General features: G+C 71.0%; 47 protein-coding genes and 1 pseudogene. 21 read left to right on the top strand and 27 right to left on the bottom strand.

Annotated elements, in window-relative coordinates:
- Positions 1 to 143: 143 nt before the first annotated feature.
- Positions 144 to 344 carry a DUF3046 domain-containing protein gene (locus GEV10_14985; protein MQA79761.1) on the bottom strand — a complete coding sequence of 67 codons (201 nt, stop codon included), beginning with the start codon at positions 342 to 344 and terminating at the stop codon, positions 144 to 146.
- 143 nt (positions 345 to 487) lie between these two features.
- Here GEV10_14985 and GEV10_14990 point away from each other — a divergent pair, with 143 nt between their 5' ends.
- Genes GEV10_14990 through GEV10_15000 form a run of 3 tightly spaced genes read left to right on the top strand, consistent with a single transcriptional unit; the run spans position 488 to position 3224 of the window.
- On the top strand, positions 488 to 1807 hold the full coding sequence (locus tag GEV10_14990) for an MFS transporter (GenBank protein ID MQA79762.1): 1320 nt from the start codon (positions 488 to 490) through the stop codon (positions 1805 to 1807).
- Entirely contained in the window at positions 1807 to 2943 is a 1137-nt protein-coding gene (gene solA, locus GEV10_14995; GenBank protein MQA79763.1) for an N-methyl-L-tryptophan oxidase, read from the top strand. The genes GEV10_14990 and solA overlap by 1 nt, the downstream gene beginning before the upstream one ends.
- A 26-nt stretch (positions 2944 to 2969) precedes the next feature.
- The gene (locus tag GEV10_15000) at positions 2970 to 3224 is read left to right on the top strand and encodes a molybdopterin-guanine dinucleotide biosynthesis protein (protein MQA79764.1); all 255 of its coding nucleotides are present in this window, start codon (positions 2970 to 2972) and stop codon (positions 3222 to 3224) included.
- Here GEV10_15000 and GEV10_15005 read toward each other — a convergent pair.
- Positions 3203 to 5227: an amylo-alpha-1,6-glucosidase gene (locus GEV10_15005; GenBank protein MQA79765.1), complete on the bottom strand. Its 2025-nt coding sequence runs from the start codon at positions 5225 to 5227 to the stop codon at positions 3203 to 3205. The genes GEV10_15000 and GEV10_15005 overlap by 22 nt on opposite strands.
- Before the next feature lie 73 nt (positions 5228 to 5300).
- Positions 5301 to 6754: pseudogene (locus GEV10_15010) on the bottom strand (DHA2 family efflux MFS transporter permease subunit).
- 167 nt (positions 6755 to 6921) lie between these two features.
- Between GEV10_15010 and GEV10_15015 the strand changes: the two are divergent.
- Entirely contained in the window at positions 6922 to 7509 is a 588-nt protein-coding gene (locus tag GEV10_15015; protein ID MQA79766.1) for a TetR family transcriptional regulator, read from the top strand.
- Between the two features lie 108 nt (positions 7510 to 7617).
- On the opposite strand, the gene GEV10_15020 is transcribed toward GEV10_15015, so the two are convergent.
- From GEV10_15020 to GEV10_15040, 5 genes are all read right to left on the bottom strand, one after another.
- Positions 7618 to 8214, bottom strand: coding sequence for a methyltransferase domain-containing protein (locus tag GEV10_15020; protein MQA79767.1), 597 nt, complete (start codon positions 8212 to 8214; stop codon positions 7618 to 7620).
- The gene (gene panB / locus GEV10_15025) at positions 8198 to 9094 is read right to left on the bottom strand and encodes a 3-methyl-2-oxobutanoate hydroxymethyltransferase (GenBank protein ID MQA79768.1); all 897 of its coding nucleotides are present in this window, start codon (positions 9092 to 9094) and stop codon (positions 8198 to 8200) included. Before panB ends, GEV10_15020 begins: the two co-directional genes overlap by 17 nt.
- Positions 9091 to 9954 (bottom strand): pantoate--beta-alanine ligase, encoded by an 864-nt coding sequence (locus tag GEV10_15030; GenBank protein ID MQA79769.1) that lies wholly within the window; start codon positions 9952 to 9954, stop codon positions 9091 to 9093. The genes panB and GEV10_15030 overlap by 4 nt, the downstream gene beginning before the upstream one ends.
- Positions 9951 to 10685, bottom strand: a complete 735-nt coding sequence (locus GEV10_15035; protein ID MQA79770.1) for a DUF2520 domain-containing protein — start codon at positions 10683 to 10685, stop codon at positions 9951 to 9953. Before GEV10_15035 ends, GEV10_15030 begins: the two co-directional genes overlap by 4 nt.
- A 127-nt stretch (positions 10686 to 10812) precedes the next feature.
- Entirely contained in the window at positions 10813 to 11127 is a 315-nt protein-coding gene (locus GEV10_15040) for a PadR family transcriptional regulator (protein ID MQA79771.1), read from the bottom strand.
- A 337-nt stretch (positions 11128 to 11464) separates the two neighbouring features.
- Between GEV10_15040 and GEV10_15045 the strand changes: the two genes are divergently transcribed.
- Positions 11465 to 13183 (top strand): multicopper oxidase domain-containing protein, encoded by a 1719-nt coding sequence (locus GEV10_15045; protein ID MQA79772.1) that lies wholly within the window; start codon positions 11465 to 11467, stop codon positions 13181 to 13183.
- 1 nt (position 13184) lies between these two features.
- Here GEV10_15045 and GEV10_15050 read toward each other — a convergent pair whose 3' ends face one another.
- From GEV10_15050 to GEV10_15080, 7 genes are all read right to left on the bottom strand, one after another.
- Positions 13185 to 14813: an OmpA family protein gene (locus tag GEV10_15050; GenBank protein MQA79773.1), complete on the bottom strand. Its 1629-nt coding sequence runs from the start codon at positions 14811 to 14813 to the stop codon at positions 13185 to 13187.
- 65 nt (positions 14814 to 14878) lie between these two features.
- Positions 14879 to 16036, bottom strand: coding sequence for a hypothetical protein (locus tag GEV10_15055; GenBank protein MQA79774.1), 1158 nt, complete (start codon positions 16034 to 16036; stop codon positions 14879 to 14881).
- Positions 16037 to 16076: 40 nt separating this feature from the next.
- Positions 16077 to 16724 (bottom strand): hypothetical protein, encoded by a 648-nt coding sequence (locus tag GEV10_15060; GenBank protein MQA79775.1) that lies wholly within the window; start codon positions 16722 to 16724, stop codon positions 16077 to 16079.
- Between the two features lie 46 nt (positions 16725 to 16770).
- Positions 16771 to 16989, bottom strand: coding sequence for a BldC family transcriptional regulator (locus GEV10_15065; GenBank protein ID MQA79776.1), 219 nt, complete (start codon positions 16987 to 16989; stop codon positions 16771 to 16773).
- 186 nt (positions 16990 to 17175) lie between these two features.
- The gene (locus GEV10_15070; protein MQA79777.1) at positions 17176 to 18072 is read right to left on the bottom strand and encodes a hypothetical protein; all 897 of its coding nucleotides are present in this window, start codon (positions 18070 to 18072) and stop codon (positions 17176 to 17178) included.
- A gap of 47 nt (positions 18073 to 18119) precedes the next feature.
- Positions 18120 to 19229: a hypothetical protein gene (locus GEV10_15075; GenBank protein ID MQA79778.1), complete on the bottom strand. Its 1110-nt coding sequence runs from the start codon at positions 19227 to 19229 to the stop codon at positions 18120 to 18122.
- A 69-nt stretch (positions 19230 to 19298) separates the two neighbouring features.
- Complete coding sequence (locus GEV10_15080) at positions 19299 to 19898, bottom strand: hypothetical protein (GenBank protein ID MQA79779.1); 600 nt, start codon at positions 19896 to 19898, stop codon at positions 19299 to 19301.
- A gap of 347 nt (positions 19899 to 20245) precedes the next feature.
- On the opposite strand from GEV10_15080, the gene GEV10_15085 reads away from it, so the two are divergent.
- From GEV10_15085 to GEV10_15130, 10 genes are read left to right on the top strand one after another with little or no spacing between them, the layout of a single operon-like run.
- Complete coding sequence (locus GEV10_15085) at positions 20246 to 21178, top strand: hypothetical protein (GenBank protein ID MQA79780.1); 933 nt, start codon at positions 20246 to 20248, stop codon at positions 21176 to 21178.
- Between the two features lie 10 nt (positions 21179 to 21188).
- A complete protein-coding gene (gene cpaB / locus GEV10_15090) occupies positions 21189 to 21917 on the top strand; it encodes a Flp pilus assembly protein CpaB (protein ID MQA79781.1) in 729 nt (242 codons plus the stop codon).
- A gap of 60 nt (positions 21918 to 21977) precedes the next feature.
- On the top strand, positions 21978 to 23558 hold the full coding sequence (locus tag GEV10_15095; GenBank protein ID MQA79782.1) for an AAA family ATPase: 1581 nt from the start codon (positions 21978 to 21980) through the stop codon (positions 23556 to 23558).
- On the top strand, positions 23555 to 23917 hold the full coding sequence (locus GEV10_15100; GenBank protein ID MQA79783.1) for a pilus assembly protein: 363 nt from the start codon (positions 23555 to 23557) through the stop codon (positions 23915 to 23917). The genes GEV10_15095 and GEV10_15100 overlap by 4 nt, the downstream gene beginning before the upstream one ends.
- 2 nt (positions 23918 to 23919) lie before the next feature.
- Complete coding sequence (locus GEV10_15105; GenBank protein ID MQA79784.1) at positions 23920 to 25251, top strand: CpaF family protein; 1332 nt, start codon at positions 23920 to 23922, stop codon at positions 25249 to 25251.
- Between the two features lie 29 nt (positions 25252 to 25280).
- Positions 25281 to 26180 carry a hypothetical protein gene (locus tag GEV10_15110; protein ID MQA79785.1) on the top strand — a complete coding sequence of 300 codons (900 nt, stop codon included), beginning with the start codon at positions 25281 to 25283 and terminating at the stop codon, positions 26178 to 26180.
- Positions 26180 to 27097, top strand: coding sequence for a type II secretion system (T2SS), F family protein (locus tag GEV10_15115; protein ID MQA79786.1), 918 nt, complete (start codon positions 26180 to 26182; stop codon positions 27095 to 27097). The genes GEV10_15110 and GEV10_15115 overlap by 1 nt, the downstream gene beginning before the upstream one ends.
- Positions 27084 to 28346, top strand: coding sequence for a hypothetical protein (locus GEV10_15120; protein MQA79787.1), 1263 nt, complete (start codon positions 27084 to 27086; stop codon positions 28344 to 28346). The genes GEV10_15115 and GEV10_15120 overlap by 14 nt, the downstream gene beginning before the upstream one ends.
- A gap of 8 nt (positions 28347 to 28354) precedes the next feature.
- Positions 28355 to 29068, top strand: a complete 714-nt coding sequence (locus tag GEV10_15125; protein ID MQA79788.1) for a response regulator — start codon at positions 28355 to 28357, stop codon at positions 29066 to 29068.
- Positions 28932 to 30488, top strand: coding sequence for a hypothetical protein (locus GEV10_15130; GenBank protein ID MQA79789.1), 1557 nt, complete (start codon positions 28932 to 28934; stop codon positions 30486 to 30488). Before GEV10_15125 ends, GEV10_15130 begins: the two co-directional genes overlap by 137 nt.
- A gap of 61 nt (positions 30489 to 30549) precedes the next feature.
- Here GEV10_15130 and GEV10_15135 read toward each other — a convergent pair whose 3' ends face one another.
- From GEV10_15135 to GEV10_15145, 3 genes are all read right to left on the bottom strand, one after another.
- Positions 30550 to 30786, bottom strand: a complete 237-nt coding sequence (locus GEV10_15135) for a hypothetical protein (protein MQA79790.1) — start codon at positions 30784 to 30786, stop codon at positions 30550 to 30552.
- Complete coding sequence (locus GEV10_15140) at positions 30783 to 31067, bottom strand: hypothetical protein (GenBank protein ID MQA79791.1); 285 nt, start codon at positions 31065 to 31067, stop codon at positions 30783 to 30785. The genes GEV10_15135 and GEV10_15140 overlap by 4 nt, the downstream gene beginning before the upstream one ends.
- Before the next feature lie 96 nt (positions 31068 to 31163).
- Positions 31164 to 32309 carry an OmpA family protein gene (locus GEV10_15145; protein ID MQA79792.1) on the bottom strand — a complete coding sequence of 382 codons (1146 nt, stop codon included), beginning with the start codon at positions 32307 to 32309 and terminating at the stop codon, positions 31164 to 31166.
- Positions 32310 to 32460: 151 nt separating this feature from the next.
- Here GEV10_15145 and GEV10_15150 point away from each other — a divergent pair, with 151 nt between their 5' ends.
- The 3 genes from GEV10_15150 to GEV10_15160 all read left to right on the top strand — a co-directional run bounded on the left by GEV10_15150 (position 32461) and on the right by GEV10_15160 (position 35059).
- Positions 32461 to 32880, top strand: a complete 420-nt coding sequence (locus GEV10_15150) for a hypothetical protein (GenBank protein MQA79793.1) — start codon at positions 32461 to 32463, stop codon at positions 32878 to 32880.
- 86 nt (positions 32881 to 32966) lie between these two features.
- On the top strand, positions 32967 to 34445 hold the full coding sequence (locus tag GEV10_15155; GenBank protein MQA79794.1) for a hypothetical protein: 1479 nt from the start codon (positions 32967 to 32969) through the stop codon (positions 34443 to 34445).
- Positions 34433 to 35059 carry a hypothetical protein gene (locus GEV10_15160; GenBank protein MQA79795.1) on the top strand — a complete coding sequence of 209 codons (627 nt, stop codon included), beginning with the start codon at positions 34433 to 34435 and terminating at the stop codon, positions 35057 to 35059. Before GEV10_15155 ends, GEV10_15160 begins: the two co-directional genes overlap by 13 nt.
- A 172-nt stretch (positions 35060 to 35231) precedes the next feature.
- Here the strand turns inward: GEV10_15160 and GEV10_15165 are convergent, their stop codons facing one another.
- The 3 genes from GEV10_15165 to GEV10_15175 are packed head-to-tail and all read right to left on the bottom strand — an operon-like array spanning position 35232 to position 36711.
- Positions 35232 to 35765, bottom strand: a complete 534-nt coding sequence (locus tag GEV10_15165; GenBank protein MQA79796.1) for a DUF3592 domain-containing protein — start codon at positions 35763 to 35765, stop codon at positions 35232 to 35234.
- A complete protein-coding gene (locus GEV10_15170) occupies positions 35677 to 36036 on the bottom strand; it encodes a DUF192 domain-containing protein (protein ID MQA79797.1) in 360 nt (119 codons plus the stop codon). Before GEV10_15170 ends, GEV10_15165 begins: the two co-directional genes overlap by 89 nt.
- Positions 36037 to 36057: 21 nt before the next feature.
- A complete protein-coding gene (locus GEV10_15175; GenBank protein MQA79798.1) occupies positions 36058 to 36711 on the bottom strand; it encodes a prepilin peptidase in 654 nt (217 codons plus the stop codon).
- Positions 36712 to 36857: 146 nt separating this feature from the next.
- Here GEV10_15175 and GEV10_15180 point away from each other — a divergent pair, with 146 nt between their 5' ends.
- A complete protein-coding gene (locus GEV10_15180; GenBank protein MQA79799.1) occupies positions 36858 to 37988 on the top strand; it encodes a valine dehydrogenase in 1131 nt (376 codons plus the stop codon).
- Between the two features lie 151 nt (positions 37989 to 38139).
- Entirely contained in the window at positions 38140 to 38367 is a 228-nt protein-coding gene (locus tag GEV10_15185; GenBank protein ID MQA79800.1) for a DUF3073 family protein, read from the top strand.
- A gap of 31 nt (positions 38368 to 38398) precedes the next feature.
- Here GEV10_15185 and GEV10_15190 read toward each other — a convergent pair whose 3' ends face one another.
- Positions 38399 to 39469: a phosphoribosylformylglycinamidine cyclo-ligase gene (locus GEV10_15190; protein ID MQA79801.1), complete on the bottom strand. Its 1071-nt coding sequence runs from the start codon at positions 39467 to 39469 to the stop codon at positions 38399 to 38401.
- Positions 39466 to 40974, bottom strand: a complete 1509-nt coding sequence (locus tag GEV10_15195) for an amidophosphoribosyltransferase (GenBank protein MQA79802.1) — start codon at positions 40972 to 40974, stop codon at positions 39466 to 39468. Before GEV10_15195 ends, GEV10_15190 begins: the two co-directional genes overlap by 4 nt.
- Positions 40975 to 41120: 146 nt before the next feature.
- Here GEV10_15195 and GEV10_15200 point away from each other — a divergent pair, with 146 nt between their 5' ends.
- On the top strand, positions 41121 to 41309 hold the full coding sequence (locus GEV10_15200) for a hypothetical protein (GenBank protein MQA79803.1): 189 nt from the start codon (positions 41121 to 41123) through the stop codon (positions 41307 to 41309).
- A 16-nt stretch (positions 41310 to 41325) separates the two neighbouring features.
- On the opposite strand, the gene GEV10_15205 is transcribed toward GEV10_15200, so the two are convergent.
- From GEV10_15205 to GEV10_15220, 4 genes are all read right to left on the bottom strand, one after another.
- A complete protein-coding gene (locus GEV10_15205; protein ID MQA79804.1) occupies positions 41326 to 41859 on the bottom strand; it encodes a hypothetical protein in 534 nt (177 codons plus the stop codon).
- Complete coding sequence (locus GEV10_15210; protein MQA79805.1) at positions 41852 to 43837, bottom strand: PQQ-binding-like beta-propeller repeat protein; 1986 nt, start codon at positions 43835 to 43837, stop codon at positions 41852 to 41854. The genes GEV10_15205 and GEV10_15210 overlap by 8 nt, the downstream gene beginning before the upstream one ends.
- Positions 43838 to 44047: 210 nt before the next feature.
- Positions 44048 to 44581, bottom strand: a complete 534-nt coding sequence (locus GEV10_15215; GenBank protein ID MQA79806.1) for a hypothetical protein — start codon at positions 44579 to 44581, stop codon at positions 44048 to 44050.
- Positions 44574 to 44948, bottom strand: coding sequence for a hypothetical protein (locus tag GEV10_15220; GenBank protein MQA79807.1), 375 nt, complete (start codon positions 44946 to 44948; stop codon positions 44574 to 44576). The genes GEV10_15215 and GEV10_15220 overlap by 8 nt, the downstream gene beginning before the upstream one ends.
- Positions 44949 to 45161: the final 213 nt, after the last annotated feature.

Consider the following 45161-nt stretch of genomic DNA (forward strand, 5'->3'; position numbering starts at 1 on the left):
TACGCCGTCCTCCGCGAACTCCAGGCCCTACTCGGCGTCTGGACCGGCGCTTGCCGTCTCTGCCTGCAACCCGTCCTGCCACGCCCACCCACCCCCGCAGACTCGACATAACAAAGTACTACTAGGGCGCGTTGGTAAACGCCCTAGCGTTCGCGGTCGGGGAGCTCGAGCGCGTCGCAGACCGCCCGCCAGATCACCTTGGTCTCGTAGCCGGCGTCGAACGCCTGGTGGACGGTGCGGCCACCGAGTGCGGCGATGACGTAGTCGCGGGAGAACGAGTCGACGTACGCGCTGCCCAGCTGCTGTTCCATCCGAGCCCAGAACTCGGTCCGCCACAGTGCCATGCCGACCATTGTCCGCGATCGCCGCCGGACCCGGAAACGGACGTCATTTCGTCCGCGGACACCCACGGTGTCCATGGTTCCCCGTCAGTGTCCGTCCCTGGCAGGATGTCCCGGTCAACCGATTGACTACCGGGAGCCACGCGATGCAGCCGACCAAGCCGCTCGACGACTCACCGATCACCGCGTTCCACGTACGCGCCTGCCTCTATACGGTCGGCGGTTTCGTGTGCGACGGCTACATCCTCGGCACGATCGGACTCGCGCTGCCGCAGATCACCGAGCAGATGAGCCTGAACACGGTGTGGCAGGGCCTGCTCGGCGCGTCCGCGCTCATCGGCATCTTCGTCGGGGCGTTCGTCTTCGGACCGATCACCGACAAGGTCGGCCGGCAGAAGATGCTCGTCTTCGACCTCGTCCTGTTCATCATCGCGTCGATCCTGCAGCTGTTCGTGGACGGCCCGGTCGCCCTGTTCGTGCTGCGCTTCCTGCTCGGCGTCGCGATCGGCGCCGACTACGCGATCGGTCCCGCGCTGCTCTCGGAGTTCGTGCCCAAGCGCAGGCGTGGCCGCCTGCTGGCTAGTCTCAACGCCACCTGGACGGTCGGCTTCGTCGCGGCGTACGGCGTCGGCATCCTCGTACGGGGCCCGCTCGGCGACGACGCGTGGCGCTGGTTGCTCGCCAGCAGCGCGATCCCCGCGATCATCACCCTGCTGCTGCGACTCGGCACACCCGAGTCGCCGCGGTGGCTGGTCAGCAAGGGTCGCGTCGAGGAGGCACGCAAGGTCGTCGACGACTACTTCGGCCCCGAGTACGAACTGGAGCCGCCGCAGGAGGAGGGCACGCGCACCCGCTACCGCGAGCTGTTCTCCCGTCGCTACCTCGGCCGTACGGTCTTCGCGGGCATGTTCTGGTTCTGCCAGGTCTTCCCGTACTTCGGCATCGGCACGTTCCTGCCGAGCATCATCGAGGCGTTCGGCATCGGCAGCGGCGTGCTGGGCGAGGTGCTCTTCAACCTGTTCCTGCTCGCCGGCGCGGCCGCGGGTTGGTTGGTGATGGACGCGATCAGCAGGCGGTCGTTCGTCATCTGGTCGTTCGTGATCGTCGGCGTGGCGCTGCTCGTCCTCGGACTCAACCCCGACGCGTCGCTGTGGATCCTGATCCCGACCTTCCTGGTCGTCGCCTTCGTCATCTCCGCGGCCGCCGACCTGGAGAGCGTCTACCCGTCGGAGATCTTCCCCACCGAGGTGCGCGCGTCGGGCGTCGGCATCGCGGCCGGGGTGAGCCGGGCGGGTGCGGCGATCAGCACGTTCGTGCTCCCCTCGGTGCTCGACGGATTCGGCGTCGGGCCGACGATGCTCATCCTCGCCGGCGTCGTCGGCGTCGGCATCGTCATCTCCATCCCGCTCGCCCCGGAGACGCGCGCGCTCACGCTCCACGAGGCGGCGCAGCGGGAGCGGCGCTGATGGCTCCCCCCTACGACGTCATCGTGGTCGGCGTCGGCGGCATGGGCAGCGCGGCGGCGTACCACCTCGCGTCGCGAGGGCAGCTGGTGCTCGGCCTCGAACGCTTCACCGCGGGCCACGACAAGGGATCGAGCCACGGCAGGTCCCGGGTGACCAGGCAGGCGTACCACGAGCACCCCTCGTACGTCCCGCTCGTGCTGCGGGCGTACGAGCTGTGGCGGCAGGCCGAACGCGACTCAGGACGGTCGCTCCTCACGGTGACCGGCGGCGTCATGATCAGCGACCCGGGCGCCGGGCTGGCGACCGGCGGGCAGCGCAGCGCCGAGCAGTGGGGACTGCCGTACGAGATCCTCACCGCGCCCGAGATCCGCCGCCGCTTCCCCACCCTGTCGCCCGCCGACACCGAGGTCGGGCTGTACGAGCCGAACACCGGCTTCGTCCGGCCGGAGGAGTCGGTGCTCGCGCACAGCGACCTCGCCGCGCGGGCCGGAGCGGACCTGCGGTACGGCGAGCAGGTCCTCGACTGGACCTCCGATGCCGGCGGCGTGAGCGTCACGACGACGAGCGGACGGCACACCGCGGGACGGCTGCTGTTCTGCGCGGGCGCCTGGTCACCCGGGCTGCTCCGCGAGCTCGAGGTGCCGATGGTCGTCGAGCGCCAGGTGATGCACTGGTTCGAGCCGACCGGCGGCACGGCGCCGTACGAGTCGCACCCGATCTTCCTCTGGGGCGACACCGACGACGAGCTGATCTACGGCTTCCCGGCGCACGACGGCGACACCAGCGTGAAGGTGGCGTTCTACCGTCGGCCGCACACCACCGACCCCGACCACGTCGACCGCACCGTCCACGCCGCGGAGATCGAGGAGATCCGCGACTTCCTCGCCCCGCGCGTCCCGTCGCTCGCCGGGCGGCACGCGACGTCGAAGGCGTGCCTCTACACCATGACGCCCGACCACGCGTTCGTCATCGGCCACCACCCTGGCCGCGACAACGTCGTCGTCGCCTGCGGGTTCTCCGGGCACGGCTTCAAGTTCGCCCCGCTGGTCGGCGAGGTGCTCGCCGACCTCGTCGTCGACGGGCACACCCGGCACGACATCGCCCTCTTCGACCCGACCAGGTTCGCGACCGGCTGACGCTCCCTGCGACTAGCGTCGGTCGCATGACACTCATCGAATGGGCCGGGCTCTGCGCCGACGAGCTCGGGCTCGACCTCGCGACGGAGAAGACCGACGTCGACCGGGTCCTCGACCTCGCCAGGGACGCCGCGCACCAGGTCGCGCGACCGGCCGCGCCGCTCACCACGTACCTGCTGGGCATCGCGGTGGGCCGCGGCGCCGATCCCGCCGACGCGGCCGCGCGGCTGACCGCCCTAGCGAACAGTCGCCCGACTGATCAGAACTCCGGCGGGTCGTAGCCCGCCGAGGTTCTGACCAGGTCGCAGCCGGACGCGGACACGAGCCGGCCGTCGCGGTCGACCTCGACGGTCAGGCGGTCGGCGCCGACGACCAGGCCGTCGACGCGCAGCGCGCCCACCGGCGTCGGCGACGCGGGCCGCAGGTCGACGACGCCGCCGGGGATGTCGGGCCGCAGCCCGAGCAGCACCAGCAGCACGCTGACCGCGGACGCCGCCGCCCACGCCTGTGGGCGGCACGACGCGGGGTACGGCGTCGCGGGGTTCGCGCCCTCGCGTGCGTCGCCGGCGAAGAGCTCGGGCAGCCGGTGGTCGAACCCCGGGGCCGCGCGCACCAGACCCGCGGCGAGCGCGGCGGCGCGGGCACTGTGCCCCTCGCGCATCAGGCCGGTCGCGACGACCGCGGTGTCGTGCGGCCACACGGTGCCGCAGTGGTACGAGAGCGGCGAGTAGCCGCCGCTGTCGGCCGACATCGTGCGCAGGCCGAAGCCGCTGTCCATGTCCGGCGACGTGACCCGTTCGGCGACGAGCGCCGCCTCGCGCGCGTCGAGCAGGCCGGTGCCGAGCAGGTGCCCGATGTTGCTCGTGACGGCGTCGGCCGGACGCTTGTCGCCGTCGAGCGCGAGCGCGGGGTACGCGCCTCGCTCGTCCTCGACCCAGAACCTCTCCCGGAACGCCGTCGCCAGCGCGTCCGCGTAGACCCGCAGCCGCTCCGCCCCCGGTCGGCCGAACGCGTCGAGCAGCGCCGCCGCGGCCCGCGCCGCCTCGTGCGCGTAGCCCTGCACCTCGCACAGGGCGATCGGTCCCTCGGCGATCCCGCCGTCGCGGAAGCGCACCGCGTCGGGTGAGTCCTTCCAGCCCTGGTTGGCCAGGCCGTGGCCCGACTCGTCGACGTACTCGAGGAAGCCGTCGCCGTCGGGGTCGGCGTGCTCGAGCAGCCAGGTCGCGGCGGCCTCCAGGTGGGGCAGGAGCGGCTCGACCTCCTCGGGCGCCAGGCCCCAGCGCCAGGCGTCGTGCAGCAGGATCATCCAGAGCGGCGTCGCGTCGACGGTGCCGTAGTACGCCGGCGGCAGCAGGAGGCCCCCGCGACCGACCAGCGCCTCGCGGCGCAGCTCGTGGGGGATCTTGCCCGGCGCCTCCGCCGTGTCCGGGTCGTGCCGCGTGCCCTGGAAGGCGACCAGCGCGCGCAGCGTCGACGCGGCGAGGTCGGTGCCCAGCGGGAGCAGCATCCGCGCCGCCCACAGGCTGTCGCGGCCGAAGAGGGTGAAGTACCACGGCGCACCCGCCGCGAGGAAGGTCTCGCCGGGTCGTGCCGCGGTGGCGAGTCGGAGCGCGTCGAGGTCGGCGAGCGACCAGTCGAGCAGGACCGCCAGTCTCCGGTCGTCCGCCTCGACGAGGGGACGTGACCAGGGCACAGCCGTCGTCGCCGGGACGACCACCCGCCCGGGGTCGGCCACCCGCAGCCGCCAGCGCAGGACGACCTCGCCGGCGTCGACCGCCGCGCCCTCGCCGGTCAGCTCCACGCGCACGGCGTCATCGTCCCCGGCAGCCCAGCCGAATCCGTCGGGCAGCACGTCTGGGGCGACGTCGGGCGCAGCTCCACCGCCGCGCACCACCGCCATGGCCGCGAGGTCGGTCGCGACCGCGAGTCGTACCTCCGTCGCGACGGCGACGGCGGCCGTCGACGAGAGCTCGATCTCCTCGGTCAGGCCGTCGGCCTCGATCGTGCGGCGACGGGTCAGCCGCACCGTCGGGTCGCCCCCGGAGTCGCCGAGATCGCGGACGATCCCGACGTAGGTCACCTCACCCGGTCCGCCGTCGTGCACCACCAGCGGGTCGGGCTCGCAGCCGCCGACGAGCACCCGCGCGTACGCGAGCACGCGGATGTCGGCGTGGAACGCGCCCTGGACGCCACCGCGCCTGACCTGCCCGTCGCGGCCGCTCAGCACGACCGTCGGCGCGCGCAGGCTCACGGACAGGTCGTGCAGGAAGGGTTGGCGGTCCACCGGCGCACGGTACCGCTGATGTCGCGGTGCCTCACACCCCCCGATGGTGTGAGGCACCGACGTCGTTGCGCGCTCAGGCGACCTCGACGAGCTCCCGCGGCTCGTCGTCCTGCGGCGCCGCCGTGCGCAGCGGCACCGCCTTGATCGCCCAGGCCACGACGAAGGCGACCAGCGCGACACCTGTCGCCATCAGGAACACCCCCTGCGTCGCGTGCGTGACGGCGTGCTCGAGCGCCTCGCGTACGGGCGCGGGCAGCTGCGCGATCGTCGCCGGGTCGATGCCGCTCCCCGCCGCCGCGGCCTGGCCGCCCGCTCCACCGAGCGAGTCCCGCAGCCGGCTGTTGAACACGGCGCCGAAGATCGCGACGCCGATCGATCCGCCGATCGTCTGGAAGAACTGCGGCGTGCTGCTCGCCACGCCCATGTCGGACGGGTCGACGCTGTTCTGCGGAAGCAGCCGGGTGATCTGCATCAGCAGGCCCATGCCGAGCCCGAGCACCACCATGAAGGCGGTCGTGGCCAGGTCGGCGGAGCTCTCGGTGAGCCGCGAGAGCAGGAACAGACCCACGCTCATGGCCGCGGCACCGACGATCGGCAGGGCACGGTAGCGCCCCGTCCGGCCGATGATCTGACCCGACACCAGCGACATCACCATCGCGCCGGCCATCATCGGCACGAGGAGCAGACCGCTGTTCGTCGCGGACGCGCCCTGCACGATCTGCATGAACAGCGGCAGGAAGGTGACCGCGCCGAGCATCCCGAACCCGACGAGGAACGCGAGCGCCGACGACACCGAGAAGTTGCGGTGCCGGAACACGTGCAGCGGCAGGATCGGCTCGGCCGCGCGCGACTCGACCACCAGGAAGGCGACGAGCGCACCGACGGCGAGACCGATGATCGTGGCCGACCCCCCCAGGCGTACTCGGTGCCACCCCAGGTCGTCACCAGCACGATGGCCGTGGACGCCGCGGCGAGCAGCCCCGCGCCGAGGAAGTCGATCCGGTGCGCACTCGTCCGCTTCGGCAGCCGGAGGGTGACGGCGACGAGCGCGAGCGCGAGGATGCCCAGCGGCAGGTTGATGTAGAACGTCCAGCGCCAGCTCAGATGGTCGGTGATGAGGCCGCCGAGCAGCGGTCCGCTGATCATCGACACCGCCATCGTCGCCACGAAGTAGCCCTGCAGCTTCGCCCGTTCGCGCGGCGCCACCATGTCGCCGATGGTCGCCATCACGCCGACGATCAGGCCACCCGCACCGAGACCCTGGATCGCGCGGAAGGCGATCAGCTGGGTCATGTCCTGCGCCATCCCGGACAGGGCAGACCCCACGAGGAACAGGACGATGCCGAGCAGCAGCAGCCGCTTGCGGCCGAACATGTCGCCGAGCTTGCCGTACAGCGGCGTCACCACGGTGACCGCAAGCATGTACGCCGTGACGACCCAGGCCAGGTGCTCGGCGCCGCCGAGGTCACCGACGATCCGCGGCATCGCAGTGCCCACGATCGTCATGTCGAGCTGCGCGAGCAGCATCACGATGAGGAGCCCGGGAAGGACGGTGAGCAGCCCGCGGCGCGTGAGCTGAGGTGCGGAGTGGGTCACGGTTCTCTCTCGCTTGCTTGTCGGCCGGTCAGTGCTTACCTGCCATACGGTAAGCTGAAGCTAGCCGGTCGTCAAGTAAGTTCGAGTAAGGTGAGCCCATGAGCACGGAAGGCACCCGCGAGCGCATCCAGCAGGTGGCGCTCGACCTCTTCGGCGAGCAGGGCTACGACAAGACCTCGCTGCGCGAGATCGCCGAGCGGCTCGAGGTGACCAAGGCAGCCCTCTACTACCACTTCAAGAGCAAGGAGGCGATCCTCGAGAGCCTCCTCGAGGACCACCTCAGCGAGATCGAGCGGCTCGTCGACTGGGCCGCCGACCGGCCCGGCGACGTCGAGACGCGCCAGCAGTTCGTCGAGCGCTACGCGACCATCGTCGTGCACCGGGCCAAGGTCATGCGGTTCCTCCAGCAGGGGTCGAGCGCCCTGAAGGACTCCGACATGGGCCGCCGCTTCAAGGAGTCGATGAAGCGGGTCAACGAGATCCTCCGCGACGAGGACGCCCCGCTCGTCGACCAGGTGCGGGCGCTCGGCGCGGTGCTCTCGATCCATGTCGGGTCGATGGTGTTCGGCGCGGGCAGCGAGACCCCGTTCGGCCCCGGCGGCGACCACGACCCCGCGGAGGTGCACGCGGCCGTCACCCAGGTCGCGCGGGAGATGATCGCCGCCAACGGTTCAGGCCCCGCCTGACCCCGGGGTCCCCGCTCGTGGTGCCCACCCCCACCGGGGTCCCCAACGGTGGAGTCCGCCCCTGCCGGGGTCCCCAACGGTCGCTCGGGGTGCGGTGCCCGGCCGGGGTCAGGGCTCTTCCGGCGCCCGCGCCACCAGGACGCGGTCGATCGCCGTCCCTTCCGGAGTCTCGCGGAGCACCTCGCCCAGGCGCTCGACGGCGAGGCCCTCCGCCGTGCGGCGGTGCTCGTCCTCGGTGTGCAGCAGCGCCGGGTTCTTCGGCCCGCCGACGCCGTCGGTGAGGTTGCGCAGGTCGTGCCCGACCACCACGAGGCGGCCGCCGGGCGCCAGCCACCGGCGCGCTCGCGCGAGCACGTCGTCCGGCAGGTGGATGAACGCGACCAGGACGAGATCGAAGACCGTGCCGGGCCGCGGCGCCCAGTCGAGCACGTCGGCGACGACCCAGTCGACGTCGGCACCGGTCTCGACGGCCCCGGCCCGGCCGCGCTCGATGCCCACCGGCGAGAAGTCGACCGCCGTGACCCGCCACCCGCGCGCGGCCAGCCATACCGCGTGCCTGCCCTCGCCCGCACCGACGTCGAGAGCGCGCCCGGCCGGCAGCGGCTCGACCACCTCGGCGACCGTCACGTTCGGCGTCGCGGACCACAACCGGTCGGTCGCCGCGTACTTCGCGTCCCAGTGGACCGCGTCACGCACCTTCGCCATGCGCACCATTCTGGAGCGCGTGGCGGAACTCCGCGAGCTCTGCCGGGTCGATCGGGTACGCGTGCTCGGGTCCGGGGAAACGCCGGGCGCGCACGTCGTCGGCATACGCCGTCACTCCGGCGTCCATCTGGTCCTGCAGGTCGGCGTACCGCTTGACGAACCGCGCGCCCGCACCGTCGCGGATGCCGAGCAGGTCGTGGAACACCAGCACCTGGCCGTCGGTCGCTGCACCCGCGCCGATGCCGATGACCGGCACGTCGAGGGTCTCGACCACCGCCGCAGCGACCTCGGCAGGCACGGCCTCGAACACGATCGAGAAGCAACCCGCCTCCTGCAGTGCCCTCGCGTCCTCCGCGATCCGGTACGCGGCGGCCGCCGACCTGCCCTGGGCCTTCCAGCCGCCTAGGGCCGTCGCCGTCTGCGGCGTCAGGCCGACGTGTCCCATGACGGGGATGCCCGCGTCGACGATCGCCCGCGCCCGCGCCCGCGGGGTGGGCCCGCCGCCCTCGAGCTTGACGGCGTCACAGCCGGCCTCCTTGACGTACCTGACGGCACTGGTCACCGCCTGCTCGTCGCTCACCTCGTACGAGCCGAACGGCAGATCGCCGACGAGCAGCGGCCGGTGCAGGCCGCGGCGGACGGCGCGGGCCAGGACGAGCATGTCGTCGAGCGTGACCTGCGTGGTCGTACCGTCGTAGCCGAGCACGGTCGTGGCGGCCGAGTCACCCACGAGCACGACGTCGACCCCGGCGCGTTCGGCGGCGACCGCCGACGGGTGGTCGTACGCCGTGACCATGACGATCGGCTCGCCGCGCTCCCGCAGTTCGGCGAGGTACGGCAGCGAGACCCTGCTCGCCCGCACGGTCGGTGGGCTGCTCATGCGCCACTCCCCAACATGTCGATGACGGTGTTGTCGATCAGCCGGACGGGACCCACCCGCGCGGCCACCACGACCAGGGCCGTGCCGTCGACGACCCGCAGCGGCGCGAGCGTCCCCGGGTCGACCACGGCGAGGTACTCGGGCTCGACGGCGAGGTCGGCCATCGCCGCGACGGCGGCCTTCTCGATCGTGTCGGCGTCGCGCACGCCGCCGGCCACAGCGGCCTCGGCGGCGTCGAGACCGCGGCGCAGCGCGAGCGCACGCCTGCGGTCGTCGCCCAGCAGCCGCACGTTACGACTCGACAGCGCGAGGCCGTCCGGCTCCCTGACCGTGGGGCACACCTCGACCCGCACGGGGAGGTTCAGGTCGCGGACGGCGGTGCGCACGACGACGGACTGCTGCGCGTCCTTCTGCCCGAAGTACGCGACGTCGGGCTGGACCATCGCGAAGAGCTTCGTCACCACGGTGGTCACGCCGTGGAAGTGGTCGGCGCCGCGCTGGGCGCCCTCCAGGCTCCCGGTCAGCGGACCGGTGACGCGCACCGTCGTCGTGAAGCCGTCCGGGTACACGACGTCGGCCGGCGGCGCGAACAGCACGTCGACCCCGGCGCGCTCGGCGAGGGCGGCGTCGCGCCGCTCGTCGCGGGGGTACGCCTCGAGGTCGGCCGACTCGTCGAACTGGGCGGGGTTCACGAACAGCGACATCACGACGACGTCGCACGCGGCCCGCGCCCGCCGGATGAGCGACAGGTGCCCCTCGTGCAGGAACCCCATCGTCGGTACGAGCCCGATCGTCTGCCCGGCGAGGCGCGACGGCCGCAGCTCGGCGCGCAGGTCCTCGACGGTACGTACGGTCTTCACGGGTGTGACCTCCGATCGGCGAGCGCGCGCGTGGCGTCGGCAAGGGCGTCGAACAGCGACAGCAGGTCGGGCGCGCGCTCGGCGACCGCCGTCCGCTGCGCGGTGACGGTGGCCTCGTCGCCGCGCGCGATCGGGCCGGTGAGCGCGCGCTCGGCGCCCTGCGACGCCCAGTTCGCCGCGGCCGCCTCGACCAGCGGGACGAGCAGCGTGCGCGGCACGCCGACCTCGGCCATCAGGCGTTCCGCGCACGCCTCCACGGTGACGAGGAAGTTCGCGGCGAACGAGGCCGCCGCGTGGTACAGCGCACGGTCGGCATCCGCGACCTCGGCGGCGGTCATGCCAAGCGTCCCGGCGAGCCGGCGGGCGAAGGCGAGAGCGCGCTCCGACGTGCCCGCGACGGTGCAGCCCGCGCCGGCGAACGTCGCGCCACGCTCAGGGACGGTCATCAGCGGATGCAGCACGAAGCCCTCGCGCCCGCCCAGGACACCGGTGCCCTGGGCACCCGAGCAGTGACCGAGCAGCGGACCTGGCACCACCGCAGCGGCAGCCTGGGGGATCGCGGCGTCGGGAACGCAGAGGAGTACGGCGGCGAACCCGTCGCCGTCGGGATCGGTGCCGTCGAACCCCCGGCCGTACGGGCCGGCGGCGCCCGGTAGGGCGGCGGCCACGGCGGAGCCGAGTCGGCCCGCGCCGACCACGGCCACCCGCGGGTGACACGAAGCGTCGTTCATCTGGATCCAGCTCCCTGAGGGATGCCGGTCCGCTGGTGCGGTCGGACTGTGGTGGTGCGCTCTCCCGTCCGTCCCTTTGGCAGGTGACGGCGAGACGTACGCCTGTCACCTTATCAATCGAGGTCGCTCAGCCGAGGACGTCGCCGACGGTGCGGGTGAACTGACGCCACTCGGCGCGGTGCCTGCTCAGCGCCTTGGCGCCGGCGGTGGTGAGCCGGTACGTGCGCCGGCGGCGTCCGTCGACGACCTGCCAGGAGCCGCGGATGTAGCCGGCGGTCTCGAGCCTGCGCAGCGCCGGGTAGACGCTGCCCGTGTTGAGGTCGAGCTCGCCGCCCGAGCCGGACTTGATCGAGGTGATCACGGCGTAGCCGTGCAGCGGCTCGTGTTCGAGGACCGCGAGGATCATCGGTTCGAGGTGACCGCGCACGGCGTTGGGATCCATCACACCAATATAAGGGACCTGGCAATCTATGTCAGCAGTCGTCATATAGTCTGTGTCTACTGGTGGGGGCCAGACAGGGGAGTGCAATGGAACAGGCGACCGTCGACGCACCGACCAGGCCCCAGGCGCGCACCCGCGTCACCTGGGCACTACTCGCGGTGGTTCTCGGCATCCACGCGGCAGCGGCCGTCGCGCAGCCGATCTTCGCGGGCGTGTACCTGAACGGCGAGCTCGAGGCCATGAGCTACCACGGCACGATCGGCAGCAGCCTCGTCGCCGTGACGATGATCGGGATGGCTCCCGCGGCCCTCCTGTTCTGGCTCGTCGGCAAGGGCCCATGGTGGTACATGCTCGCCGCGGTGGTGCTCTTCTTCGCCGAGGGGCTGCAGATCGGCATGGGCTACAGCCGCCAGTTCGCCCTGCACATCCCGCTCGGCGTGTTCATCGTGGGCATCGCCATCGCCCTGTTCTGGAATGTCGTCGCCTGGCGCGTGCGGCTCGGCCGGCAGTACCGGCGAGCACGCTCGTGAGCGTCTCCCGTCGCGGCTTCCTCGGACTCGCCGGCGGGCTCGGCGCCGCGCTCGCACTGCCCGGCTGCGCCGCCCTGGTACGCGAGGTGCAGACCGGCGAGCTGCTGCGCAGCACCGCGAAGCTTCCCCGTCCGTTCTCCGTGCCCCTGCCGATACCGCCCGTCGCGACGCGCAGCCGTCGGACGTCCGACATCGACTTCTACGACATCACGGCCAGGGAGACCGAGGCCGAGATCCTGCCCGGGGTGCGCACGAGGATCCTCGGGTACGACGGCATCTTCCCCGGGCCGACGATCGTGTCGCGTCGTGGCCGCCGGACTGTCGTCCGCCACGCCAACGAGCTGACCGTGCCGATGGTCGTCCACCTGCACGGCGGGCATACCCCGCCGGAGAGCGACGGCTTTCCCGTCGACCTGGTGTTCCCCCGCGGCTACGAGAGTCCCGAGTCCGGCCACGACGGCCGCATCGCGCGCGGGTCGCGGCAGTACTCGTACCCGATGCGCCAGCGCGCCGCGACGCTCTGGTACCACGACCACCGGATGGACTTCACCGGGCCGCAGGTCTACCGCGGGCTGGCCGGCTTCCACCTGGTCCACGACGACGAGGAGGACGCCCTCCCGCTGCCGAAGGGCGACCACGACGTCCCGCTGATGATCTGCGACCGGGCGTTCGACGAGGACGGCACGTTCCTCTACCCGTCCCTCGACCCCGCACTGCGCACCAGACGCGGCGTCGCGAACGCGTACATGGAGGGCGTGCTCGGCGACGTCGTGCTCGTCAACGGCGCACCGTGGCCCGAGATGGAGGTCACGGCGACGCGCTACCGGTTCCGCATCCTCAACGCGTCGAACGCGCGCCGCTACCGGCTGGCCCTGACGCCGAAGCCGGGCAGCGGCAGCCCGTTCGTCCAGGTGGGGTCGGACGGCGGCCTGCTCGCCGCTCCGCACGAGCTGGGCACCGTGCCGATCGCCCCGGCCGAGCGCTTCGACGTGGTGATCGACTTCTCCGCGTACCCCGTCGGCTCGACGGTGACCCTGACCAACGAGCTGGGCGACGCCGAGGGCACCACGCAGGTCATGCGGTTCCGGGTGACCCGCAAGGAGAAGGACGACAGCCGTGTGCCCGCGAAGCTGAGCGAGTTCGAGGTCCTACGACCCGAGCAGGCGAAGGTCGAGCGGCGCTTCAGGTTCGGCCGCGACGACCTGAGCCAGCACCAGATGTGGACCATCAACGGCAGGCTCTTCGACCCGGCGCGCATGGATGCGCGACCTCGGCTCGGCCAGGTCGAGCGCTGGCGTTTCGTCACCGACCTCCACCACCCCGTACACCTGCACCTCGACAGCTTCCAGGTGCAGCGCGACGCCGACAACGACAACGGGTGGAAGGACACCGTCGACGTACGCCCCGGCGAGGTCGTCGATGTCCTCGTGAGGTTCACCGACTACGCCGGGGCGTACGTCTTCCACTGCCACAACCTCGAACACGAGGACATGGCGATGATGGCCGCCTTCGAGACCGTCGCGTAGCTCAGAACACGGGGACGTTCTTGAACGTCCCCGAGCGCGGGGTCGCGACGTCGACCTTCGTCACACCCTCGTCGGGGGCGGCGTAGGTGGCCGAGAGGTAGAGCGTCTGGCCGGCGCTGACAGAGTACCGCCCGAAGTCGACCGAGCAGAGACACTCCTTGCCGTGGCTCGCCGGCAGGTAGCGCTTGCTGTTCGGCCGGTCGAGGAGGTCGACGCCGGTGACCTCGTCGTAGAGAACGGTGTCCTTCGCGAAGAGACCCCGCAGCCGCACGCCCTCGGGTGGCGCCTTGACGCCGAACTCGAGCGTGGCCAGGCTGCCGTGGCGGTGCACTCCGTACATCTCGACGACGAGCTCCTGCGAACCGAGCTTCACCGTGCGGGTGGCGTACGCCTTGGTCGGCGTCGGCACCTCGCCCGGCTCCCGGGTCTCGTTGGTCGTGGGCTTGGACTGATCCGTCGGCCCGGGGGTGGGCGTCGAGTCAGGACCGTTGCGGTACACCGTCTCGACCCGCCGGTTCTGGGCGCGTCCCTGCGGGTTGTCCTTGCCGCTGACCGTGTTGGGCGCCACGGGGTCGGCCTCACCGTAGCCCTTCGCCACCAAGGAGATGCCCGATCCCCTGAGGCTCTTCGCCAGCTCCGCTCGCACGACGGCAGCGCGGCGCTCGGAGAGCTTCTTGTTGTAGGCGGTGGACCCCTTGCTGTCCGTGTAGCCGTTGACCTGGACGGGGCCTTCGGCCTCCTTGCGCAGGATCTCGGCCGTCTCGGCGATGCGTGCCTTGGCCTTGCTCGTCAGCGTCCATTTGTTGAAGTCGAACAGGACGTCGGCGGCGAGCACGACCTTGCCCCGGCGCTTGGTGACCGACTTGTCGAGGTTGGCGACCGGCGCGTCGATGTCCACGACGGGAGCGGTCGCTGCCGGACCCTCCGAGTCGAGATCCTCGATGACGACCCCCGGCTCGGTGGTCGACGTCGGCTTCTTCGCCTCGAGCAACGCCTGCGGCGGCGCACCGTCGGTGATCGGGACACCGCGGAGCACGCCGAACTTCGGCAGCACCACGTCGATCTGGGAGAGGTCGGAGGGCGGCGCTGCGAACTGCGCGCTCACGAGCGTGGTCGCGAAGGACGCGAGGTCCGGGTTGTCGGAGCACAGGCACTTGCCCTCACCGTCTCGCGCGACGAGGTACGCCTTGCGGGCGGCCGAGTCGACCAGCGTGAGACCGGTGGACTTGTAGGCCGACGGGTCGTCCGCATCCGTGTGGTCCTTGGTGAACAGGCCGATCGGCCGCAACGACCTGCCTTCGGCGTCGTCTCCGACGATGTTCATGCCCAGGATCAACCGTGTCTCGTCACCCTGCCGGTAGACGCCGTACACCGAGGCCTGGAGGAACGGCCCGCCGTCGGCCGAGGCGGCCCCGCTCTCCTTCGTCCCGATCGCCCACACCTTCTGTGCGACCGGCGCGGGCAGGCCGTCGGCCGTGGTCGCCGTCGACGATCGCGAGGCCGATCCGGTCGGTTGCGACGAGGGTGAGCCGGCTGACCCGGCTCCCGTGATCCCGTCACATCCTGCCGCCACCATGACGACGGCGGCCACCGCCACTGCGCTGCGAACCACTCTCTGGTGCATCTGCATTATTCTGCTCCCTGGTCTGGTGCCGCATCTGATGCACCCCACCGGGGATGAGTTCGTGCCGCCTGTCAGCTCGCCGGCTGGACCTTCGCCTGGACGCGGACGACGGGAGCCTTCACCGGAGCGCCCTTGCCGTCGGGCTCCGCCACAGACACCGAGTCGTAGGACGAGCCGGGCAGTGGTGACGGCGCATCGGGCTCCGGCAGTGCACCCTTCCTGATCGGGACTCCAGGGAACACGCCGATGTGCGGCAGCACCACGTCCATCGCCTCGACCTCCGTGGCCGGTGCCGCGAAGGTGGCGGCGACGATCGTCGTGCCGTAGGCGTAGAGGGTCGGGTCGACCGAGCACAGGCACTTGCCACCGGCGACCCGTGCGACCTGGTGGGCGGTACCTCGCGTCGCGTCGACGAGCGTGATGCCGGTGGACTCGCCCTCGGACGGGTCGTCGGCCGCCTCGTTCGACGCGGCGAACAGCCCGGCGCTGCCGGCCGCCTCCTCGTACGGCAGCGTGCCGTCGAGACCCACGCCGAGGTACACGTAGACGTGGGAGCCACGGCGGTAGATGCCGTACACCGACGCCACGACGTAGACCTCGGTGCCGGAGTACTCGCCCCCCTTGGCCTGGATCACCTTGCTGGCGACGGGTTCCGGCAGACCGGGCGGCGACTCCAGCGTGGCGCGAGGGCTCGCCTCCGCCGTCACAGGAACGTCGGCGAACGTACCCACCTGGGGCACCGACACGTCCACGGCCTCGACGCCCTTCGGCGGCGCGGCGTAGGTCGCGGTCAGGTACATCGTCTGGCCGCTGCCGACGGTGTACGGCCGGGACGTGCAGTAGCACCCACCCGCGAAGGTGGCGGGCAGGTAGCGCTTCTTCCCCACCGGATCGCGGACGGTGACGCCGCTGACGTCCTCCGCCGCCTCCCTCCTGCTGAGCGTGCTGCCGATGCCGAACTCGTCATCGCCGAGGTTGGTCACGCCGAACTCCAGCGTCACGTACCTCCCGTGCCGGTACAGCTCGAACACCGACCACCGGCCGCGCTGCTCGTCCCAGGCGACGTTCTTGGTGGCGTCCGGGTCGGCCTTCGCGGGCGTGGGGAGGGCGGACGGCGGACTGCCGACGGGTTCGGGAGTCGAGGTGCTGCGCGCCACGGTTTCGCCCGAGCACCCGGAGACGAGGAGGCAGACCGTCCCGAGGACGACACCGAGGAAGCGTCGTAGCACGCCGCCATGTTCTCACGGTCGTCTCACGGTCGCGCGCGGCCTACGGCGGCGGCGTGATCGTCACGTGGATGGCGAGGAAGCGGGCGGGCATCTGCTCGAGGACCCGCTGCCGGGGATCGGGCACGGAGTGCAGACGCCGCTCGGCGAGCGGGACGAGGGGAGCCAGCCGCGGGTCGGCGAGGACGGCGTCGACGGCCTGCCGGTCGCCACCGCAGACGAGCGTCACGAGGTCGCCGGCCGCGGGCAGCAGGATGCGCGCGGCCGTGTCGGCGGCGGCCCCGAACGCCTCGCGCGCCTGCTGCTCCCTGCGGCGGGCGAAGCGGCGCTGCGACCAGCCGCCGGCCTTGGACCTGCCCTGGACGTGACGGCTGCCCACCTTGGAGGTCACGAGCCGCTCGCCCGCGAACACCCCGGCGGCGTACCCGCCGCGACGGACGAGCAGCACGCCCACCCGGCGCTCGGCGGTCGCGTGCGCGACGAGGCCGCCGTACGGGACGTCGTCGCGCACGGCGAGGGGAGGGAACGGCACCGCGCACGTGGCCACCGTGCCGTCGGCGGCGGTCACGGTGACCGTGTCGGCGGACGCCACCCAGGACGTCTCCCCGTGCCGCTCACCGAACCCGTCCAGCCACCGCGACAGCCGCTTCGACGCCACCTCGACGGTGTCGGCCGGATCCCGGCCGGTCACGGGGGTTCGGTCGTGGCGGCGAACGCCACGGTGTCGGGCCGGGGTGTCAGGCGGACGACTCGTCCTCGTTCGCCCCGTGGGGGACGCCCTCGAGCAGTGCCCTGACCTCCGATTCGAGGTATCGGCGGTGACCGCCCAGCGTGCGGATCGACGAGAGCTTGCCGGCCTTCGCCCATCGCGTGACGGTCTTCGGGTCGACACGGAACATCGCCGCCACCTCGGCTGGTGTCAGCAGCGCCTCTGCGTCGCTCTTGCGAGTGCCCATATGGACCTTCTCCTGTTACCGGTCTACGACCCCCCGTCGCACCCACGGGACATATCCTAGTTTTAGGGTGATTTGTCAGGCTTGTCACCAGGAATGTCCCGTAGCGCAGTGTCTCACGCTTACGCGCATCATGACAGCTTGTGCCGGCCGAACCCCGGCCAGTGCTGGCGCGCACCCACGGGACGCCTAGTTCGCGGTCTCGTGGCGCTCCACGGTCACCCATCTGGCCACGATGGCCTGGTAGTGCCCTGCGGCGCCCTCGGCGTCACCGGCGGCGAGCGCGGCGAGTCCCTCCGCGACGTCGTCCACCGACCGGTCGGTCAGCAGGAAGCCGTCGTCGACCAGCTCCACGAGCCCGCCGTAGTCGAGCTCGACGAGCGCATGCGGGTGGAACTCCTCCAGCCAGCGACCGAGGCCCTCGACCTCCTCGATGATCGTCCCCTCCACCGTCTTCCGCAGGACCGCGAGCGCCCGCGCGAGCCGCTTCCTCGCGTCGGGCATCCTGGTCAGGTAGCTCATCGTCCGGTCGGGACCGGTGTCAGGGGTCGCTTCGGCCGCCGACGCCTTCCCCGCGTCCTCGGCCGCCTGCTCGGCGGCCTCGTCGGGGACCAGGACGAGACGCCGCTCGGCGGGCCGGAAGAGGATGAACCACGACAACGGGACGTGCCAGCGCGCGTCACGGATGTGGCGGCGTTCGACGACCTCCGCACCCGTCCGCTCGATCTGTCGATCGGCTATCGTCCGCGACTCGGCGGGCACCGCGGCGTCGACGACCTCGGCCGGGAGATCGGTGTCGAGCGTCGCGTACGCGAGCACCGACCTGCTCCGCGTCTCGAGCGGGCAGATGTAGGTGGTCTCGTCGATGCGTCGCACCAGGGCCTGATCGCTCTCCCGCTCGGGCACCAGCACCGGCGGTGTCGAGGCGAGACCCCGGCGCACCCGGTCGAGCTCGTCGGCGAGGACCGCGCGCGGATCGGGCAGGCTCGTCTCGGGATCGGAGTACATCGCCCACGCGGCGAGCGCGGGCTCGCGGAACGCCGCGAGCGGCTCGTACACACGCAGGTAGGCCGAGTAGGGCGGCATACCAGCATCGTCGCATGTTCGACGGGGTGACCGAACCCGATGACGCGTCAGCCCCGCGGCACCAGCCGCGCGGTGAGCGGCGCCGGTCGCCTGAACCAGGACGGCCGGGCGACCTTGCTCTTCGGCTTGCGTGGCCGCATGCTCACCCGGCCCGCGGTCGACAGCGTGAGTTTCGCGGACCTGATGGTCTGCGGTACCTCGAACGCGACCGTGGACGACGAGGTGCTCGACGTGCCGACACCCAGTGGCTGTGTCGTGACCTTGCCGACCGTGCGCAGCCGTCCCGCCCTGCCGACCCGCACCCTGATCTGCCGGTTCGGCGCCAGGGTGACGTGGCAGGAGGCGACGCTCGCGCCGCACAGCGTCGCCGCGTCGACCGTGACGTAGAGCCAGGCCTTGCCGCGCCTGGCCCAGGTGCCGTTGGGTCCGAACGGCCGCAGCGACACCGTGACGTCCCGCACGGTCGTGACCACACCCTCTCCGCCCGCGACGCCGACGGTGGTCACCTCCCCGTCCGGCAGTGCGGGACTCCAGTCGCGGGACGGGTAGAAGGACGTCACGGCGTCCTGGCCCCGCTTGCCCGTGCGCAGGTCGAGCCACTGTGTCCTGCCGGAGTCGAGGATCTTCAGCCGAACGGGCTCGCCCTCCGGCGCGCAGACGATCAACAGGGTGCCCTTGGTGACATCGACGTATATCGGAGGGCGGGCGGACCGCCCGACGCTCAGCCATTGCCGGTACTTCTTGCCCTGCAGAGACCCGATCTGCCTGCCGCCCCTGGGCAGGTCGTGCTCCACGGCGACGTTCTTCGCGAAGTCCGCGACGACGAACTCATGCCCTGCCGGTGCGCGTACCGGCCCGGGGATGCCCAGCTTGCGCGCGACACCCGCGCTGACCTCGCGCACGGTGCCCACCGACTGCTGGTGCAGGACGAAGTGCGGCCCGATGACGAGCCCGGTGGGCTTGCCGAGCGAGCGCCGGGATCCGAGCAGTCGCACGTCGCCGCTCTGGACCGACGCGGCGTACTCGGTCGACACGACGGGGTTCGGCGTCTCCCGAGGCCCGCGGGTCTGTGTGGCCTCCTTCGCGGCGAGACCGCACGACGAGGCGACGACGGCACAGGTGGCGAGGACCGCGACGATCCCGACTCTCCCGCGCATCCTGGCCCCTCGACGAGACGGCAAGCAGCCCCAGGATGGCACGAATGGCGCGGCCACGGTCGGCGTCCCTCACTCCTCGACGGCGACCTCGGTGAACGTTCCAGCGGTCGGGATGCGGACGTCGAGCGTCCGCACCCCGGCGCGGGGGGCACCGAACGTCGCGGTGAGCAGCTGGGTGGCGCCGGGCTCGATGACGGCACTGTCGAGGTCCGTCGAGCACACGCACTCGCCGCCGGACTCCGCAGGCGACGAGCGCAGCTCGGTGGCCGGGTCGTACAGCGTGACGCCACTGGCGTCGAACTCCCGCTCGCCGGCACTCAGGGTCCGGCCCAGGCTGGTCGGCTCGGTGGAACGGTTCCGCACCCCGAACTCGAGGACCGCCAGCTCACCGTCGCGCCGGAGCGCGTAGATCTCGACCCGGATCGCGGGACCGTCGGTCCTGCTGCCACCCACCCTCGTGTTCCGGTACGCGAGGGTGCGGGTGGGCGACGGTGAGGCGCTGCCGGTCTCGCTCGTGGCCGATGGCGACGGCGTGGTCGGAGACGGCGGCGTGGTCGGAGACGACGGCGACGACCGCTGCCCCGGCTCGGGTCGATCGGGCGAACAGCCCGTGGTGGCGACGGCCACCAGGCATGCCACCACCGCCAGCAGAGCGGCACGACGACCCATCAGCGTTCCCTCTCGTCGGCGCACACTGTCCGTAGCGACACGGATGGCCACCGCGTCGATGGCGAGATCGGGTCAGCAACGTACCGCGAGCACCATCGAGCACGGCCCTGTTCCGGGTCGTATGGGCGTATAAGGCTGCATTCCACAGCAATAAGGAACTTGTGGACTGTTTCGCTATCTATCGGGCAGACATCCTTACGCGTACTACCGTCGGTACCCATCGGGACCCTCTGACGGCCACAATGAGGACCGGCGAGCACCGTCGGGATCCGGAGATCACGCACCGGTCACCGAGTGCCAGCGGTAGTTCGCGAGTCGGGAAGTGCCGGTCTCGGAAGGTGGGTCCGATGACGCCGGTCGTGGTGACCGCTGACGTCCCCCGTACGGGGAGCATCACGAGCACGACTGCCGTGCGCCTGCCCCCGGTCGCCCCGTCGAGCGCCGCCACGAAGGAACAGGTCATCGACATCATTCGCGAGCAGGCGGAGGCAGGTGGCGGCACGGTCATCTGCGTCTACCCGTCCTGGCGCGCCCAGCCCGCCGAGCGCACCGTTCGCCTCGCGCGCACCGCCCTCGCACCCGCCCGCATCGTCAGCGTCCCTTCGAGCCTGCCGCCGCTCGCCCTGTCACTGGCGGTCGACCTGCTCGCTCACCTCGGCCGCTACGTGCCGCCGGGCATCCTCGTCGCGATGCTGCCCCGCCTCGAGCAGATGGTCCTGTCCGGAGCGTGGGTGCGCAGCGCCACCCGCCTGCAGCACATCCCGACGACGATGGGCCACCACCTGCGTTCCTACCTGCCCGGTGCGAGCTTCGTGGCGACGGCGGCACCGCAGCAGGGGCTGGTGTCGACCCACGCGTTCCAACCGAGTCAGGTCGCACGGCCGCACGAGCCGATCCACCTGCTGGTGTCTCCGCACGGTGGCGGCACCGACGACTGGGTACGCGCCAACCTGGTGCCTGCGCTCCGACCGTCGGTGGTCAGGTCACTGCCGCCACAGCCGCTGGGCGAGGGCTACTGGGGGAACAAGAAGCACGTCGAGTTCCTCGCGTACAGCGGGCATGCCGACGTCCTCACCCGAGCGGTCCGCAGCATCCGGTACCGTCCGTGCTCCTGGTGTGGGGAGCTCGTGTCGGCCGACCCGTGCCCCTTCTGCTACATGTCCGCGCGCGGCGCCGCCTTCCGACCGTCCCAGACCCTCCCCGAGGGGCACCAACCCCCGCCCGAGAATCCGTTGCTCACTCCCGCGTCGAGTGGTTCGGCGCGCCCATCCCACACATAGGTGATCATTGATGAACCCCAGGCAGAGACGAGGCGCCGCCCTCATGATCGTCGCCACACTCGGCGCGATCGTGGTCTTCGTCACGGTGTTGAGCTACGTGAGCTCGGTGCGGGCCGAGGTCGGCGACCTGGTGACGGTGCTCAAGCTCAAGCAGGATGTGGCCGCCAACGGCGCCGTCACGAAGGCACAGGTCGAGGAGGCCGAGGTACCCAAGCGCTGGCTGAGCGGACCGTTCGTCTCGGACACGCGTGACCTCGACGGCAAGGTCGCGGTCAACGAGCTGAAGAAGGGCTCGTACCTGCAGACGAGCATGATCATCGACGCGCCCTCCCTGCGCCCGGGACAACGGGAGATCGCCATCATGATCGACGCGGAGACCGGTGTCGCCGGCAAGGTCACGTCGGGATCGGTCGTCGACGTGTACGCCACCTACACCGAGAGCACCGGTACCCGCAGCAAGTCGTGCGCCACCCAGTTGCTCTCCCACGCGCGCGTCATCGAGGTGGGCAGGCTGCGCACCGAGAAGGGCGAGGGCGGGAACGAGGATTCCCAGGCAGACCTGAGTCAGGTCGTGCCCGTCACCTTCGCGCTGAGCCAGCGGGACACCAAGCGGCTCGCGTGGGCCGAGGGCTACGCCACGAAGGTACGACTCGCCCTCATCGGTCCGGGAACCACGGAAGACGAACCGGATACCGGGGAAGTGTGCTCGATCGACCCGGTCAAGGAACAGACGCCATGATGCTCACTCCGGAGGCCGGCTCATGACACCCGCGACCGTCGACGAACGGGAGGCGCACCGGTGAGCTACATGGTGCTGCTGTGCACGGCGGAAGAGACGACGAGCGGCCGGTTGCGTGCGCAGATCGCCGAGCTGCCCGACATCCACCTCAGCAGCGTCCTGGCCGGCTCGAGCAGTGTCGTGCCCTACCTCGCCGACAACGGCGGCATCGACTGCCTGCTCCTCGACGAGAGCTTCGGACCGCTGCCGCCGGCCGAGCTGATCCGCGAGGTCACGGGCCGCTATCCGCACGTCGCGGTGATCATGCTGGTCGCCGAGGCGACCGCGGGCGTTCTCGGCTCGGCCATGGAGGCCGGTGCCCGCGGCGTCCTCGTCGCGAAGCCGTCGCTCGAGGACCTCGAGACCAAGATCAGCGGGGTCGCCGAATGGTCGCGCACGATGCGCCGGCACATCGAGGGCTACTCCACGGAGCAGTCGATGGCCGGCACCACCGGGCGCATCGTGGTGGTGGCAGGCAGCAAGGGCGGCACGGGCACCACGACCCTGGCGGTCCACCTCGCCCTGGCCGCGACGAGCGCCCGCAGATCGGTCTGCCTCGTCGACATGGACCTCCAGGCCGGCGACGTGCCGACCTATCTCGACATCACCCACCGCCGCAGCATCGTCGACCTCGCGGAGGCTGCGGACGAGATCAGCGGCACGGTGCTCGCCGACACGCTCTTCGCGCACCGCGCCGGGCCACACGTGCTCCTCGCGCCACGTGACGGCGAACGTGCCGAGGACGTGTCGAGCACCGCCACCCGCCAGCTGCTCGGCAGCCTGCGGTCGCGGTACGACCTCGTCATCGTCGACTGCGGCGCCTACGTCACGGACGCCGCCGCCATGGCCACCGAGATCGCCGACTTCGCCGTCATCACGGTCACCCCCGACATGCCCGCACTCCGTGGCGCCCGCCGGCTGGTGGAGATGTGGGAGCGCCTCCAGGTCCGCAAGCGCGACGACCTGGCCGTGGTCGTCAACCGGCACCACAGGCAGAGCGAGATCCAACCCGACTTCGTCCGCAAGGTCCTCGGCTTCCGCGTGCTCACGGCCACCGTGCCTTCGGTCTTCCGCGGCCTGGAGTCCGCGGCGAACACCGGCACCCCGTCCGAGGTCGAGAACCCCGCGTTCCGCAAGGCGATGGGTCGGATGTTGCGCGAGATCGGTGCGCTCCAGGGACCGCCGCACGGCGCGGTGCAGACGGTGAACGTGCCCGCTCCGGCACCGGCCGGCAAGGGCAAGCGCAAGAAGAAGACCAGGCCCAGGCAGGCGGGGCAGGCCACGATCGAGTTCGTCGCGATGCTCCCGTTCATCGCCATCCTGGTGATCGTGCTGTGGGAGTCGCTGCTGCTCGGCATGGCGATGATGACGGCCAGCCATGCGGCCAACGAAGGTGCCAGAGCCGCGGCGGTGGGGCTGGCACCCGACAAGGTCCGCGAGCGCGCCCACGAGCGCATGCCGGGTGACTGGTCGAAACGCTCCACGATCGACTACCGCGAGGGCGACGACAAGGTCACGGTGTCGCTGCGTGTGCCCGTCCTGATGCCCCGCATCGAGGCCCCGTGGCACATGACGGCCTCGGCGGAGGTGGTGCACGAATGACGACGTCACGTCGGTATGCGCGGGGCTCACGCGGTCAGGCGACGATCGAGACCGTCGCCTACCTGCCCCTGCTGTTCGCCATCTTCTTCACGGTCGTCGAGGTCTTCGCCTACTTCATGACCATGGAGCAGGTCGACAACGCCGCGCGGACCGGTGCGCGGGTGGAGAGCCAGGGCTTCAACGGGAGTGTGGCCGCCCGCAGGGCGTTGCCGGAGTCGGTCCGCAAGCAGGGATCCACGATCGTGGTCAACAGCGACGGCGTGACCGCGACGGCGACCGTCACCGGGCAGGTGCCGATCATCTTCAACGGACCGATCGACTGGAAGGTCACCCGTACCGTCCAGATGCCGGTGGGTTGACCATGAGCCTCAAGGACCGCGTCGACAACGGCGACTCCCCCGCGGCGACCGACGAGTCCGTCGGGGTCGCGCACTGGCGCGAGCGCCTGCTCGACGAGATCGACTTCACCGAGCTCGCCGGGCTCGACGTGCCGCAGCGACGTGCCCGGCTGGAACGCGTCACCGGCCACATCGTCAGCCGCGAGGGCCCCGTCCTGTCGAACCGCGAGCGCGCGGCACTCATCCGCCGCATCGTCGACGAGGCCCTGGGGCTCGGCGTGCTCGAGCCGCTCCTCGCAGACGAGACGATCACCGAGATCATGGTCAACGGCCGCAACGACGTCTACATCGAGCGCAACGGCCTCATCCAGCGCATCGACACCGAGTTCACGAGCGACGAGCAGCTCTACCAGACCATCGACCGCATCGTGTCGCAGGTCAACCGCCGCGTCGACGAGTCGAGTCCGATGGTCGACGCGAGGCTGCCCACCGGTGAACGGGTCAACGTCATCGTCCCGCCGCTCGCCCTGTCCGGGCCGACGCTGACCATCCGTCGCTTCCCCCGGCCGTACCCGATGGACGAGCTCGTCCGGCTGGGGACGATCGACGTGCCGACCGCCGGCCTGCTCGCGGCCATGGTGCGCGCGCGGTTCAACGTCGTGATCTCCGGCGGCACGGGCACCGGCAAGACCACCTTCCTCAACGCGCTGTCCGGGCTCATCCCCGAAGAGGAGCGCATCGTCACCATCGAGGACGCGGCGGAGCTCCAACTCCAGCAGGACCACGTGGTGCGGCTGGAGTCCAGACCGCCGAACGTCGAGGGCAAGGGAGCGATACCGATCCGCGAGCTGGTGCGCAACTCGCTGCGCATGCGCCCCGACCGGATCATCGTCGGCGAGGTCCGCGGTGCCGAGACGCTCGACATGCTGCAGGCGATGAACACCGGGCACGACGGCTCGCTCGTCACCGTGCACGCGAACTCGACGGATGACGCCATCTACCGACTCGAGACCCTCGCGAGCATGAGCGAGGTCAACATCCCGTACGACGCGGTACGCGACCAGATCAACAGCGCGGTCCACGTCATCGTGCACCTCGACAGGGGGATCGACGGCAGCCGCAGGATCGTCGAGGTGGCCGGCATCGCGTCCCGCCGCAGGGAGAACTTCCAGCTCCAGACACTCCTGGAGTTCGAGCCGGAGCCCATGGGTCCCGAGCGGATCGTGCGCGGGGAGTTCGTCCACCGGCCGATCCCCCCGGCGATGGCCAAGCGCCTCACCTATGCCGGCGAGGCGGTGCCCGCGACCTTCGGTGTGTCCTCCGTGGACGACCGCAACAAGCGGGAGGCCACGTGACGGGCAACGTCCTGCTCCCGATCGGTGCCATGGTCGTGGTTCTCGGCCTCGCCCTGCTGGGGGTGTGGCAGTACGGCAGGGGCCTCGACCAGAAGGGATCCCTGGCCGCACGCAACCCGCTCAGCGACGCCGAGCGCCGGGCGCGCCGGCCGATGGCGCGGCTCGACAAGGCGCTGGCCCGTACGGCACTCGGCCAGTCGGTCGGTCGGCGTATCGCGGCCGCGGGTGTCCAGGTCCGCGTCTCGACCTTCGTGATGACACTGTTCCTGGTGGCCGTCGGGGCCGTGGCGGCCGCGTGGCGCTGGCTCGCACCGTTGTTCGGCGTGGTCGCCGCCATCGTCGTCGTCTGGGTGTTCCTGCAGTACCTCCGCCAGATGGAGGAACGTCGCAAGGAGGCCTTCATCGGCCAGCTGCCGGAGCTCGCCCGGGTGCTCTCGAACGCCTTCTCCGCCGGCCTCGCCCTCCGCACGGCGGTCGAGATGGCCGCGGACGAGCTCGACGAGCCGGCACGCACCGAGCTCCAGATCACCGCGCACTCGCTGCGGCTCGGCCAGTCGACCGAGCAGGCACTCGCCGATCTCGGCGACCGGCTGCCGTCGCGGGAGCTGTCGGTCCTGGTGAGCACGCTCATCATCTCGTCCAGGGCGGGCGGTTCGATGGTCACGGCCCTGCGCAACCTGTCCAGCACGCTCGAAGCCCGCAAGGAGGTGCGTCGCGAGGTCAAGACGACCATGGCTCAGGCCGTGTACACCGGCTACCTGATCGGCGCGATGGGTGTCGGCATGCTGTTCCTGGTCAACTACATCATTCCGAACGGGCTCGCGACCATGACCTCCGATCCGGTCGGCCTGGTCATCCTCGTCATCAGCACGGCACTGTTCGCGACCGGCGTCGTGGTGGTCAACCGGATGAGCAGGATCGACCTGTGATGACCACGCTGCTCGTCCTCGGCTGCGCGGTGGGCGCGGCGCTCTGCACGGTGCTCGCGGCTCGCGGCTGGCTGCTGGTCACGACACAGCCATCGGTGCCGCGGTACTTCTCGATGTCCGAGCGCAGGCGACGAGCCGCCAGGCTGCCCAAGGACGAGAAGGGGCCGCTGAGCAAGATCGTCGAGTCGGTCGGGCGGCCCTTCGCCGGACTGCTGGGTTCCCTGCTCGGCCCCGAGCGCACCGAGCGCTACCGGCAACGGCTGGGGCGGTCGGGTCGCGCCGGTGCGGTGCCGGTCGAGGTCTACCTCGCGAGGAAGGCCGGCTCGGTCATCCTGTTCGGCCTCTTCGCGGTCGTCTTCTTCTTCGCCAGGCAGTGGTTCCTCGGCGTCGTCTTCCTGCTGATCGGGTGGTTCTGGCTCGATCTCATGCTCTGGGCGTACGCCCGCAGGCGCGCCACCGAGATCGAGAAGGCGTTGCCCGACTTCCTCGACGTGCTGTCGGTGACGGTCAGTGCCGGTCTCGGCTTCCGCCGCGCGCTGTGGCGGGTGTGCGAGAGCATGCCCGGCCCGCTCGCGGAGGAGTTCACGCTCGCCCTCCAGCAGATGGACCTCGGCACCAGTCGCAGGGACGCGCTGCGGCAGATCAGGAGCCGCACGTCGTCGCCGACGCTGTCGCAGTTCCTGACCGCGATCCTGCAGGCCGAGGAGCTCGGTGCCCCGCTGTCGGATGCCCTCATCGAGATCAGCGTCGACATGCGGCGCAACACCTCGCAGGAGGCCCGGCGGCGCGCGGCCCGTACGGCGCCACGCATCCAGCTGGTGGTCACGTTCCTGATGGTGCCTGCCGCACTCATCCTGCTGCTCGGCGCCATCATCCTCTCGATGTCCCAGGGAGGAGGAGTCGGTGTTCTCGGTTAGCTCCTCCTACACCCTGCAACCCAGGGCGGCGCAGCTGTGCCGGCTGCTCCTGCGGGTACGGCTCGTCATCGCGCTGTTCGCCCTGCTGCTGCTGGTGACCCACCCGCTGAGCGCGCGCTTCGTCGTCGCGTTCCTCGGCGCGTTCGTCACCTCGCTGCTCGCCTACGTGTTCTGGCGCCGCATCACCCAGGTACTTCAACGACACCCCATCCTCGCCGGCCTCGACGTCGTGGTCTCGTTCATCGTGCTCGGCCTCGGCGGATCGTCGACCCCGTTCCTGCTGCTCACCGTGATCACGTCGGCGATCGCGGGGCTTCTGTACCGGTGGGGAGGCGTGCTCTACATCTCCACGCTGCAGGTGATCTGCTACTTCACGGTCCTGTTCTTCCAACCGGGCTCGACCGAGATGTGGAACTTCCAGACCGTCGTCGGTCAGCCGTTGTACTACCCGCTCGCGGGGTTCCTCGGGGTGTGGGTCCGCCGACTGCTCGACGAGACCGCCTCGACCGACCAGCTGCGGCGGGAGGCGGAAGTCCTCGCGGCGGCGGCCGAGGAGCGGGCACGGCTGGCCCGCGAGATGCACGACTCGCTCGCGAAGACCGTCCGTGGCATCGAGTTCGCCGCGACCGCGCTGCCGCGATGGGTCGAGCGCGACCCGGAACGCGCCGGCACCGAGGCGCGGCGCATCGCGTCCGCCGCGGCCATCGCGTCCAGGGAGGCCAGGGACCTACTGTCGGAGCTGCGGGCGGCCGCCGACGGCGTGGAGCGGCCCCTCGTGCCCACCCTGACGTCCCTCGTCACCGAGTGGTCGGCACGCACGGGCATCCCGACCGAGCTCAGCACCGCGAGCGACGTCGAGCTGCCCGCGCGCAACCGCTACGAGATGACGGCGACCCTCGCCGAGGCGCTCTCCAACATCGAACGTCACGCGGCGGCGTCCCGGGTCTCGGTGACGCTGGCACCCGTCGACGGCACGCTCCGCCTCGTCGTCACCGACGACGGGCGTGGCTTCGCCCTCGAACAACGAGACGAGCTTGTGCGGGAGGGCCACTACGGGCTCCTCGGCATGAGCGAGCGCGCCAGGCGCGCGGGCGGCGCCCTGACGGTCGACTCGCATCCCGGTCAGGGCACGACGATCACGCTCTCGGTGCCGCTGCCGGACCCGACCTCCACCGCCCGCGGCCACGTCGATCCGTCGACACCGGCTCCACCCGTTCCATCCACCCACGAACCGGTCAAGGCACGGTGACATCAGGCATGCTTCGCGTCATGGTCGTGGACGACAACCCGATCGTCCGATCCGGTCTGGTCTCGCTGCTGGAGGCGAGCGGTGAGGTCGAGATCGCGGCCGAGGCCACCGACGGCCGGCAGGCCGTCGATCTGGCGTCGACCTTCGACGACCTCGACCTCATCCTGCTCGACGTGCGCATGCCGGAGATGGACGGTGTCGAGGCGGTCAAGCAGCTGAGCGGGCGCTGCACCGTCGTCATGCTCACCAACACCGAGGACGCCTCGACCGTTCAGGCCGCGATCCGCAACGGGGCAAGCGGGTACCTCGTGCACGGCACCTTCGGCGTCGACGAGCTCCAGACCTACATCCGCTCCGCCGTCGCGGGTGCGAACCCACTCTCTCCGCCCGCCGCCGCAGCCGTCATGAGCGCTCTTCGCGAGTCTCCCGTCGCGACCGCCGCGCCGGCCGACGTCAGCTCCGCCGCGGCGATCGAGGCGATGCTCAGCTCGCGGGAGGCCGAGGTGATGAGCCTGATCACGCAGGGCAAGTCGAACAGCGAGATCGCCGCCGACCTCTTCCTGAGCGAGAAGACGGTGAAGAACCATGTCAACCGGATCTACGCCAAGCTCGGCGTCGCGTCGCGAGGCGCCGCCATCGCACGATGGATCGGCACCGACGTCGCTGCCGGAAGACCGCCGGAGGCAGGTAGCACTGCCGGCTCCGGGGGCCCAGGGACCTAGTCAGACTTGGGCCCCTCCACGTCCCCAAGTTGGGACCCGGGGCCCTTCGCGGAGCGAGCGTGAGGGCATAACTTCGGTGACAACAACAGGGACACACGCACACACTCCCCACAGGAGAAACGATGAACACCAAGATGCTCTCGCTCTACTGCTCCGCACAGATCTCGGTCCGCAACTTCGTCGACACCCAGGCGACAGCGCTCAGGGAGCGTCGGGAGAGCGGCCAGGCGACGCTCGAGTACGTCGCGCTCATCGTTCTCCTCGCCGCGGCGCTCGCGGTCGGCTTCATCGCGATGCAGGGCATCACCAAGGGCCCGCTCGTCGACTTCGTGCAGAACGTGATCAAGGCCGGTCTCAACGCCGCACTCAAGGCGCTCGGGATCACCGTCGAGTAAGACGATCTGACGGCGGCACAGCGGTGAAGCGGTACAAGCGCGGCGAGGAAGGCGGGGTCTACCCCGTCTTCCTCGTCGCGTTCATGGTCGTGATCGCCATGGCGGCGGTGCTGATGCACGTGGGCAAGGCCGGTGACATGCGCACCAGGGCGCAGACGGCCGCCGACGCCGCCGCACTCGGCGCGGTCGCCGAGATCCGCGACCGGGCTCTCGGCCTCCTCGTCCAGGGCATGATCCCCTGGGCCGGCTACAGCCCCGAGACCACCCCCGACGCGGCGCGCAGGTACGCCAAGCGCAACGACGCCACCGTTACCCACGTCGACCACCGCGGCATCTTCGCCAACTACGCTGTCGTCGACGTCCGCGGCGACGAGCGGCTGCAGGGGATCTTCGAGAAGTTCCGCGGCGGACGCGCCGAGGCCGACGCGATCGCCAAGGTCGACTTCCCCGAGTGCACCCCGTTCCCGCTGGCGGATCCGCTGGGCGAGAACCCGGCCGCGATCAGGGGACTCCTGTGCGACGGCACGTACGTGCCGATCGGCTCGAGTCCCAAGACATGGATCCGCCTGTTCACCATCCGGCTCGTCGCGAAGGCTCCCAAGAAGGAGCCGCTCGCGATCAGCCCACTCGGCACCGGCCGGCAGGTCCCGTCATCCGCCGGCAGCGCGGACCTGTGCGCACAGGTCGGCTTCAACGCCGGTTTCCGGGAACGCCACCTGCTCATCACCGCCGTCGCCGTCGCCCTGGCCGAGTCGAGCTGCCGCCCGACCGCCCAGAACACCAACACCAACGGCACGGGCGACTTCGGGCTCTGGCAGATCAACAGCATCCACGGCTATCCGCTGTCGTGCCTCTACAACGCCCAGTGCAACGCCAACGCCGCCTACCGCATCTACAGCGACAGCGGCAACTTCCTGCCCTGGTGCACCTACGAGAAACCCGCCTGCGGCGGCGTCGGCAACGGGTCGTACCGGCAGCACATCACCGCTGCGACGGCGGCCGTCGATCGGCTCGGCAAGGCCTAGGGCGCCCTGGTGTTCCCACCGTGATGTGTAGCTGTGCTTCGGCGGACCCGCGCCGGCGCGTTCAGCCGATCGCGACGTCCTTGAACGTGCCGACGTGCGGGATGGCGACGTCCACGCTGGTCACGTCGTCCGGTGGGGCGGCGAAGGTGGCGTTGAGGTAGAGGGTCTGCCCGCCGGCGACACCACGCGTACCCGAGCACAGACAGTGCATGCCGGACGTGGGATGTGCGGGGTCGCGGTAGCGCGCGGTGAGGTGCTTCTTCTTGTTCTTGCCGTCGACGAGATAGACGCCGCTCACGTTCGACGCGCCACCTCGGCCGAGGTCGTCACCGAAGGTGCCCAGCTCGTCGGTCTCGTTCTTCGCGCCGAAGTCGAGGGTGACGTACGCACCGTTGCGGCGGAGCTCGTAGAGGTGGAAGGTCCACTTGCCCCTGCCGCTCGACCCTGCGGCACCGACGGTCGCGGCCTTGCTCGCGATCGTCTTGCTCGGGGTGGGTATGCCGGTCGCCTGCGGAGCGGACGACGACGGAGTGGCGCTCGGGGCCGACGGAGTGGCCGGCGTCGTCGAGGACGTGCCACCACCGCCGCCCGACCCACCGCAACCGGCGAGCAGCAGGCTGCCACACACGAGCGCCACCACGCCGACCGCCAGCCGCTGCCCTCTCGCCATGACCCTCACCTGCGGTAGACGATCTCGACTCGGCGGTTCAGCGCCCGGCCCTCGGGGTTGTCGCTGCCCTTGACCGTGTTGGCGGCGACCGGGTCCTTCTCTCCGTAACCCTTGGCGGTCAACGTGATCCCCGTACCCGAGAGCAGCGGACCGAGCTCCTTGCGCACGGCATCGGCACGCCGCTTCGACAGCGACAGGTTGTAGGAGTCGGATCCCTTGCTGTCGGTGTAGCCGCGGACCTCGACCGGCCCGCTCGCGTTCTTGCGCAGGATCGCGGCGGCCTCGGCGATGCGTGACCTCGCCTTGCCGGTCAGCGTCGCCTTGTCGAAGGCGAACAGCACGTCGGCGGCGAGGGTGACCTTGCCCTTCTCCTCGCGCACCGACAGGTCGATGTTGGCGGTCTCGGCCGAGATGTCGACGACAGGGGCCTTCGCGGCCGGTGCCGTGGAGTGCGGCTGTGCCACGAGGACGGCCGGCATCGTCTGACCGGGCTCGGGAGTGGGGAGCGGCGTGGCCGGCGGCGCCCCGTCGGTGATCGGGACGTCGCGGAACAGGCCGAACGTGGGCAGGTAGACGCTCATCGTCGACACGTCGACTGCCGGAACGGCGTAGGTCGCCGAGACCAGGGTGGTCATGCCCGTACCGAACTTGGGGTTGGTCGAGCACAGGCACTTGTTGTCCGCGTCACGGGCGACGAGATACGCCTTGCCCGCCTTCATGTCGAGGAGGTTCATGCCGGTCGACTCGTTGAGCGACGGGTCCTGGTCCTCGAGGTCGCTCGGCGCGCTGAGCAGGAAGGTCATGCCCCCGACGAATCCCGCGGGTGCGTCGCCGGCCACCCGCAACCCCACCTGGAGCTGCGCGTTCTCACCGTCTCGGTAGATGCCGTAGACCGATGCGACCAGGTACGTGCTCGCCGCCGGAAACGCCGAGCCTGCCGTGTCCTCGTACGGGACCTGTGCCACGCGCTCGGCGACCGGCTGCCGCTGTCCGTCCGGGGTGGCGGTGTTCGACGCGGGCGAGGAGCTCTGCGGCGCAGAGCTCGACGGTGACGGGTCGTCACCACCACCGAACAGGCCACAAGCGCTGACGCTGACGGCAGCGCCGAGCACGGCAGCCGTCCTGATCGTCCTGCGCACGCGGATACCCATGACAACAGGTGAATCTACCGGACCCGACCACGACTGTCAGGGCGTCGCACACAGGGCAAGACGGGAATGTCGCGTGGGACCGCCTGACGCGAGTGCGCAGGCATTAGGGTCATGCACGTTCGACTGCCGACCGACGACGAGGTGGACGCACGTGTCACTGAGCAGCGCCGGCGTCGTCCGTACGGCCCTCGCATCCCTCGCCTTCACCCTGCTCCTCGTCTTCCTGCTCGCCGCGGTCGCGAACGCCCTCGGCTCCGCCGGGGTGCCCGTCGAGGCCGTGCAGGTCGCCGGGTTCGTGCTCGCGAGCCTGGCCAGGATCTACGCGGGCGTGCTCGGTGGTCGCGCGGCCAGGCGTGCCGACCTTTCGGTCGCCGGCGCGGTGTTGACGGGGACGGTCGGCTGCGCGGTCGGGTACATCGCCTTCGAACTGCTGAACTCCGTGACCGAGGTCGTCCTGCTCGCCAGGGAGCTCACGTTCGGGTGGAGCATGCTCTACGGGATCCTGCTGTGGCTGCCCGCGGGCGCGATCGGCGGCTACCTCGGTGGCCGCCGCAAGGCACGACGCCGCTAGTCCGGTGCCGATGGGTCCGTGGGCCCAGCCCGAATTGGAGCGCAGGACTCTCGTTGCCGGGACGCCGCGGACCTAGTGTGACGGTCATGGTGGGATCGGCGAGATGGCGCAATGCGCGGCGCAACCGTCAACGGGGGGCCGCGACTGTCGAGTATCTCGCCGTCCTGCTCATTCTCGCGTCCTCGCTCTCCGTCGGCCTCGTCACCGGGCTCGCCAAGGGCGCGCTCGTCGACCAGGTGAACTTCGCGCTGTGCAAGAGCATGGTGAAGGCCGTCCGCGTCCTCGGCGTCGAGGTCGAGAACACGTGCGTCGCGCCGATGCCGAAGAACATGCCGCCGTGCGTGACGTACAAGCAGGACCGCCTGTTGGGCGCCAACGGCACGTTCCGCTTCATCCGCGGCGAGCTGACCGGCAAGGACACGATCGTCGACCTCGTCGACCCGGTGACGGGCGACGAGTCGGCCCTCGTCTTCCTGAGCAACGAGGCCGGCGTCGGGCTCGAGTACAACGACAGCGTGTCCAAGGGCAAGTTCACCAGCGCGATGGAGAGCAGGGGTCTGTCGCCCCAGGGGAAGCTCATGCTGCAGGGCGGCACCGGCGTCGTGTACGAGTTCGACTCGCACGAGGACGCGCAGAACTTCCTCGACTCGCGCCGCGGCAACCTGTTCACCCGCGGGCTCGGCGTCATCACCGGCGGCAAGGCCGACGCGCTCTTCGACGGCGCCCGCAACCTCTTCAACGACATCACCGGGAACGACGACGACGATGCTCCGACTCCGTCGGGCCTCACCGCCGATCTCGCCATCCAGGCCGAGGCCGGGCTCAGCTACGAGACCGGCACCCAGAGCCAGACGAACGGCGCGAGCTTCCGCCTCGATGCGACCGCGAACGGCGAGGCGCGCGGGCAGTTCCGCTACAACTTCGACGGTACGTCCCAGATCGAGGTGCGCTTCGAGGGCGAGGTCGGCCTGGAGGGCGGCGTCGGCGCGAACGAGCACCTCAAGGACCAGATCCCCCTGCTCGGCGACCTGAGCGTGACCGGGGGCGGCAACCTCGCCGGCGCGGTCGGCTACCGGCTCCGGTTCGACAAGCACGGCAACCCGACGCAGTTCGTGCTCACCACCGAGTCCGGCGGCGGCCTCCAGTGGAAGGCCGGCGCCAACCGCGGCCACGCCGGCGGCCAGGACGGCGAGCTGACGGTCAACACGTACACGCTCGACCTGACCAACCCGGAGAACATGGACGCCTTCGCGGACTCGTTCCCGGCGCTCGCGGCGGGTCAGCTCGCGAGCCCGATCTCGCCCGTCGCCATCCTCACGACCGACAACCCGATCTCGCGGCGGCTGAAGGAGAACAGCGTCCAGTACGAGCAGGTGTACGACACCGAGGGCGACATGCTCGGCGTCGACTCACCGGACAGCGCGAACGAGAAGGGCCTGAAGATCAAGGGCGTCGGGATCGGCTTCAACGACGAGACCGCCAAGCGGACCCTCAGGACCGCCCGCTACATCGACCACAGCCAGCCCGGCTCGACCTGGCAGAATCTCGCCAAATGCGAGGGTTGACGAGACGGGATCGAGGCAGTGGCCCACGCGGCACCGGGGCGCTGCGTACGGCCGGCGCCCTCGTGCTGCTGCTGGCCGTGGTCGCCGGCTGCCGCGGCGGTGAAGGGCCCGAGGCGTCGCCGTCGCCCACCGTCACGCCGCTGCCGGGCAGCGTCCAGGTCAGGGACTTCAGCTTCGTCCCGCCGGACGGCCTGACCAAGGTCGGGGAGCGCAGCAAGCAACAGAACACCAACGCCAGCTACGAGATGGTCGGCACGGCCAAACCACCGATGTCGCCGCCACGGTTCGACGTCTTCGTGGAGAAGGGCGACGTCGGCTCGGCGAAGGTCCGCGCGGCGGCGATCGTCGACCTGGCAAACCTCCAGCTCGACGACGCGAAGATCGTGCGGAACGAGCGCGTCAAGGTGCCCGGCGCCGTCGACGCGCGACTGATCGAGATCACGTTCGTCTGCGGGGGTACTTCCGGCAAGGCGAAGATCCCGTGCCGGCAGTTCGAGGTGCTCGTCCAGACGGCGCAGAAGCCGCAGTACGGCCTGCGCTACGGCATGCCGCAGAAGCATTACGACAAGGCCGCCGTCGACGCGCTGACCGACTCCCTGCGGGTCATCGCCTGACCCCGCGGCCTCGACACGTGAACGGCACCCTCACCCCATCGGGGCACGGTGAGGGTGCCGTTCACAGGTGCGCTCCGAGGATCGTCAGTGGAGTCACCTCACCGACGTGGACTGCGAGCCTATTGACGAGTCAGTGCCAGGCGTGGCTCTGGCGACGCGTGCTACTGACAACTCAGCTGAGCCGCGCGAGGAGTGCGGAGGCTGCGATCACGAGGACGAACAGCGCGATGGCGAAGCCCGCGGCGTACGCCACGACGCCGGCGCCCCTGGCGGTGTCGACGTACGCCTCGGCCGGGTCACGCGGGTCGTACGCCACGCGCACCCGCTGGCCGGCCTCCGCCACCGGCGGGTTGGACGCCACGCGGCTCTCGGTCTGCACCTCGCGGCCGTCGGTCGTACGGAAGGCCAGCACCGGCGCGTACGTCGTGGGACGGCGACCTGCACGGGCCGTGCCCGAGTCGCGCGTGCGCACGTCGACCACGACACCGGGCACGCGGACGGCCCTGCGCCGCCCCGCGACCTGGCGCACCAGGCCGGTGCCGGTCACGACGGTGAGGAAGAACGAGCCGACCGTGATGATGACGGACGCGAGCAGCACGTAGTCGAGGTCCATCGGGTCACCTGGTCGCGTCGTACTCGATCTCGAGCCGGTCACCGCGGGAGACGCCCCACCGTTCGAGCGCACCCCACTCGGCCTCGAGGACATGCCGCGCCCGCAGCCGGTTGCGACCGAGTCGGTTGCGTTTCATCCGCACGATGGCGATGACCGTCCACGACCTGTCGAGGTAGGCCACGTCGAGGGGGAAGCGCATCTGGAACGTGTGCACTCCACTGCACGGACTGATCAGGAACGCGCCCTCGACGCCGTTCCTGCCGAGCAGCCCGCGGGTGCGCTTCTTGTGCGACGCGGCGACCTCGAGCGGCGCGATGCGGGTGCCGTCCTTCTTCAGCCAGCCGCGCCCGTTGTGCAGCTTCACCGTCTGCCCGTCCCTTCGTGCTCAGTTGACGAGGATCGCGATCAACGCACCCGCCAGCATGAACGGCCCGAACGGGATCGCCGTCTTCCTGGTACCCCGCCTGCTGATGACCAGCGCGAGGGCGAAGAGCCCGCCGAGCAACACACCGTAGAACGTGCCGGCGAAGCACGCCCCGGCCCCCAGCCAGCCGAGGTAGATGCCGAGGAGGCCGGCGAGCTTCACGTCACCCCACCCGAAGGCGCCGGGACCGATCAGGCCGCTGAGCAGGAACAGCAGGGCGTACAGCACCCACAGCACGGCCATGCCGACCACGGCGGTGAGCAGGGACCACCAGCCCTCGAAGAACGCGGCGCCGGCGAGGAGCGCGAGCGCGATCGGGTAGGACGGCAGGGTCAGCCGGTCGGGCAGCCGGTACTCGACCACGTCGATCGCGGCGAGTGCCACACCGACGACGGCGAAATAGAGGTAGGCGGGCAGTGCCGGGGTGAGACCGAACCGCAGGGTGAACGCGACGAACGCCCCGGCGCACGCGAGCGGCACGAGCACGTCGCGGGGCCCGGTGACCGCGGGCCGCCACGCGGCTCGCAGCGACCGCCCGGCGATCCTCGCCGCCACGAGAACGCCGGCCACCAGTCCCGCGAGACCGGCCAGCACGGGCCACATGTACGTCAGCACCGTCGCCACCTCTCCTGTCCCGGCAATCTACCGAGCCGGCGGCTGCCGCGGTGCCGCTCACCACGGCGCTGTGGACGGTCGGGGTCCTAAGCTTGGCCGTGGCACCCGCGTCACCATGCGTGGGCGAAGGACAGGAGACAACAACCATGTCTGAGTCCGACCGCATCGAGACCTACCAGGTCCAGTCGGAGACGGTCATACCACGGACGACCGGGGTGTTCGCGAGGCACACCGGGCACGAGCAGGTCGTCTACTGCCACGACGAGCCGAGCGGGCTGCGGGCGATCATCGCCATCTACAGCACCGCACTCGGTCCCGCACTCGGCGGCACCCGCTTCCATCCGTACCTCGACGAGACCGACGCGCTGGACGACGTGCTCAACCTCTCCCGCGCCATGGCGTACAAGGCGGCCATCACCGGCCTCGATCTCGGCGGCGGCAAGGCCGTGATCATCGGTGACCCGAGCGTGCACAAGACCGAGGCGTTGCTGCGAGCGTACGGTCGGTACGTCCAGTCCCTGGGTGGCCGCTACCTCACCGCCTGTGACGTGGGCACCTACGTCGAGGACATGGACGTCGTCGCGCGCGAGTGCCGCTATGTCACCGGACGCTCCACCGAGCACGGCGGCGCCGGCGACTCGAGCGTGCTCACCGCATACGGCGTGTTCCAGGGCATGCGGGCCGCCGCGGCACGCGTCTGGGGCTCCCCCGAGCTGCGCGGCCGGCGGGTCGGCGTGGCCGGCGTCGGCAAGGTCGGCAGGCACCTGGTCGAGCACCTGGTCGACGACGGCGCTCGCGTGGTGGTGACCGACGTCGCCACCGAGCGCCTCGAGCGGCTCACCGCGGCCCACCCGGGCGTCGAGACGGCCGACGACACCGCGGCCCTCGTCCGGCTCCCCCTGGACGTCTACGCGCCGTGCGCTCTCGGTGGCGCGCTCGACGACGACACCGTGCAGATCCTGTCCGCGGCGGTCGTGTGCGGCGCCGCGAACAACCAGCTCGCCCGCCCGGGCATCGAGAAGCTCCTCGACGAGCGACGCATCCTCTACGCGCCGGACTACGTGGTGAACGCCGGTGGGCTCGTCCAGGTGGCCGACGAGATCGAGGGCTTCAGCTTCGAGCGGGCGAGGAAGCGGGTCGAGGGCATCTACGCCACGGCGTCGCAGGTCTTCGCGGTCGCGACCGAGGAGAACGTCCCCCCTTCCGTCGCCGCCGACCGGATGGCCGAACGCCGGATGAGCGCGATCGGCCGCCTCCGCGGTATCCACATCGGGTGAGCATCGGACGACAAACGGCCATGTGCCGTCGCCGACTCGACCGTCGACACGATACGGTGGGACTCAACCAGACCGGCCAACCCGTGCGGCCGGAACGTGACTCATGTACGCGAATCGGGGTTGCAAGCCCCGCGTTGAGGGGGTCGAGCCAATGGGGCGCGGCCGGGCAAAGGCCAAGCAGACGAAGGTCGCCCGCAAGCTCAAGTACAGCAGCGGTAACACCGACCTGTCACAGCTTGCTGAAGAGCTAGGCGCGGCGTCGCCGACTCCACCGCCGAGGGCGGACGAGCCGGCGGACCGCGGCGACGAGGCTCGATACACCGACGACGACCTCGTCGCGAAGTACTCCGACTACGCCGACGACGTCGACCGCCGCTGACCAGGCGTCGGCTGAGGTACGGCTGCGCCGGTCAGCTCGGGTGAGCCCCGGTCAGACGCACCTCGCCGGCTCCGGCGACCACCTCACCGGCGACCCAGGCGGGCACCTTGCGCCCGACCAGCACCGCGAGGGCACGGTCGACGTCGCCCTGAGCCAGCACGGCCAGCATGCCGACGCCGAGGTTGAACGTCCGCTCCATCTCCTCCCGGTCGATGCGTCCGCGAGCCTCGATCAGCGCGAAGATCGCCTGGGGGGTCCAGGTGGACCTGTCGACGACCGCGTCGAGCGTGGCCGGGAGCATCCGGGCGAGGTTCGCCGCGAGGCCACCGCCGGTGACGTGCGCGAACGCGTGCACCTCGGTCTCCGCGGCCAGGGTGAGGCAGTCCTGCGCGTAGATCCGGGTCGGGACGAGCAGCTCGTCACCGAGTGAGCGGTCGAGCTCGTCGGGCTCCGCGTCGAGCGTCATGCGCCCCATCCGGAGCAGTGCGTGCCTGGCCAGGGCGTACCCGTTGGAGTGCATGCCGGACGAGCCGAGTGCCACGACGACGTCGCCCGGACGGACCCGTTCCGGCCCGAGGATGGCGTCCTCGTCGACGATGCCGGTGCCAGCACCCGCCAGGTCGTACTCCTGCGGCTGCATGATGCCCGGGTGCTCGGCCGTCTCGCCGCCGACGAGGGCGCAGCCGGCGATGCGGCAACCGGCGGCGATACCGCCGACGATCGCCGAGATCCGCTCCGGCACGACCTGGCCGCACGCGATGTAGTCGGTCATGAACAGCGGCTCGGCACCGCACACGACGAGGTCGTCGACCACCATGCCGACGAGGTCCTGGCCGATCGTGTCGTGCCGGTCGAGTGCCTGCGCGACGGCGAGCTTCGTGCCGACGCCGTCGGTCGAGGTCGCGAGCACGGGCGACTTGTACCTGCTCGTATCCAGGCGGAACAGGCCGGCGAACCCGCCGAGGTCGCCGAGCACCTCGGGCCGGGTCGCCGACCTGACCTGTTCGGCCATCAGGGCGACCGCCCTGTCACCCGCGTCGATGTCGACACCGGCCTCCGCGTACGTCGCCGCCCCGCCGGTGTCGTCAGTTCCCGAGCTCATGATGAGGTCTCAGCTCCCGCCGCCTGCTTCTCGACCGTCCACGTGCCCTCGAGGAGGTGCTTGCCCAGCGCTCCCTCCTCGGGGAGCGGGATCGGGTAGTCACCGTCGAAGCAGGCCATGCACAACCGGTCCTTCGGGATGGTAGTCGCCTCGATGAGACCTTCCAACGAGATGTACCCGAGCGAATCGGCTCCCAGCGAGGTTCGGATCTCGTCGACGGACAGGCCGGCGGCGATCAGCTCGGCGCGCGAGGCGAAGTCGATCCCGTAGAAGCACGGCCAGCGCACCGGTGGGCTGGCGATCCGGATATGGACCTCGGCCGCGCCCGCCTCGCGGAGCATCCGGACGATCGCGCGCTGGGTGTTGCCACGCACGATCGAGTCGTCGACCACGACCAGCCGCTTGCCGGCCACGGCCTCACGCAGCGGGTTGAGCTTCAGCCGGATGCCGAGCTGACGGATGGTCTGGCTGGGCTGGATGAAGGTGCGGCCGACGTAGGAGTTCTTGGTGAGCCCCTGCCCGTACACGATCCCGCTGGCCTGGGCGAACCCGATGGCCGCGGGTGTACCGGACTCCGGGGTGGGGATCACCAGGTCGGCGTCGGCCGGTGCCTCCCCGGCGAGCCGCCGGCCGATCTCGACCCGGCTCGCGTGCACGCTGCGGCCCGCGATCGTGGTGTCGGGACGGGCGAGGTAGACGTACTCGAAGATGCATCCCTTGGGCGCGGGCTCGGCGAACCGCCGCGACCGCAGGCCGTGCTCGTCGATGATGATCATCTCGCCGGGCTCGACGTCGCGGACGTACGCCGCGCCGAGGATGTCGAGCGCACAGGTCTCGCTGGCGACGGCCCACCCGCCCGCGAGGCGGCCGAGCGAGAGCGGCCGGACGCCCTGGGGGTCGCGGGCGGCGTACAGGGTGTTCTCGTCCATGAACACCAGCGAGAACGCGCCGCGGACGGCGGGCAGCAGCTCCATCGCCGCCGCCTCCACTGAGGTGTCCTGGTTGCGCGCGAGCAGCTCGGTGAGGACTCCGGTGTCGGTCGTGGACTCCTCCCCCAGGCCGGGGAACATCACGGCCTCGGCCATCACCTTGCGCGCGCGGCGCGACAGCTCCTCGGTGTTGGTGAGGTTGCCGTTGTGGGCGAGTGCCACGCCCCCCATGCCCGTCGAGCGGAACGTCGGCTGCGCGTTCGCCCACACCGAGGAACCGGTCGTCGAGTACCTGCAGTGCCCGATGGCGACGTGTCCGGACAGGGAGGCGAGCGTCGACTCGTCGAATACCTGGGCCACGAGGCCCATGTCCTTCACCACGAGGATCTGACGCCCGTCGCCGACGGCGATGCCCGCCGACTCCTGCCCGCGATGCTGCAGGGCGTAGGTGCCGAAGTAGGCGAGCTTGGCGACCTCCTCGCCCGGAGCCCAGACACCCAGCACACCGCAGGCATCCTGCGGTCCACGGTCGGAGGGATCGATCTCGTGCGTCAACCTGCCGTCGCGCGAAGACACGTCCGCAGTCTATGCAGACGCGGTGCCGGCTGCCGCCGGAGGGAACCGGGACCGCGGAAACATGCGTCGACTCCGCGGGTCTGGACCCACTACCCTACGTGCATTCATCGGTCCGGCAGTCTGGTCGGATCTCGAGGGGAGCTCAGGTGCGAGCTAGTGTCATCACCGCAGTGGTCTTCATGGCGATCTGGCTGGTGGCCGGGATCGCCTGGGACACGACCATGGGCTACCTGCTCATGGGTCTCATCGCCTGGGGCGCGGTCGGGTTCATCGCCGCGATGCTGGTGAGCCGGGTCGTGGCCGGCCGCAGGGACGAGGCCGACGAGTACGAGTAGAGCGGCGCGCCCGCGGCTACGCGGATGACCGGTGCGATCCCACGGAGCGAGACGGGCGACGCCCACGGGTGTCGTCCGCACCCGCGGCGACGGGGACGAACGCCAGCAGCAGGCCGACGACGGCGACGTAGGTGCCCACCGTCGCTCCACCAGGGGTGAGCTGGGTCGACGCACCGACACCGACGAGCACGGTGAGGCCCACGCCGGCGGCGTACGCGTGCCAGCCGTACGTCCAGCGGTCGGCTGTCGCGAGCGCCGCGCAGGTGACGGCCAGCAGCCCCACCATGATCGCCACGCCGGTCGGGCTCAGCGAGGCGTAACGCTCCACGTCGGCCAGCCCGAGTTCCAGCACGTCCTCGCGGGGCTCACTCGCCCGGCCCCACGGGAGCACCAGCGACGCGGCCGTGAGCGCGAGCCCGACGGCGCCGAGCGCACGGACGTCGGCGCCGTCGGCCTTCGAGCGGTCGAGCCGGTCACGGAGCTCCGTGACCCGCGCGGCGGCGGCCTGGAGCCGTTCGGCGAGCGCGGGAACGCGCGGGTCATCACTCATCGGCCGACATCCGCACCCGGACGACGCCGGCGGCGCCCGCGAGATAGACCGTGTCACCGTCGACGGCCACGTCGACGGGGCGCCCGATGCTGCCGGTGCCGGGATCGGCGTCCACTCCCCCGCCGATCGGGCCGGCCGTGCCGTCGCCGGCCGCGACGTCGGTGCCACCGGTGGGTCGCACCCGCAGCAGCAGGCCGGCCAGGTCCCCTTGTGGCAGGGCGTACACCGTGCCGTCTCCCGCGACGCCGAAGTCGGTGACGCCGACGTCAGGACGGTCGTCGGGGTTGCCGGACAGCGTGGGGACGACCTGGTACGGCGGTAGCACCGCACTGCTGCGCCGGGTGATCACCGGCTCGGGCTCGGCCCCGTCACCGGACAGCCGGTACACCCCGCTCTCGGAGCCGGTGGGGCGGAGTCCGTACCACTGGTCGCCCTCACCCCGGACGAGTGCGCTGAAGTCCCCGTCCCACGGGAGCCGGTCGAGCTTCGTGCCGTCGAGCCGGAACGTCTCGGATCCCGACGAGAACACGACGGTGCGATCGCGGGCGTCGTATGCCGCCCCCGAGACTCCCTCGCCGCGGAGCGGGAGCCCGGTGTCGAACGACTCGCCCGCATTGCTCGTGACCAGCGGTTCGACGTCGCCGCGCCGGTCCACGAGGAAGAGCACGGCGCCGTCCGGATCTCCCCCGGAGTACCCGCACCACACGAGCAGTTGGTCACCTGCCGGGGCGATGCCGCCGATCTCGGCGTCCGCCGGCGGCTCGAACACCCGGCGGCCGCGCCCGCCGGAGGAGACGTACACGGCCTCGTCGGTGGCGTATGCGAATCTCTCGCGACCGAGCGACGCCACGTGCAGTGCCGGCGCCTCGGTCAGCCGGGTCACGTCGTCGACCTGGCCGGGAGCGACGACCTCACGGCACGCGCCGGGAGTCACGCGTCCTGCCGCGCTCGACGGGATGCGGTAGACCTCGCCGGTACCCATGGCGGACGCGTACGCGTTGCCGGCGGCGTCGGTGGTGAGGGCCTGCGACGGCAGGAAGCCGGGATCGAGCTCGGCCAGGCCGCCGTCCGCCCGCAGCACCCGCAGCCGTACCTGCCCCCGGAATCCGAGCTGCTCCCTCGACCTGGTCTCGGCCACCAGGACCGAGCCGTCGGGCCTGGCCAGCATCGCGGTAACGGGTCCCACGTACGAGTCGACCGCGCTGCCGGTCGCGCAGGCGGGATCGAGTGGTCCGCCGGCCACGGTGTCGATGGTGCCGTCGGGGTCGATCGCGCGGATGCGACGGTTGCCGCTGTCGGCGACGTAGACGGTGCCGTCTCCGGTCACGGTGAGGGCGCTCGGCTCGTCCAGCATGGCCTCCGTCGCGGGCCCGCCGTCACCGGCGAACCCGGCCGCGCCGGTGCCGGCCACCACCCGCAGGTCGTTGTCGCCCACCCGGCCGGCCCGCACGGCGCCGGCGTCGAGGGCGTAGACGCGGTTGTCGTCGGTCGCGACGTAGACGGTGCCGTCGGCTGCGACGGCGAGGTCGTACATGGTGCCGACGGTCTCGCTGGTCAGCACACTGCGGACCGCGCCCGACCGCCGTTCGTAACTGAAGAGGTCGTCGTGGCCCTGGCCGAGCACCCGCCCGTCGCCGGTGGCGACGAGACGCCGGGGTATCGGCACGTCCTCACCGGCGGGTGCCGGCCAGAGGCGCAGGCGGCCGCTGCGACCGACCTCGACGATGCGAGTCGACTGCGCGATCAGCAGGTCACCCGACGGCTCGACCGCCATGGGCGAGGCCGGCCGCAGCTGCGCGCGCGTGGCGGGCCCGCCGAGCACCCCGCGTGCCGAGTCGGACCTCGCGCCCGCGACCTTGACGACCTCGTCGGCGGGCGGCTGCTCGTCCGTCGCCGTGAGGAAGGAGACGGCCGACCCCGCACCCACGCCGACGACGACCGCCAGCGTGCCCCCGAGCAGAGATCGGCGCCAGGTCACGAGCCGTCCTCCGAAGCGAGCATCGCAGCGGTCCGAAGCGCACACCTCAGCCACCCACCCAGCGAGCGAGGAGCGGAACGGAGGAGGACAGCGGGGAACACAGTCACGAGCCGTCCTCCGAAGCGAGCATCGCAGCGGTCCGAAGCGCACACCTCAGCCACCCACCCAGCGAGCGAGGAGCGGAACGGAGGAGGACGGCGGGGAACACAGTCACGGGACCCTCGCCGCCCAGAACCCGAACCGGGTGGCCGCGAGTGCGCCGCACCCGGCGAGGACCAGCGACAGGGCGAGGCCGGCGTAGAGACCCGCGGCCGGGCCCGCGACGCCGCTGATCGCCGACGAGGAGTCGACCACGCGCCACCACGACCAGCCCGTGGCCGCCGCGAGTGCGAGGCCGGCGCCGGTCACCGCCCAGGCCATGGTCGCGCCGACGTCGCGGAGCGTGAGCGCGACGGCGACGATGACGACCGTGACCACGTACAGCAGCCGGAACGCGACGGTGCCGTCGGTGTGCAGGCCGAACGCGACGCCGGCGAGGTCGGCGTTCTCGAAGCGCGCCCACGGCAGCAGCAGGGTGACGCCGTCGGCGACGAGGACCGCGAGGGTGAGCCACCACAGCCAGACGCGCCGGGGCAGGGCGGCCACGCGTCCCTCCAGCTCGGCGACGTCGTGCTCGACCTGCTGGACGAGCTGCGCGAGCCGGGTGACGGTGGGCTCGTCGTCGGAGACGGAGTGCTCACTCATGGCGATCCTCGACCGGTAGGTGGGCGGAGAGGTCGGCACGGCCTCCGGTGGCACGGACGCGGGCGTCGCCGAGTGCCGTGTGCCAGTCGAGGCGACCGGTGGCCAGCAGCAGCCAGGTCACGGGATCGGTCTCGACGACGTTCGGCGGCGTGCCGCGGGTGTGACGGGGGCCTGCGACGCACTGCACGGCGACGTACGGCGGGACGCGCAGCTCCACGGACCTCCCCGGTGCCCGCCTGGCCAGCGTGCGGGCGAGATGGCGGACGGCCGCCGCGAGATCGGCCCGCGCCGGCTCCTCGTCCGCGTCGAGCGCCGCGACGACCCGATGCACCGTGGCATCGAGGTCGACCGCAGGCTGACTCGGCATGAGGACAGTTTATGGCGTGCGTGCGCGGCGACGACGGCTTCACCTCACGGACCCGGACCTCACCTCGTCCCTGCACGAGGTGAAGTCCCCGTTGATCACGTCAACCACTGGGGGACCCTGGCGGGCCATCCCCTACGGGTGAAAAGTAGGGGGTGGCCCGCGGTGTCCCTGGCGACGGCGTGATCACAACGGTGCGGTAGAGCCCGCACGTCA

The organism is Streptosporangiales bacterium (assembly GCA_009379955.1).
Lineage (GTDB): Bacteria > Actinomycetota > Actinomycetes > Streptosporangiales > WHST01 > WHST01.

Excerpts from the sequence above, each read along its gene's own strand:
- GEV10_15125 (MQA79788.1), top strand. The coding sequence starts at position 28,355 with ATGCTTCGCGTCATGGTCGTGGACGACAACCCGATCGTCCGATCCGGT.
- GEV10_15130 (MQA79789.1), top strand. The coding sequence starts at position 28,932 with ATGTCAACCGGATCTACGCCAAGCTCGGCGTCGCGTCGCGAGGCGCCG.
- GEV10_15110 (MQA79785.1), top strand. The coding sequence starts at position 25,281 with ATGGTCGTGGTTCTCGGCCTCGCCCTGCTGGGGGTGTGGCAGTACGGC.
- GEV10_14990 (MQA79762.1), top strand. The coding sequence starts at position 488 with ATGCAGCCGACCAAGCCGCTCGACGACTCACCGATCACCGCGTTCCAC.
- GEV10_15020 (MQA79767.1), bottom strand. The coding sequence starts at position 8,214 with ATGGCGAAGGTGCGTGACGCGGTCCACTGGGACGCGAAGTACGCGGCG.
- GEV10_15085 (MQA79780.1), top strand. The coding sequence starts at position 20,246 with ATGACGCCGGTCGTGGTGACCGCTGACGTCCCCCGTACGGGGAGCATC.
- GEV10_15180 (MQA79799.1), top strand. The coding sequence starts at position 36,858 with ATGTCTGAGTCCGACCGCATCGAGACCTACCAGGTCCAGTCGGAGACG.
- GEV10_15035 (MQA79770.1), bottom strand. The coding sequence starts at position 10,685 with ATGAACGACGCTTCGTGTCACCCGCGGGTGGCCGTGGTCGGCGCGGGC.
- GEV10_15190 (MQA79801.1), bottom strand. The coding sequence starts at position 39,469 with ATGAGCTCGGGAACTGACGACACCGGCGGGGCGGCGACGTACGCGGAG.
- GEV10_15220 (MQA79807.1), bottom strand. The coding sequence starts at position 44,948 with ATGCCGAGTCAGCCTGCGGTCGACCTCGATGCCACGGTGCATCGGGTC.
- GEV10_15215 (MQA79806.1), bottom strand. The coding sequence starts at position 44,581 with ATGAGTGAGCACTCCGTCTCCGACGACGAGCCCACCGTCACCCGGCTC.
- GEV10_15015 (MQA79766.1), top strand. The coding sequence starts at position 6,922 with ATGAGCACGGAAGGCACCCGCGAGCGCATCCAGCAGGTGGCGCTCGAC.
- GEV10_15145 (MQA79792.1), bottom strand. The coding sequence starts at position 32,309 with ATGGGTATCCGCGTGCGCAGGACGATCAGGACGGCTGCCGTGCTCGGC.
- GEV10_15050 (MQA79773.1), bottom strand. The coding sequence starts at position 14,813 with ATGCAGATGCACCAGAGAGTGGTTCGCAGCGCAGTGGCGGTGGCCGCC.
- GEV10_15160 (MQA79795.1), top strand. The coding sequence starts at position 34,433 with ATGCGAGGGTTGACGAGACGGGATCGAGGCAGTGGCCCACGCGGCACC.
- GEV10_15185 (MQA79800.1), top strand. The coding sequence starts at position 38,140 with ATGGGGCGCGGCCGGGCAAAGGCCAAGCAGACGAAGGTCGCCCGCAAG.
- GEV10_15000 (MQA79764.1), top strand. The coding sequence starts at position 2,970 with ATGACACTCATCGAATGGGCCGGGCTCTGCGCCGACGAGCTCGGGCTC.
- GEV10_15115 (MQA79786.1), top strand. The coding sequence starts at position 26,180 with ATGACCACGCTGCTCGTCCTCGGCTGCGCGGTGGGCGCGGCGCTCTGC.
- panB (MQA79768.1), bottom strand. The coding sequence starts at position 9,094 with ATGAGCAGCCCACCGACCGTGCGGGCGAGCAGGGTCTCGCTGCCGTAC.
- GEV10_15070 (MQA79777.1), bottom strand. The coding sequence starts at position 18,072 with ATGCCGCCCTACTCGGCCTACCTGCGTGTGTACGAGCCGCTCGCGGCG.
- GEV10_15205 (MQA79804.1), bottom strand. The coding sequence starts at position 41,859 with ATGAGTGATGACCCGCGCGTTCCCGCGCTCGCCGAACGGCTCCAGGCC.
- GEV10_15100 (MQA79783.1), top strand. The coding sequence starts at position 23,555 with ATGACGACGTCACGTCGGTATGCGCGGGGCTCACGCGGTCAGGCGACG.
- GEV10_15075 (MQA79778.1), bottom strand. The coding sequence starts at position 19,229 with ATGCGCGGGAGAGTCGGGATCGTCGCGGTCCTCGCCACCTGTGCCGTC.
- GEV10_15045 (MQA79772.1), top strand. The coding sequence starts at position 11,465 with ATGGTGGTACATGCTCGCCGCGGTGGTGCTCTTCTTCGCCGAGGGGCT.
- GEV10_15155 (MQA79794.1), top strand. The coding sequence starts at position 32,967 with ATGGTGGGATCGGCGAGATGGCGCAATGCGCGGCGCAACCGTCAACGG.
- GEV10_15080 (MQA79779.1), bottom strand. The coding sequence starts at position 19,898 with ATGGGTCGTCGTGCCGCTCTGCTGGCGGTGGTGGCATGCCTGGTGGCC.
- GEV10_14985 (MQA79761.1), bottom strand. The coding sequence starts at position 344 with ATGGCACTGTGGCGGACCGAGTTCTGGGCTCGGATGGAACAGCAGCTG.
- GEV10_15165 (MQA79796.1), bottom strand. The coding sequence starts at position 35,765 with ATGTCCTCGAGGCCGAGTGGGGTGCGCTCGAACGGTGGGGCGTCTCCC.
- solA (MQA79763.1), top strand. The coding sequence starts at position 1,807 with ATGGCTCCCCCCTACGACGTCATCGTGGTCGGCGTCGGCGGCATGGGC.
- GEV10_15040 (MQA79771.1), bottom strand. The coding sequence starts at position 11,127 with ATGGATCCCAACGCCGTGCGCGGTCACCTCGAACCGATGATCCTCGCG.
- cpaB (MQA79781.1), top strand. The coding sequence starts at position 21,189 with ATGAACCCCAGGCAGAGACGAGGCGCCGCCCTCATGATCGTCGCCACA.
- GEV10_15105 (MQA79784.1), top strand. The coding sequence starts at position 23,920 with ATGAGCCTCAAGGACCGCGTCGACAACGGCGACTCCCCCGCGGCGACC.
- GEV10_15065 (MQA79776.1), bottom strand. The coding sequence starts at position 16,989 with ATGGGCACTCGCAAGAGCGACGCAGAGGCGCTGCTGACACCAGCCGAG.